The organism is Nonomuraea sp. NPDC059007 (genome assembly GCF_042740555.1).
Lineage (GTDB): Bacteria > Actinomycetota > Actinomycetes > Streptosporangiales > Streptosporangiaceae > Nonomuraea.
The window spans coordinates 1-55848 of sequence record NZ_JBHYJD010000041.1 but is presented as its reverse complement, the minus strand read 5'-3'; the positions used below and the strand labels follow the sequence as shown (position 1 = coordinate 55848).

51 protein-coding genes are annotated in these 55848 nt (G+C 71.3%); 20 read left to right on the top strand and 31 right to left on the bottom strand.

Translation table 11 applies throughout. The features are described from left to right. The first annotated feature begins 114 nt into the window (after nt 1-114). The 3 genes from ACFWY5_RS43770 to ACFWY5_RS43760 all read left to right on the top strand — a co-directional run bounded on the left by ACFWY5_RS43770 (nt 115) and on the right by ACFWY5_RS43760 (nt 3383). Nucleotides 115-972 carry a RecB family exonuclease gene (locus tag ACFWY5_RS43770; protein ID WP_379638377.1) on the top strand — a complete coding sequence of 286 codons (858 nt, stop codon included), beginning with the start codon at nt 115-117 and terminating at the stop codon, nt 970-972. 552 nt (nt 973-1524) lie between these two features. Then, nucleotides 1525-2703, top strand: a complete 1179-nt coding sequence (locus ACFWY5_RS43765; protein ID WP_379622189.1) for a histidine kinase — start codon at nt 1525-1527, stop codon at nt 2701-2703. Beyond that, nucleotides 2700-3383, top strand: coding sequence for a response regulator (locus ACFWY5_RS43760; protein WP_379622191.1), 684 nt, complete (start codon nt 2700-2702; stop codon nt 3381-3383). The genes ACFWY5_RS43765 and ACFWY5_RS43760 overlap by 4 nt, the downstream gene beginning before the upstream one ends. Nucleotides 3384-3704: 321 nt before the next feature. On the opposite strand, the gene ACFWY5_RS43755 is transcribed toward ACFWY5_RS43760, so the two are convergent. The 8 genes from ACFWY5_RS43755 to metH form a co-directional block, all read right to left on the bottom strand. Then, entirely contained in the window at nt 3705-4724 is a 1020-nt protein-coding gene (locus ACFWY5_RS43755) for an ABC transporter ATP-binding protein (RefSeq protein ID WP_379638376.1), read from the bottom strand. Continuing rightward, nucleotides 4721-5746, bottom strand: coding sequence for an ABC transporter ATP-binding protein (locus ACFWY5_RS43750; protein WP_379638375.1), 1026 nt, complete (start codon nt 5744-5746; stop codon nt 4721-4723). Before ACFWY5_RS43750 ends, ACFWY5_RS43755 begins: the two co-directional genes overlap by 4 nt. Next, nucleotides 5743-6762: an ABC transporter permease gene (locus tag ACFWY5_RS43745; RefSeq protein WP_379622198.1), complete on the bottom strand. Its 1020-nt coding sequence runs from the start codon at nt 6760-6762 to the stop codon at nt 5743-5745. The genes ACFWY5_RS43750 and ACFWY5_RS43745 overlap by 4 nt, the downstream gene beginning before the upstream one ends. 95 nt (nt 6763-6857) lie before the next feature. After that, nucleotides 6858-8624 carry an ABC transporter substrate-binding protein gene (locus tag ACFWY5_RS43740; protein ID WP_379622200.1) on the bottom strand — a complete coding sequence of 589 codons (1767 nt, stop codon included), beginning with the start codon at nt 8622-8624 and terminating at the stop codon, nt 6858-6860. A 69-nt stretch (nt 8625-8693) separates the two neighbouring features. After that, entirely contained in the window at nt 8694-9692 is a 999-nt protein-coding gene (locus tag ACFWY5_RS43735) for an ABC transporter permease (protein WP_379622202.1), read from the bottom strand. A gap of 297 nt (nt 9693-9989) precedes the next feature. After that, complete coding sequence (locus ACFWY5_RS43730) at nt 9990-10493, bottom strand: cellulose synthase (RefSeq protein ID WP_379638374.1); 504 nt, start codon at nt 10491-10493, stop codon at nt 9990-9992. A gap of 613 nt (nt 10494-11106) precedes the next feature. Further along, entirely contained in the window at nt 11107-11775 is a 669-nt protein-coding gene (locus tag ACFWY5_RS43725) for an HAD family hydrolase (protein WP_379622206.1), read from the bottom strand. Between the two features lie 552 nt (nt 11776-12327). Beyond that, nucleotides 12328-15792, bottom strand: a complete 3465-nt coding sequence (gene metH, locus ACFWY5_RS43720; protein ID WP_379638373.1) for a methionine synthase — start codon at nt 15790-15792, stop codon at nt 12328-12330. A 79-nt stretch (nt 15793-15871) separates the two neighbouring features. On the opposite strand from metH, the gene ACFWY5_RS43715 reads away from it, so the two are divergent. From ACFWY5_RS43715 to ACFWY5_RS43695, 5 genes are all read left to right on the top strand, one after another. After that, on the top strand, nt 15872-16327 hold the full coding sequence (locus ACFWY5_RS43715; RefSeq protein WP_379622210.1) for a universal stress protein: 456 nt from the start codon (nt 15872-15874) through the stop codon (nt 16325-16327). A 104-nt stretch (nt 16328-16431) separates the two neighbouring features. Continuing rightward, nucleotides 16432-17286: a PAC2 family protein gene (locus ACFWY5_RS43710; protein WP_184968192.1), complete on the top strand. Its 855-nt coding sequence runs from the start codon at nt 16432-16434 to the stop codon at nt 17284-17286. Between the two features lie 253 nt (nt 17287-17539). After that, nucleotides 17540-18025, top strand: a complete 486-nt coding sequence (locus ACFWY5_RS43705; RefSeq protein ID WP_379622212.1) for a hypothetical protein — start codon at nt 17540-17542, stop codon at nt 18023-18025. Nucleotides 18026-18115: 90 nt separating this feature from the next. Continuing rightward, nucleotides 18116-18526: a hypothetical protein gene (locus ACFWY5_RS43700; protein WP_379638372.1), complete on the top strand. Its 411-nt coding sequence runs from the start codon at nt 18116-18118 to the stop codon at nt 18524-18526. Then, a complete protein-coding gene (locus ACFWY5_RS43695; RefSeq protein ID WP_379622216.1) occupies nt 18523-18720 on the top strand; it encodes a DUF6186 family protein in 198 nt (65 codons plus the stop codon). The genes ACFWY5_RS43700 and ACFWY5_RS43695 overlap by 4 nt, the downstream gene beginning before the upstream one ends. Here ACFWY5_RS43695 and ACFWY5_RS43690 read toward each other — a convergent pair. The 7 genes from ACFWY5_RS43690 to ACFWY5_RS43660 all read right to left on the bottom strand — a co-directional run bounded on the left by ACFWY5_RS43690 (nt 18651) and on the right by ACFWY5_RS43660 (nt 28109). Then, nucleotides 18651-19358 (bottom strand): sirohydrochlorin chelatase, encoded by a 708-nt coding sequence (locus ACFWY5_RS43690; protein ID WP_379622218.1) that lies wholly within the window; start codon nt 19356-19358, stop codon nt 18651-18653. The genes ACFWY5_RS43695 and ACFWY5_RS43690 overlap by 70 nt on opposite strands. Beyond that, entirely contained in the window at nt 19355-20491 is a 1137-nt protein-coding gene (locus ACFWY5_RS43685) for a uroporphyrinogen-III synthase (protein ID WP_379638371.1), read from the bottom strand. The genes ACFWY5_RS43690 and ACFWY5_RS43685 overlap by 4 nt, the downstream gene beginning before the upstream one ends. Continuing rightward, nucleotides 20488-20826, bottom strand: a complete 339-nt coding sequence (gene nirD, locus ACFWY5_RS43680; protein ID WP_379638370.1) for a nitrite reductase small subunit NirD — start codon at nt 20824-20826, stop codon at nt 20488-20490. The genes ACFWY5_RS43685 and nirD overlap by 4 nt, the downstream gene beginning before the upstream one ends. Beyond that, entirely contained in the window at nt 20823-23261 is a 2439-nt protein-coding gene (nirB, locus tag ACFWY5_RS43675; protein WP_379638369.1) for a nitrite reductase large subunit NirB, read from the bottom strand. The genes nirD and nirB overlap by 4 nt, the downstream gene beginning before the upstream one ends. After that, the gene (locus tag ACFWY5_RS43670; RefSeq protein ID WP_379638368.1) at nt 23258-24664 is read right to left on the bottom strand and encodes an FAD-dependent oxidoreductase; all 1407 of its coding nucleotides are present in this window, start codon (nt 24662-24664) and stop codon (nt 23258-23260) included. The genes nirB and ACFWY5_RS43670 overlap by 4 nt, the downstream gene beginning before the upstream one ends. Further along, on the bottom strand, nt 24661-26712 hold the full coding sequence (locus tag ACFWY5_RS43665; RefSeq protein ID WP_379638367.1) for a molybdopterin oxidoreductase family protein: 2052 nt from the start codon (nt 26710-26712) through the stop codon (nt 24661-24663). Before ACFWY5_RS43665 ends, ACFWY5_RS43670 begins: the two co-directional genes overlap by 4 nt. Before the next feature lie 86 nt (nt 26713-26798). Beyond that, complete coding sequence (locus ACFWY5_RS43660; RefSeq protein WP_379622232.1) at nt 26799-28109, bottom strand: MFS transporter; 1311 nt, start codon at nt 28107-28109, stop codon at nt 26799-26801. 178 nt (nt 28110-28287) lie between these two features. Between ACFWY5_RS43660 and ACFWY5_RS43655 the strand changes: the two genes are divergently transcribed. Continuing rightward, nucleotides 28288-28767, top strand: a complete 480-nt coding sequence (locus ACFWY5_RS43655; RefSeq protein WP_379622234.1) for a peptide deformylase — start codon at nt 28288-28290, stop codon at nt 28765-28767. A gap of 50 nt (nt 28768-28817) precedes the next feature. Here the strand turns inward: ACFWY5_RS43655 and ACFWY5_RS43650 are convergent, their stop codons facing one another. The 6 genes from ACFWY5_RS43650 to ACFWY5_RS43625 all read right to left on the bottom strand — a co-directional run bounded on the left by ACFWY5_RS43650 (nt 28818) and on the right by ACFWY5_RS43625 (nt 34038). After that, nucleotides 28818-29420: a D-glycero-alpha-D-manno-heptose-1,7-bisphosphate 7-phosphatase gene (locus ACFWY5_RS43650; protein ID WP_379622236.1), complete on the bottom strand. Its 603-nt coding sequence runs from the start codon at nt 29418-29420 to the stop codon at nt 28818-28820. Between the two features lie 702 nt (nt 29421-30122). After that, the gene (gene mshC, locus ACFWY5_RS43645) at nt 30123-31343 is read right to left on the bottom strand and encodes a cysteine--1-D-myo-inosityl 2-amino-2-deoxy-alpha-D-glucopyranoside ligase (RefSeq protein WP_379638366.1); all 1221 of its coding nucleotides are present in this window, start codon (nt 31341-31343) and stop codon (nt 30123-30125) included. Further along, nucleotides 31340-31996, bottom strand: coding sequence for an NRDE family protein (locus tag ACFWY5_RS43640; protein WP_379638365.1), 657 nt, complete (start codon nt 31994-31996; stop codon nt 31340-31342). The genes mshC and ACFWY5_RS43640 overlap by 4 nt, the downstream gene beginning before the upstream one ends. Nucleotides 31997-32029: 33 nt before the next feature. Further along, complete coding sequence (locus tag ACFWY5_RS43635; RefSeq protein ID WP_379622242.1) at nt 32030-32797, bottom strand: SCO1664 family protein; 768 nt, start codon at nt 32795-32797, stop codon at nt 32030-32032. Continuing rightward, complete coding sequence (locus ACFWY5_RS43630) at nt 32794-33342, bottom strand: DUF3090 domain-containing protein (protein ID WP_379622243.1); 549 nt, start codon at nt 33340-33342, stop codon at nt 32794-32796. The genes ACFWY5_RS43635 and ACFWY5_RS43630 overlap by 4 nt, the downstream gene beginning before the upstream one ends. Nucleotides 33343-33351: 9 nt before the next feature. Then, nucleotides 33352-34038 (bottom strand): histidine phosphatase family protein, encoded by a 687-nt coding sequence (locus ACFWY5_RS43625; protein WP_379638364.1) that lies wholly within the window; start codon nt 34036-34038, stop codon nt 33352-33354. Between the two features lie 64 nt (nt 34039-34102). Here ACFWY5_RS43625 and ACFWY5_RS43620 point away from each other — a divergent pair, with 64 nt between their 5' ends. Then, the gene (locus ACFWY5_RS43620) at nt 34103-35050 is read left to right on the top strand and encodes an aldo/keto reductase (RefSeq protein WP_379622247.1); all 948 of its coding nucleotides are present in this window, start codon (nt 34103-34105) and stop codon (nt 35048-35050) included. A 125-nt stretch (nt 35051-35175) separates the two neighbouring features. Next, entirely contained in the window at nt 35176-35985 is an 810-nt protein-coding gene (locus ACFWY5_RS43615) for a hypothetical protein (protein ID WP_379638363.1), read from the top strand. Between the two features lie 509 nt (nt 35986-36494). On the opposite strand, the gene fabI is transcribed toward ACFWY5_RS43615, so the two are convergent. Further along, entirely contained in the window at nt 36495-37259 is a 765-nt protein-coding gene (fabI, locus tag ACFWY5_RS43610; RefSeq protein ID WP_379638362.1) for an enoyl-ACP reductase FabI, read from the bottom strand. A 1-nt stretch (nt 37260) separates the two neighbouring features. Further along, on the bottom strand, nt 37261-37956 hold the full coding sequence (locus ACFWY5_RS43605) for a beta-ketoacyl-ACP reductase (protein WP_379617778.1): 696 nt from the start codon (nt 37954-37956) through the stop codon (nt 37261-37263). 77 nt (nt 37957-38033) lie between these two features. Between ACFWY5_RS43605 and ACFWY5_RS43600 the strand changes: the two genes are divergently transcribed. Further along, nucleotides 38034-39527, top strand: a complete 1494-nt coding sequence (locus ACFWY5_RS43600; protein ID WP_379617776.1) for a TldD/PmbA family protein — start codon at nt 38034-38036, stop codon at nt 39525-39527. After that, nucleotides 39527-40894, top strand: coding sequence for a metallopeptidase TldD-related protein (locus tag ACFWY5_RS43595; RefSeq protein ID WP_379638361.1), 1368 nt, complete (start codon nt 39527-39529; stop codon nt 40892-40894). The genes ACFWY5_RS43600 and ACFWY5_RS43595 overlap by 1 nt, the downstream gene beginning before the upstream one ends. Here ACFWY5_RS43595 and ACFWY5_RS43590 read toward each other — a convergent pair. Together ACFWY5_RS43590 and ACFWY5_RS43585 are read right to left on the bottom strand one after the other, a co-directional pair. After that, a complete protein-coding gene (locus tag ACFWY5_RS43590) occupies nt 40878-41879 on the bottom strand; it encodes a carcinine hydrolase/isopenicillin-N N-acyltransferase family protein (RefSeq protein ID WP_379638360.1) in 1002 nt (333 codons plus the stop codon). The two genes, ACFWY5_RS43595 and ACFWY5_RS43590, sit on opposite strands and share 17 nt — an antisense overlap. A 72-nt stretch (nt 41880-41951) precedes the next feature. After that, nucleotides 41952-42164, bottom strand: a complete 213-nt coding sequence (locus ACFWY5_RS43585) for a dodecin (RefSeq protein ID WP_379617770.1) — start codon at nt 42162-42164, stop codon at nt 41952-41954. A gap of 134 nt (nt 42165-42298) precedes the next feature. Here ACFWY5_RS43585 and ACFWY5_RS43580 point away from each other — a divergent pair, with 134 nt between their 5' ends. Beyond that, nucleotides 42299-42577: a DUF3099 domain-containing protein gene (locus ACFWY5_RS43580; RefSeq protein ID WP_379638359.1), complete on the top strand. Its 279-nt coding sequence runs from the start codon at nt 42299-42301 to the stop codon at nt 42575-42577. 293 nt (nt 42578-42870) lie between these two features. Here the strand turns inward: ACFWY5_RS43580 and ACFWY5_RS43575 are convergent, their stop codons facing one another. From ACFWY5_RS43575 to ACFWY5_RS43555, 5 genes are all read right to left on the bottom strand, one after another. Next, nucleotides 42871-43677 (bottom strand): NTP transferase domain-containing protein, encoded by an 807-nt coding sequence (locus ACFWY5_RS43575; RefSeq protein ID WP_379617766.1) that lies wholly within the window; start codon nt 43675-43677, stop codon nt 42871-42873. A gap of 352 nt (nt 43678-44029) precedes the next feature. Beyond that, nucleotides 44030-45019 (bottom strand): GTP 3',8-cyclase MoaA, encoded by a 990-nt coding sequence (moaA, locus tag ACFWY5_RS43570; protein WP_379617790.1) that lies wholly within the window; start codon nt 45017-45019, stop codon nt 44030-44032. Nucleotides 45020-45038: 19 nt separating this feature from the next. Beyond that, entirely contained in the window at nt 45039-45944 is a 906-nt protein-coding gene (locus ACFWY5_RS43565; protein ID WP_379617764.1) for a GNAT family N-acetyltransferase, read from the bottom strand. 31 nt (nt 45945-45975) lie between these two features. After that, a complete protein-coding gene (locus ACFWY5_RS43560; RefSeq protein WP_379638358.1) occupies nt 45976-47163 on the bottom strand; it encodes an RtcB family protein in 1188 nt (395 codons plus the stop codon). 75 nt (nt 47164-47238) lie between these two features. Next, nucleotides 47239-47850 (bottom strand): alpha-ketoglutarate-dependent dioxygenase AlkB, encoded by a 612-nt coding sequence (locus tag ACFWY5_RS43555; RefSeq protein WP_379638357.1) that lies wholly within the window; start codon nt 47848-47850, stop codon nt 47239-47241. Between the two features lie 119 nt (nt 47851-47969). Between ACFWY5_RS43555 and ACFWY5_RS43550 the strand changes: the two genes are divergently transcribed. Together ACFWY5_RS43550 and ACFWY5_RS43545 are read left to right on the top strand one after the other, a co-directional pair. Then, nucleotides 47970-48755, top strand: coding sequence for an isocitrate lyase/phosphoenolpyruvate mutase family protein (locus ACFWY5_RS43550; protein ID WP_379638356.1), 786 nt, complete (start codon nt 47970-47972; stop codon nt 48753-48755). 45 nt (nt 48756-48800) lie between these two features. After that, a complete protein-coding gene (locus ACFWY5_RS43545) occupies nt 48801-49655 on the top strand; it encodes a VOC family protein (RefSeq protein WP_379638354.1) in 855 nt (284 codons plus the stop codon). On the opposite strand, the gene ACFWY5_RS43540 is transcribed toward ACFWY5_RS43545, so the two are convergent. Beyond that, nucleotides 49652-51682 (bottom strand): glycogen debranching N-terminal domain-containing protein, encoded by a 2031-nt coding sequence (locus ACFWY5_RS43540; protein WP_379638353.1) that lies wholly within the window; start codon nt 51680-51682, stop codon nt 49652-49654. The two genes, ACFWY5_RS43545 and ACFWY5_RS43540, sit on opposite strands and share 4 nt — an antisense overlap. An 89-nt stretch (nt 51683-51771) precedes the next feature. Here ACFWY5_RS43540 and ACFWY5_RS43535 point away from each other — a divergent pair, with 89 nt between their 5' ends. From ACFWY5_RS43535 to ACFWY5_RS43520, 4 genes are read left to right on the top strand one after another with little or no spacing between them, the layout of a single operon-like run. After that, on the top strand, nt 51772-52737 hold the full coding sequence (locus tag ACFWY5_RS43535) for a LacI family DNA-binding transcriptional regulator (RefSeq protein ID WP_379638352.1): 966 nt from the start codon (nt 51772-51774) through the stop codon (nt 52735-52737). Then, nucleotides 52734-53957, top strand: coding sequence for an extracellular solute-binding protein (locus ACFWY5_RS43530; RefSeq protein WP_379638351.1), 1224 nt, complete (start codon nt 52734-52736; stop codon nt 53955-53957). Before ACFWY5_RS43535 ends, ACFWY5_RS43530 begins: the two co-directional genes overlap by 4 nt. Nucleotides 53958-53961: 4 nt before the next feature. Beyond that, the gene (locus ACFWY5_RS43525) at nt 53962-54945 is read left to right on the top strand and encodes a carbohydrate ABC transporter permease (protein WP_379638350.1); all 984 of its coding nucleotides are present in this window, start codon (nt 53962-53964) and stop codon (nt 54943-54945) included. Beyond that, the gene (locus tag ACFWY5_RS43520; RefSeq protein ID WP_379638349.1) at nt 54942-55748 is read left to right on the top strand and encodes a carbohydrate ABC transporter permease; all 807 of its coding nucleotides are present in this window, start codon (nt 54942-54944) and stop codon (nt 55746-55748) included. Before ACFWY5_RS43525 ends, ACFWY5_RS43520 begins: the two co-directional genes overlap by 4 nt. Nucleotides 55749-55848: the final 100 nt, after the last annotated feature.

Sequence of the window (55848 nt, the reverse complement as noted above, 5' to 3'; positions counted from 1 at the left end):
TCACTGGACTCCCTTTGAGATCGTGCTGTTGCTGCCTTGATGCTACGCGGCGGATCGCGCGAACCTGGTTTCGCGGCCACCATTCTGTCGGGGTCTTGACCTACAGTGCGGTGCATGACGTTGACCGAACCGGTGATCATCGGAGCCCTTTCCCCCTCCCGGGCGGGCGACTTCATGACCTGTCCCCTTCTCTACCGCTTCCGGGTGATCGACCAGTTGCCGGAGAAGCCGTCGCAGGCGGCCGTGCGCGGCACGGTGGTCCACGCCGTGCTGGAGCGCCTGTATGACCTGCCCGCGCCGCGCCGGTCGGTGGCGGCGGCGCTGGAGCTGCTCGACCCGCAGTGGGAGCGCCTGCTGGGCGAGGAGCCCGCGTTCGCCGGGATGTTCGCCGACGACGCCGAGCAACGCGAGTGGCTCGACCAGGCGCGGGCGATGCTGGAGCGCTACTTCACCCTGGAGGACCCGACCCGGCTCGAACCCGCCGAACGTGAGCTGTATGTGGAGGCCGTGCTCGACAGCGGCCTCCTGCTGCGCGGCTACGTCGACCGGCTGGACGTGGCGCCCACGGGCGAGGTGCGGGTGGTCGACTACAAGACCGGCAGCGCCCCCGGGCCCGACTTCGAGGCCAAGGCGCTGTTCCAGATGAAGTTCTACGCGCTGGTGCTGTGGCGGCTGCGCGGTTCGGTGCCGCGGTTGCTGCAGCTGGTGTATCTGGGCGGCGCCGGCGAGGTCCTCCGGTACGCCCCCGACGAGGCCGACCTGCGCGCCACCGAACGGAAGGTGGAGGCGTTGTGGACGGCGATCCGGCGGGCGCTGGAGACCGGTGAGTGGCGGGCACGGCGTTCGCGGTTGTGCGACTGGTGCGACCACCAGGCGTTGTGCCCGGAGTTCGGCGGCACTCCCCCACCCGTCCCGGACCGCCGCCCCGGCGACGCCGTCCGCACCCGCCGAGCGGCAACCGACGAACTGTAACCCCGCGCTGCACATCGGGCTGGCGTGCGTCCTCTTGCGGCCAGCCTTCCAGCACCCGGCCCCCCGGCACCCAGCCTTCCGGCACCCGGCACGCGGCCCTCTGGCACCACGGCCCCGGCGCCACGGCCTTCGGTGCGCGGGCGGAGGGCGCCGTGGGCACGATGGTCTCGGCGTCGGTGGAGTGCCATGGCTCTGACCATGAGTGCCTTGCCGGGTGCCTGAGGCTCCGGGCTCCCGCGCGATGTGGGCGGCGCGTCAAGGGCCTTGTCCGGCCGGGGCGGCTCTCGCGGCGGTCTTGGTGTGGGCCGGAGCGCCCGCGGTCCTGGCGCTGCGCCTGAGGCGGGCCGGCGGGGTCGGTTCGTCGCGGGGCTGGGGTGGGGTGGTTCGCGCCGGAGGCTGGGTGGGGGTCATTCGCACCGGGGGCTGGGGGTGGGGTGGTTCGCGCGGGCGGCTGGGGTGGGGTCATCCGCGTCGGGGGCTGGGGTGGTGAGGAGGGCGGATTCCTCCCAAGGTAGGAGGAGTCACGGCTTGAGCTGGGCCTACAGTGAATTCGTGCGCAACGATCGAGCCCTGTTTCGCGACACGGTCCTTGCCGTGGTGCTGGCCGCGGGCTCGCTCGCGTTGTTTCTCTTCTACGACGCCGCCGACCTCCTGTCCCAGCCGGGCCAGCCCGCCGACGCGGTACGGTCGCCGGATCTGGTGGGCGGGGCGCTGGTCGTGCTGACGGCGGTGCCGCTGGCCGTCCGGCGGCAGTGGCCGGTCGGGGCGCTGCTGGCGAGCGCGGTCCCGGACACCCTGTTCAACGCGCTCGGCTACAGCATGGGCCTGGCCAGCGTCGCCGGGCTGGTACTGCTGTACTCGGTGGCGGCCAGGCGCGGGCTGGCGGTGGCGCTGGCGGCGCTGATGTTCGCCACGCTGGTCTATGCCACGGGGGCGCTGCTCAGCCCGCTCGATGCGCTGACCTGGGCGGACCATCTCGTCGTGGTGGTACTCCTGGCCGGCGCCTGGGGGGTGGGCCGGGCCATCCGGCTGCGGCGGGCGTACTTCGAGGAGCTCAAGGACCGGGCGGCGCGGCTGGAGCGGGCCAGGGAGGCCGACACGCGGGCGGCGCGCGCCGAGGAGCGCTCGCGGATCGCGCGTGAGCTGCACGACGTGATCGCGCACCACGTGAGCGTGATGACGGTGCAGGCCGCGGCGGCGCGCAAGGTGCTGCTGTCCGATCCCGAACTGGCCAGCGAGGCGCTGTCGGCGGTCGAGCACACCGGGCGCAAGGCGATGGCGGAGATGCGCGACATCGTGGGCGTGCTGCGCGCCGGTTCGCCGGCCGAGCTGGGGCCGCAGCCCGGGATGTCGGCGTTGCCGGCGCTGGTGGAGCAGATGCGCGAGGCGGGGCTGACGACGCGGCTGACGGTCGAGGGGCACGAGACTCCCGTTCCCGCGGGGATTGAGCTGGCGGCATATCGGCTGGTTCAGGAGGGTTTGACCAACAGCTTGCGGCACGCCGGGCCGGGGGCCGAGGCCGTGGTGACCGTACGGCACGAGCCGCGCGAACTGGACGTGCGGGTCGCCGACGACGGCCGGGGCGCGGCCGGAGTGGCGGCGCGGCCGGGGCATGGCTTGGTGGGGATTCGCGAGCGGGTGGCGCTTTATGGTGGAATCCTGAGCATCGGTCCTCGACCGGGGGGCGGTTTCGAGGTGCGGGCGAGGTTCCCGCTGAAGGACGGAAGATGACGATCAGAGTGCTGCTGGTGGACGACCAGCCGCTGCTGCGTACCGGTTTCCGCCTGATTCTCGAGGCCGAGCCCGACATCACGGTGGTGGGCCAGGCCGGCGACGGCAAGGACGCGCAGGAGCAGACCAGGGCGCTGCTGCCCGACGTGGTGCTGATGGACATCCGGATGCCCGGCGTCGACGGCATCGAGGCCACGCGGCGCATCGTGCGCGAGGCGGCGTCCGGGGCACACGTGCCGAAGGTGCTGGTGCTGACCACGTTCGACCTGGACGAGTACATCGTGGAGGCGTTGCGGGCCGGGGCCTCGGGGTTCCTGCTCAAGGACGTGCCGCCGGACGAGCTCGTGCAGGCGATCCGGGTCGTGGCCGACGGCGACGCGATCGTGGCGCCGAGCGTGACGCGGCGCCTGCTGGACCGCTTCGCCGCCAAGCTGCCCTCCGCCTACCAGGAGAGCACCCCGGCGCGGCTGGACCGGCTGACGGAGCGGGAGCTTGAGGTGCTCAAGCTCATCGCCAAGGGCATGTCCAACGCGGAGATCGCGGCCAAGCTGGTGGTGAGTGAGACCACGGTCAAGACGCACGTGGGCAACGTCCTGACCAAGCTCGGCCTGCGCGACCGCGTCCAGGCCGTGGTCCTGGCCTACGAAACCGGCCTGATCACCCCAGGCGCCCTGTCCTAGCCGCCCGGCCCCTTGGGCGAACCTGAGGGCGTTGGGATTTGCGCGGGCGATAGCCAGGGGCGCGCCGCGCGGTGAGGAGCCGTGCGGTGGGGGTCGGCGCGGGGTGCGGTGGCGAACTGGGCAGCGGTGCCCGGTCTACGGATCGCCGTTGCGGCGGGAACCACGTCAGACTGCCGGGCGACCTTGCACGGGCGCGCGCCGATGTCGGCGGGGGGCGTCCTGATGGCTTGCCGTAACGGAAAAACGGCCGTGACAGAAAGCACGTGACAGAGAGATCCGCGCCCGCCGAGACGATGGACGCGGATCAGGGGCAGTGAGCGGTCAGGGGGCGGCGGTCAAGGACGGCGCGGGGGTGACGGCGTTTTCGGGGAAGTGGCAGGCGACGCGGTGGCCGCTGGACAGTTCCTCGAGCGGTGGTTCCACCGTCTTGCAGATCTCCTGCGCCTTCCAGCAGCGTGTGTGGAAGCGGCACGCGGGCGGCGGGTTCAGCGGGCTGGGGACGTCGCCGGTCAGCCGGATGCGCTCGCGGTCCTTGCGGTTCTTCGGGTCCGGCACCGGCACCGCCGACAGCAGCGCGTTGGTGTACGGGTGCATGGGCGAGCTGTAGAGCCGCTTGCGGTCGGCGATCTCGACGATCTTGCCGAGGTACATGACCGCGACCCGGTCGCTGATGTGGCGGACCACCGACAGGTCGTGGGCGATGACCACGTACGTCAGGTCGAGCTCGTTCTGCAGGTCTTCCAGGAGGTTGACGACCTGGGCCTGGATGGAGACGTCCAGGGCCGAGACGGGCTCGTCGGCGATGATCAGCTTGGGCTTGAGCGCGAGCGTGCGGGCGATGCCGATGCGCTGGCGCTGGCCGCCGGAGAACTCGTGCGGGTAGCGGTTGTAGTGCTCGGGGTTGAGGCCGACCAGCTCCAGGATCTCCTGGACCGCCTTCTTGACGCCGCCCTCGGTGTTGATCCCCTGGATGCGGAACGGCGCGCCGACGATGGCGCCGACCGTGTGCCGGGGGTTGAGGGAGGAGTACGGGTCCTGGAAGATCATCTGCATGTCGCGGCGGAGCGGCCGGAGCCGGCCCTGCGGCATGTGCGTGATGTCCTGGCCCTCGAAGACGACCTGGCCGCCCGTGGGCTCCAGGAGGCGGGTGACGAGGCGGCCGGTGGTCGACTTGCCACAGCCGGACTCGCCGACCAGGCCCAGCGTCTCACCCTTGAAGACGTCGAAGGAGATCCCGTCGACGGCCTTGACCGCGCCGACCTGCCGCTTGAACAGGCCCTTGGTCACGGGGAAGTGCTTCTGCAGGTCCCGAACGGACAGCAGCGGCTCGTTTTCGCTCACTGGGTCTCCAGCACTGGCTTGATCTCATTCTCCCACAGCGCGCGCCGCTCGGTCTTCGCCATGTGGCAACGCACCATGTGCCCGCCCTCGGTTTCGAGCAGGGCCGGGACCTCGGTGTTGGACTTGCCCTCGGTCCGGTCGGCGTAGGGGCAGCGCGGGTGGAACGCGCAGCCGTCGGGCACGTTGATGAGCGAAGGAGGCGAGCCCTTGATCGGCAGCAGCCGTTCGGTGCGCTCGCGGTCCAGCCGCGGCATCGATCCCAGTAGACCCCATGTGTAGGGGTGCTCGGGACGGTAGAAGATGTCTTCGGCGGCGCCGTACTCGATGCACTTTCCGCCGTACATCACCAGGATGTCGTCGGACAGTTCGGCGACGACGCCCAGGTCGTGGGTGATGATGATCAGCGCGGAGTTGAACTCCGTCTGAAGGTCGCGCATGAGGTCGAGGATCTGCGCCTGCACGGTCACGTCGAGCGCGGTGGTCGGCTCGTCGGCGATGAGCAGTTCCGGGTCGCACGACAGCGCCATCGCGATCATGGCGCGCTGGCGCATGCCGCCGGAGAAGTGGTGCGGGTAGTCGTCGACGCGCTTGCCCGGGGTCGGGATGCCGACGCGGCCGAGCATGTCGATGGCGTGTTTGCGGGCGACCGACTTCGACACGTCGTGGTGGATGCGGTAGGCCTCGATGATCTGGTCGCCGACCGTGTAGTACGGGTGCATGGCCGACAGCGGATCCTGGAAGATCATCGCCATCTTCTTGCCGCGCAGCCGGCGTACGTGCTCGGGCGTGGCGGAGACGAGTTCCTCGCCGTCGAGCCAGATCTCGCCGGAGATCTTGGCCCGGCCGCCCTTGTGCAGGCCGAGGATGCCGAGGCTGGTGACGGACTTGCCGGAGCCGGACTCGCCCACGATGCCGAGCGTCTTGCCGCGCTCAAGGCTGAACGACAGGCCGTCCACGGACTTGACCAGGCCGTCGTCGGTCGGGAAGTGGACCTTGAGGTCCTTCAGTTCCAGGAAAGTCACGAAAGCCTCACTCTCGGGTCCACGACCGCGTAGAGCAGGTCGACGATCAGGTTGGCGACGACCACGAAGAGGGCGGCCAGCAGGGTCACGCCCATGACCTTGGGCAGGTCCTGGTCGGTGATGGCCTGGATGGCGTACTTGCCGAGCCCGTTGAGGGAAAAGGCGCTCTCCGTCAGTACGGCGCCGCCGATGAGCAGGCCGAAGTCGAGACCGAAGATCGTGATGATGGGGGTCAGCGCCCCGCGTAGCCCGTGTTTGACGACCACTCTGCGTTCCTTCAGGCCCTTGGCCCTGGCGGTGCGGATGTAGTCCTCGTTCATGGTCTCCAGCATTCCGGCCCGGGTCAGGCGCGCGTACCCGGCGGCGAACTGGAAGGCCAGCGTCACCCACGGCAGGAGCAGCGCGTAGGCCCAGAGTGGCAGGGAGTCCTGGATGGTGGTGTAGGTGCCGCCTTGGGCGGCGAAGGCGAAGGGATTTCCGTAGGAGAAGACCTGGAGCGCGATGAGCGCGGTGAAGAAGATCGGCAGCGAGACTCCGGCCAGTGCGATGATCATCGCCGTCCGGTCGAAGACGCTGCCTCTTCGCAGGGCCGACAGCACGCCGATGCCCACGCCCAGGCCGACCCAGAGGACGGCGGCGCCCAGGGCTAGCGACAGCGTGACCGGGAGCCGGTTCATCAGGTCGGGGAACACCGGCTGCTGCGTGATGAACGAGTAACCCAGGCAGGGCGGCGGGCACTGCTCGACACCGGCGCCGTAGTCGTACTCCGCCCCGGCGACGATGCCCTTGACGTACCTCCCGTACTGGACGACCAGCGGGTCGTTGAACCCGAGCCGTTCCGCCGCGAGCTTGGCGGTCTCCCCGGTGGCGGTGCGGCCGACGTAGCGGCTGGCCATGCCCTCGGGGGTGGCGCCGGCGAGTTGCGGCACGAGGAAGAAGATCGCGAAGGTGACCATGCTGACGATTCCGAGCATGACCACTGCGCCGATCAGACGCCTGATGATGTATGTGACCACAGTGCCCGGCCCGGTGGCCGCCGGGAGGATCGCTCCCGGCGGCCACCTGTGGCCTTCACCTGCCTTTAACTACTCGTTGACTGCGGGAAGAGGACCTACTCGACGCCCATCGCGACGTAGTCGTACATCTGCTGACCGTCGGAGATGAGGACGTTGGTCACGCCCTTGCCGCGGACGAGCAGCGACTTGGCCCAGATGCCCGGCATGATGACGGACTCCTCCATGACCCGCTTGTCGATCTCCGCCCACATCGGCTCGCGCTTGGCGACGTCGGCCTCGACGCGCGCCTTGTCGAGCATGGCGTCCACGTCGGGGATGCGGACCGAGGTGTTGGACGAGCCGCCACCCTCACGGATGACGCGGCTGTCGGTGATCTGCTGCAGGAAGCCGTAGCCGTCAGGCCAGTCGGAGCCCCAGCCGTTGACGACCAGGCCCAGGTTCTCCTTCACGACGAAGGACGGCCTGCCGGCGAAGCTGGAGAAGTAGTCCTTCAGCGGGTACGGCTTGATCGTGACGTTGATGCCGGCCCGGGCCAGCGAGTCCTTGATCGCCTCGGCGGTCGCCTTCTCCTTGGGCCGCTCGGCGCGGTAGGAGACGGAGGTCTCGAAGCCGTTCGGCTGACCGCACTTGGTCAGGTGCTCCTTGGCCTTGGCGATGTCGCCCTTGCCCTCGGGAGAGGGGTAGAGGTCGATCTTCTGGGCGCCGGGGATCGTCGGCGGCAGCAGGTTGGTCGCGATCTCGCCACCGGTCGAGCCGCCGTAGGCGGCGACGTAGCCGGTCTTGTCCATCGCGTACTGCACGGCGATCCGGCAGTCCTTGTTGTCGAACGGCTTCACCGTCGGGTTGATCGAGGTGTACCAGAGGCGCTGGATGGTGATGTTGTCGGCGCGAGCCTTCAGAGCCGGGTCCGGCAGGACCTTGCTCAGCGCGGCCGGCTGGACACCGGTGCCCTCGATGGCGACGTGGAGGTCACCGGAGATGACCCGGTTGTCCATGTCGTCGGCGTTGACGTTCGTCGTGACCTCGTACTTGTCCGGCAGGGCCGGACGGTTCGGGTCGACGGCCTCGCTCCAGTGCGGGTTACGGACCAGCGTGAAGCCCTTGCCGATCTCGTTCTTCTCGAACATGTACGGACCGGAGGAGATCACGTGCTCGCGGTACTTCGCGCCGGTGTCCTTGGCCTCGGGGACCGGGATCGTCGGCGACATCTGGACGATGTAGTCGAAGCCGGAGTAGGGCTCCTTGAGGTGGAAGACGACGGTCTTGTCGTCCGGTGCCTCGACGGCGGAGCTGAAGTCGGCGCCCTTCGACTTGTACGGGCCCTTGTAGTCCTTGGGCCAGTTCAGCATGTCGTTGAGGTAGGTGGGGCCGTTGGGGAAGGTCACCTTGTCGAAGGCGCGGGCCACCGCGTACGCGACGTCCTTGGCCACGATCGGGGTGCCGTCCTCGTACTTCAGGCCGTCACGCAGCGTGTAGGTCCAGGTCTTGAAGTCGGCGCTCGGCTTGCCGGCCTCCGCGGCCAGGTCCGGAACCGGCTTGGCGCCCTCGGCCCCGGGCTTGCCGGGGAAGAACATCAGGGCGCGGCCGTACAGCCGGATGAAGTTCCACGAGTAGCCGTAGTAGGTGTCGGCCGGGTCGAGGGAGTCCCAGTCACCGGAGTTCGCCAGCTTGAGGGTGCCGCCCTTCTTCGTGGACGGGTTGAACACCCCCGTCAGCGCGGCGTTGAACTCCTCCTTGACGGCGGGCTTGCCTGACTCGCCGGCCTTGGGAGGCGTCTGGGTGCTGGTGCCTCCACAGGCCGCCAGGCCCATGGCGAGCGCCGCGACGAGCGCGGCCTTCGCCAGAGCGGGCTTTTTCATCATCTCTTACTACACCCCTTGTAGGTAGGAGCCAGGAAATTGCGGTGGTCGGTCATGCGGTGGTCGGGCAGGTCATCGGTTGCCGCGCGGGTCGAGCGCGTCGCGCAGGCCGTCACCGAAGAGGTTGAAGGCGAGCACGGTGAGGAAGATCGCGAGACCCGGGAAGATCGCGAAGTGCGGGACGGTGTAGATGCGCGCCGCGTCGGAGAGCATGCCGCCCCAGGTCGGGGTCGGCGGGCGCACGCCCACACCGAGGAAGCTCAGCGCCGCCTCGAACAGGATGTTCGACGGGATCAGCAGCGTCGAGTAGATGAGGATCGGGGCCACGAGGTTGGGCAGGACCTCACGGAAGATGATGTACGGCCCGCGCGCCCCCAGGCTCCTGGCGGCGTCGACGAACTCCCGCTCGCGCAGCGAGAGCGTCTGGCCCCGGACGATACGCCCGATGTAGGGCCAGTTGAAGAAGCCGATGATGAAGATCAGCAGGGAGACGCGCAAAGCGTCGCCGGAGAGCCCGAACGCGGTGTCGGGCACCACACCGGCCAGGGCGATGGCGAACACCAGCAGCGGGAAGGCCAGGAACACGTCCATGAGGCGGCTGATGACGGTGTCGACCCAGCCGCCGAAGAAGCCGGCCGTGACGCCGAGGATGGTGCCGATGCCGACCGAGAGCAGCGTGGCCAGGAAGGCGATGAGCAGCGAGATGCGCGCGCCGTAGACGACGCGGCTGAAGATGTCGCGGCCCCACTGCGGGTCGACGCCGAAGAGGTAGTCCCAGCTGATCCCGCCGAAGCGGTCCTTGGGGATCTGGGTCTCCTGGTCGATCATGTCGCGGTGGAACTCGAGCGGCGGGTGCCCGAACCACTTCACGATCAGCGGAGCGAAGACGGCGACCAGGATCAGGAAGATGATGACGCCCGCGCCGACCATGGCGACCTTGTCGCGCTTCAGGCGCAACCACGCGATCTGCCCCAGTGAACGGCCCTGGATCGCCTTGCGGTCCACGCCCGTTACCACGGCTTCAGGAACTGCTTCCTTCGCCGACTCGGGAACATCCAGCGGTGCGGTCATGCGCGCCCTCCCACGCCCGCACCCGCAATGCCAGAAGTTGTGCGCATTGACTTCTGGCCCCCTGGGTTGCAGACGACATCGTCCGTTCGGCGGTGCCCGGTCAGGGACCGCCGTGATTGCAGGACCGTATGTCACGGCCCCAGGGTGCAGAATGTATGCGCTGAGCTGCGCTGACTAGTCCCTCAGACAGCTATGTGGCTCAACTGTGATTCTCGTGAAACTCATTCGTATTGATCTTGACGTGTTTGTCTACACGCAGTTCCGGTTGGGTCTCGGAACTGTGACATTGCACTGATTTCACCCGATACCGCGGCGCTTCAGGATCTCCTCGATGTCAGAGAAGTCATCGTCTTTTGTCCGCCCCTTGGCGGGGGCGGGCGACGGATTGACGGCCTGCGGCGCCGTGGCCGCCTGGGCGGCCGGCGTCTCGCCCGTCTTGACCCCGCTCTTGACCTTCGCCTGCTTGGGCGGCTTCGGTGTGGCCCCGCCGACGCCGCGCTTGCGCATCACGCCGGAGACCACGAACAGCACCACCGCCAGCCCCGCCAGCCCGACCCCCGCCCACACGAACGGGTTGATGATCCCAGCGACCAGACCGGTCACGAACCCGACCACGGACGCCACGATCCCCCAGATCAGCGCGTGGGCCCCGGTCAGGTAGGCGGCGATGGGCAGCAGCGACCACGCCACCCCGCGGATCCCGGCGGTGGCGCCCCTGCGTCGCCAGGCCAGGAAGCTCAGCACCAGCCCCAGGCCGGTGGCCCCGGCACAGACCGGCAGCCACAAAATGGTGTCGAACATGCCCACATCCCCTAGCTCTCGGTTACACCCATCCTGGCACGCGCACGCGCGCCGCCCCCTCCTCCCTAAGAACGGCCCATCCCCTAGGGGAGGTTCCGCCGCTCTCTTTGTTCCATCCGTAGTGCGAGCCCTCGTGTCGTTGTGACGGCGAGCTCTTGTGTTGTTGCGACGGCTTCGCCGTCTTTCCGCCTCTCCTTTACGGCTCCGCCCCCGCACCCCCGCCCCACCGCCGTGCGCGGGCGCCCGTCAAGCGCCGCTAGTGAGGGCCCACGGAGTCCCCGCCGTAACGCCGCCCCCATAACACGCGGCGCGGCCCCCTACCCGGCGCTCAGCGTCACGCATCCACCCCGAGGCGTCCCTGCTTCTCTCCCAGGCCCGACCGCTCTTCCCAGGCCCGGCAGCGCCTCCCCAGGAGAGCAACTCCCCGAGGCGCGACCCCGCCGGGGGGCTCAGCGGGCATGCGTTGGCCGGGACACGCCCCGGTGAGCCCGGTGGGCCAGTCCCGCGGCGCTCACCCGAGCGTGCCGCAGGCCTCGTGCGTGCCACGGCGCCCGTTCGTGCCGCGGCCCCGGCTGTTGGAGCTGGACCGAGTGGGGTGTCTAGCCCGTTCGTGCTAGACGGGGCGGGGGGCCGGGGTGTGGGTGGTGACCAGGTCGCGTAGGTGGGCCGGGGTTACTTCTGCCAGGGAGGAGACGACCAGGCGGCCCGGGGCGGGTTCTATGGGGAGGAGGCTGGGGACCGCCACCACCGCGCAGCCCGCGGCCGTTCCCGCCGCCACCCCGTTCGGGGAGTCCTCCAGGACCACGCTGCGGGCCGGGGAGACGTCCAGCAGGCCCGCGGCGGTCAGGTAGGGCTCGGGGTCGGGCTTGGTGCGTTCGACGTCGTCGGCGGTGATGATGACGTCGAAGCGGTCACGGCCCACGAAGGCCAGGATGGCTTCGGCGATCTCCTTGAGCGACGAGGTGACCAGCCCCACCGGCACGCCTTCGGCGCGCAGGGCCTCCAGCAGTTCCAGGGCGCCGGGCATGACGTCGACGCCGCCCGCCAGGCGGGCCACCATGCCGTCGATCATCCAGGTGCGCAGGGTCTGCGGGGGCACCGAGGAGCCGGAGACGTCCAGCATGTAGGCGACGGTGCGCTCCATGGAGCCGCCTACGAGGTGGGTCTGGTGCTCGTGGTTCCATTCGCCGCCGAGCCTGGCCATGCAGTCGGTCTCCACCAGCAGCCACACCTTCTCGGTGTCGACCAGAAGCCCGTCCATGTCGAAGAACGCCGCGTCCATCCATCCCCCGTTCCGTCCGGTTGCCACCCCTGCCCAGGGGCAGAGAACAACAGCCGCCCCGAGCCTCCACATTCCCAGCCGCCGAGAATTCACCGACAACCGGGTCCCACAAACCGCCCCAACAGCCTTGGCAACACCTATCTCCCCAGATAGCACGTTCCCAGCGGGCCCCAAAACCCAACCCCGCACCCTCCCAACCCTGAAGCCCCGGCCAGAACCCTCGGTGGGGACGCCCAGAGCTCGTGGGGTGCCGTCCTGGACCCGAGGAGCCAGGCCGGGCGGGAAGCTCGCCAAGGCATCGGACCAACATTCATGGTCAGGCCGGTGACCACGGTGGGTGGCCAGGCGTGCCTTGTCGCGGCGGGGCGTGTGTCCGGCTGCCGGGCGCACGGACCGCGTGGCCCGCCCGCGACGGCGGGCGGTGGCCCGCTCGGCTTGCCGTAACGGAAAACTTGCCGTCACGGACATCAGACCGTTACGAAAACCGGCCGTCACGGAGAACAAACAGGCCGCACGGCCCGCCCGAACCGGGGGACGGCGAGCTGAAGAGACCTACACGTTGAAGTACTTCGCCTCCGGGTGGTGGGCGACGAGGGCGCTGGTGGCCTGTTCGGGGTGGAGCTGGAACTCCTCCGACAAGGTCACCCCGATGCGCTCCGGGTCCAGAAGCTGGAAGAGCTGGACCTGGTCCTCGAGGTTGGGGCAGGCGGGGTAGCCGAAGGAGTAGCGGCAGCCCTGGATGTTGACCTTGAGCATGTCGTCCAGCGACTCCTCGCCCCCGATGCCCCACTCGGAGCGGACGCGGGCGTGCCAGTACTCGGCCAGCGCCTCGGTGAGCTGGACGGACAGGCCGTGGAGTTCGAGGTAGTCGCGGTAGGCGTCCTTGGCGAACAGTTCGGCGGTGGCTTCGGAGATCTTGCCGCCCATCGTGGCCACCTGGAAGCCGACCATGTCGACCTCGCCCGAGTCCTTGGAGCGGAAGAAGTCCGACAGGCACAGGTGCCGGTCGCGGCGCTGGCGCGGGAAGGTGAAGCGGGTGCGCTCGTTTCCGGCGTCGTCGAGGATGATGAGCGAGTCGCCGTCGCTCACGCACGGGAAGTAGCCGTAGACGACCGCCGCCTCCAGCAGGCCCTCGGTCTGCATGCGGTCGAGCCACATGCGCAGCCTCGGGCGGCCCTCGGTCTCGACGAGTTCCTCGTAGCCGGGTCCGTCGGCGCCGCGGGTGGGCTTGAGTCCCCACTGGCCGAGGAAGAGCGCGCGCTCGTCCAGGAAGGCGGAGTACTCGGCGAGCGAGATGCCCTTGACGATGCGGTCGCCGGTGAACGGCGAGCGCGGCAGCGGGTTGTCGGCGGCCACGTCGGAGCGGGCGGGCAGCGCCTCCACGGGCGTGCGGACCAGGGTGGCGCCGGACTTGACGCGGCGCTCGCGCAGCGGCGGCAGCGTGGCGCCCTCGACGCCGCGCTTGACGGCCATGAAGGAGTCCATGAGGCGCAGGCCCTCGAAGGCGTCGCGCGCGTAGCGGACCTCGCCCTGGAAGAGCTCGGCGAGGTCCTGCTCGACGTAGGCGCGGGTGAGGGCGGCGCCGCCGAGCAGCACCGGGTAGCGCTCGGAGATGCCGCGGGAGTTCATCTCCTCGAGGTTCTCCTTCATGATGACGGTCGACTTGACCAGCAGGCCGGACATGCCGATGACGTCGGCCTTCTGCTCGTCGGCGGCCTCCAGGATGGCGCTGACCGGCTGCTTGATGCCGAGGTTGACGACCTCGTAGCCGTTGTTGGACAGGATGATGTCGACGAGGTTCTTGCCGATGTCGTGGACGTCGCCCTTGACGGTGGCCAGCACGATGCGGCCCTTGGTCTCGCCCTCGACCTTCTCCATGTGGGGTTCGAGGTGGGCGACGGCGGTCTTCATGACCTCCGCCGACTGCAGCACGAACGGCAGCTGCATCTGCCCGGAGCCGAACAGCTCGCCGACGGTCTTCATCCCGTCGAGCAGCGTGTCGTTGATGATCTCCAGGGCGGGGCGCTGGGTGAGGGCCTCGTCGAGGTCGGCCTCCAGGCCCTTCTTCTCGCCGTCGATGATGCGGTGCTTGAGCCGCTCCCCCAGCGGCATGGCGGCGAGCTCGGCCGACTTGCTCTGGCGCATCGCGGCGGCGTCGACGCCTTCGAACAGGTCCATGTAGCGCTGCAGCGGGTCGTAGCCCTCGCGGCGGCGGTCGTAGACCATGTCGAGGGCGACTTCGCGCTGCTCGTCGGGGATACGGGCCATCGGCAGGATCTTGGAGGCGTGCACGATGGCCGAGTCGAGGCCGGCGTTGACGCACTCGTTGAGGAAGACCGAGTTGAGCACGATGCGGGCGGCCGGGTTGAGGCCGAAGGAGATGTTCGACAGGCCCAGCGTCGTCTGCACGCCCGGGTAGCGCCGCTTGAGCTCGCGGATGGCCTCGATGGTCTCGACGCCGTCGCGGCGGGTCTCCTCCTGGCCGGTGGCGATGGGGAAGGTCAGGCAGTCGACGATGATGTCCTCGACGCGCATGCCCCAGTTGCCGGTCAGGTCGTCGATGAGGCGGCTGGCGACGCGCACCTTCCACTCGGCGGTGCGGGCCTGGCCCTCCTCGTCGATGGTCAGGGCGACGACGGCGGAGCCGTGCTCATCGACCAGCCGCATGATCTTCTGGAAGCGGGAGTCGGGGCCGTCGCCGTCCTCGTAGTTGACGGAGTTGACGGCGGCGCGCCCGCCCAGCATCTCCAGGCCGGCCCGCAGGACCTCGGGCTCGGTGGAGTCGAGCATGATCGGCAGCGTGGAGGCGGTGGCGAAGCGGAAGGCCAGTTCCTTCATGTCGGCCACGCCGTCGCGGCCGACGTAGTCGACGCACAGGTCGAGCATGTGGGCGCCGCCGCGGGCCTGGTCGCGGGCGGTCTCGACGCAGTCGTCCCAGCGGCCTTCGAGCATCGCCTCGCGGAAGGCCTTGGAGCCGTTGGTGTTGCAGCGCTCGCCGATGGCCAGGTAGCTGGTGTCCTGGCGGAAGGGGACCGTCTGGTAGAGCGAGGAGGCGCCGGGCTCGGGGTGGGGGCGGCGGTTGACCACCTCACGCCCGCGCACGCGGTCGACGACCTGGCGCAGGTGCTCGGGGGTGGTGCCGCAGCAGCCGCCGACCAGGGACAGGCCGTAGTCGCGGGTGAAGGTCTCGTGCGCGTCGGACAGCTCTTCCGCGCTGAGGGGGTAGTAGGCGCCGTCGGAGGTGAGCACGGGCAGGCCCGCGTTGGGCATGCACGACAGCCTGGTACGCGAGTGGCGGGCGAGGTAGCGCAGGTGCTCGCTCATCTCGGCCGGGCCGGTGGCGCAGTTGAGGCCGATGACGTCGACGCCGAGGGGTTCGATCGCGGTGAGCGCCGCGCCGATCTCGGAGCCGAGGAGCATGGCGCCGTTGGTCTCGATGGTGACCTGGGCGATGACCGGCACGTCGCGCCCGGAGTCGGCCACGGCCCGCTTGGCGCCGATGACGGCCGCCTTGACCTGGAGGAGGTCCTGGCAGGTCTCGATGATGAGCGCGTCGGCGCCGCCGGAGATCAGGCCGGCCGCGTTGTCCATGTAGGCGTCGCGCAGCTTCTCGTACGGCAGGTGCCCCAGCGTGGGCAGCTTGGTGCCCGGCCCCATGGAGCCGAGGACGAAGCGCGGGTGGTCGGGCGTGGACCAGTGGTCGGCGCGCTCGCGCGCGATGCGCGCCCCGGCCTCCGAGTACTCGAAGACGCGCTCGGGGATGTCGTACTCGCCCAGCGCCGCGAGGTTCGCGCCGAAGGTGTTGGTCTCCACGCAGTCGACGCCCACCTCGAAGTAGGCGTCGTGCACGCTCTGCACGATGTCGGGCCGGGTGACGTTGAGGACCTCGTTGCACCCTTCGAGATCCAGGAAGTCCTCGAGCGTGGGATCGGCTGCCTGCAGCATCGTCCCCATGGCCCCGTCGGCGACCATTACGCGCTGGGACAGTACTTCGCGGAAGGATGGGGAGTTGCTCATGGGCCCCAGCTTATCGGCTGCGATCGAGGCGCTATGGTGCCGGGGAAGATATTCAATAAAGCGTCCAATAGGAGGCGCTGTGCGTTATCAGACCATTCTCGTCGGGACCGACGGTTCCTCCTCCTCCCTGCGCGCCGTCACCGCCGCCGCGGAACTGGCCGCGGCGACCCGCGCCCGGCTGGTGGTGGCCTGCGCCTATCTGCCGATGCGCGAGAGCGAGCGGGCCCCGGCGGCCGACCGGCTGGGCGAGCTGGCGTACAAGGTGAGCGGGTCGACGCCGGCCGAGGACACGCTGCGGGCGGCGCGCGAGAGCGCGGTGGCCGCGGGGGCCGGGGAGGTCGTGCTGGCCGCCGAGGAGGGCGAGGCCGTGGACGTGCTGGTCCGGCTGGCCGGCGAGTACCGGGCCGAGCTGCTCGTGGTGGGCAACAGGGGGCTGAACTCGCTGGCCGGGAGGCTGCTGGGATCGGTGCCCTCCGGCGTCTCGCACCGGGCCGGGTGCGACGTGCTCATCGTGCGGACCACGTCGGGGCGGTGACGCCCGTACCAGGCAGTACGCCCGTGGCGCAACGAGATCAGTGACGCGAGACCCCCCTCAGCGCATAGGCTTAGTCGAATGCCAGCCGAAGGAGGAGGCGACACGTGATCGAGCTCGAAAGGTTCCCCGAGCTCGTCGACCCGGTGCTGATCGCCGCGTTCGAGGGGTGGAACGACGCGGGCGAGGCCTCCAGCGGTGTCATCAGCCACCTGGAGAGCGCCTGGAAGGCGGAGCCGCTGACCGAGCTCGATCCTGAAGACTATTACGACTTCCAGGTGACCAGGCCGGTGGTGGAGCTGACCGACGGGGCCGAGCGCCGTATCGTCTGGCCGACGACGCGGTTCTCGCTGGCCAGGCCGCCGGGGTCCGAGCGTGACGTGGTGCTGCTGCGCGGCATCGAGCCGAACATGCGCTGGAAGTCGTTCTGCGAGGAGATCATCGAGGTCTGCCGCGAGCTGGGCATCGAGACGACGGTCATGCTGGGCGCGCTGCTCAACGACTCGCCGCACACCCGCCCGGTGCCGATCCTGGGCACCGCCTCCGACGAGGGGCTGGCGCGCTCGCTCAACCTGGAGCTCAGCCGCTACGAGGGTCCGACGGGCATCGTGGGGGTGCTGCAGCACGCCTTCGCGCTGGGCGGGCTGAGCGCGATCTCCCTGTGGGCCTCGGTGCCCCACTACGTCGCCCAGCCGCCCAACCCGAAGGCGACGCTGGCGCTGCTGCGCCGCCTGGAGGACGTGCTGGAGATCTCCATGCCGCTCGGCGAGCTCGACGAGGAGGCGCGCGCGTGGGAGCACGGCGTGGACGAGCTGGCCTCGCAGGACAGCGAGGTGGCCGAGTACGTCAAGGAGCTGGAGGAGCGCAAGGACGCCGCGGAGCTGCCCGAGGCCAGCGGCGATGCCATCGCGGCGGAGTTCGAGCGGTATCTGCGGCGCCGCGACCGCGATACTGACAGCTGATTCTCAGGTCATTGTTGCCATATTTCTCCCGGGTTTCAGGTAATAATCAGTGACTCGCGCCATTTGTACACAGTTGGAACACCAGCCGGCAACAATTGCATAACCAGGAGAAACACGGCTCCATAACAACGGCGAAATCGCCGGGTGCCACGTCGAACCTACCCATGTGACTGCGCACGTTAGGCCAACCATGGCGACTCCCCACCTAGATCCGCACCAAAGAAGTCAGGACACCAGGCGGCGCGTACTCGAGATGGCCGTCTCGCTCCGCGAGGACCGCACCGGCGGGCCCGTGGACCACTTCCTCGCCCTGCTCCAGGATCGCCTGCCCCTGTGGCTGCGCATCCTGCACGACCTCTCGCACCTGGTCGGCAAGGGCCGCGTCAACGACAACCTGCTGCCCATCGCACGGGCCGGGATCGACTACTACGCCGAGATCCAGTCGGCGGCGCTGCCCGCCTTCACCTCGCCCAGCGTGACGGTCCGCTTCCGCGAGGCGATCCGCGACAACGGCCTCGGGCCACTGGCCGAGATCGCGCCGCTGGCCGCCTACCTCGGCGCCGAGCAGCGGATCGGCCGGGTGACCGCCGCGGCGGATCCCGATGCCAGCGCCCGCCTCCTGCTGGCGGGATGCTTCAGGCACGCCTACAACGAGATGTTCTTCGGAGCCTATTCCGGGCCCACGCGGGACGTGAGCGCGGAGGAGATCGTTCGCGAGCTTCGGCTTGAATCCGGGTAAATAGCCCAGAATCGGTTTTGAGGGTACGGCGGAGCGTCGCCGTACCCTCTTTGTTGTCCGCGAGCCCCGAGGAGAGCCATGGAGAGCCATATGGAAACGGGTGAACCCGAGCTGCGGGCGCACCGGCGCCGCCCAGTGAGCTGGGTGCTCGGCGGGGCGCTGCTGGTGACCGCCTGGGCCGGCGGCGGGCGGCTGCCGTCGTTCGGCGGGCTCACGTACGCGGTCGTGGGCGTGGTCGGAGTGGTCGCGCTGGTGGCGGCGCTGTGGCCGGGGCTGCCGCGCCGGGAGGCGCCGCGGCGGCTGTCCGCGCCGGGCTGGCAGGTGTGGGTGGCGCTGTTCGCGGCGTTCGGCGTGTGGGAGGTGTGGGCACTGCTGGCGGGTGACGATCCCGCGCAGCCGACGGTCAGCGACCTGCTGGATCCCGTGCTGCTGTCGCCGGACTGGCGGGGCTTGTTCTGGGTGGCGTGGCTGGTGGTCGGATGGGGGCTGGTGCGGCGATGACGTGGGAGATCACGGTCTTCGGCTATGTGGTGGCGGCGGTGGCCATGCTGGTGCTCGAGGTGGTCGCGCGACTGCCCGGGTCCACGACGCCGACGGCGGGCGACTGCTTCGCCTGGGTGATGCGTCATCCGGCGGGCCGGGTGCTGGTCATCCTGTCGTGGTGGTGGCTGGGCTGGCACTTCCTGGCCCGCTGAACCTCGTCGAAGCGCCGCCAGATCAGCGCGGCCAGGCCCGGGTCGGCGCCGATCGGGGCGCTGACCAGGGCGGCGCCGGACCGCCGCAGGCGGGTGTGGAAGAAACCGGGGGCCAGCAGGTAGGAGGCGAGCGCCGTCCTGCGGCCCCACTCGCGAGGCAGGGCGGGGGTGCCCGACGCGGCGAAGGCGGCGGTGACCGGGCGGCCCAGCCGTACCGACAGCAGGCGGGCCTGAGCGCGCACATCGGCCAGGGCCGCGGGGTCGGAGGAGCCGGCGGCGGCGAGCACCACCGCGTCGTCAGGGCGCAGCCCGGCCTCGGTGAGGCGGCGGGCCAGGGCCCGCGAGAGCAGCGGGTGGGGGCCGAGCGGGCGGGCCAGGCGAACGCCGGGGCGGGTGCGGGAGACGATCTCGGGCAGGTCGACGTGGGCGTGGTAGCCGCCGGCCAGCAGGAGCGGGACGATCGTCACCGGGCCGGGCAGGCCGGGGAGCTCGCCGGACAGCAGTGGGCGGCTGATCTCCAGGTAGGCCAGGTGCACGCGGTGGCCGGGGCGGCGGGCGCGGACCGCTTCGGCCAGGTCGCGCAGGACGGCCTCGCCGCGGGCGTCGCGGGTTCCGTGCGCGGCCAGGACCAGCGTCACCGGACGGCCAGGCGGTAGCCGCGCTTGACGACGGTCTCCACGATCCCGGGCGGGCCCAGGGCGCGGCGCAGGCGGGTGACGGCCATCTCGACGGCGTGCTCGGCCGACTCGCGGGCGGGGCTTCCGGGCAGGACCAGGCGCAGTTCCGCGCGGGCCACGACGTGTCCCGGCTTGTCGGCCAGGCGCTTGAGCACGGCCATGGGCGCGGGCGGCAGGGGCCGCAGTTCGCCGTCCACGACGACGGCGTGGCCGCGGATCTCCAGCCGGTGCCCGCCCGCGGTGACGCGCGCGACGCCGAACTCGGGCAGGTGCCTGGCCAGCGCCCGCGCGAGCGCGCCGAGGCGGGAGCGTTCCGGCTGCAGGGTCGGCACGCCGCGCTCGACCAGCGGGTGCGCGGTGACCGGGCCCACGCAGGCCGCCACGACGCCGCCGGAGAACGCCCCCAGCAGCGCCTCCTCCTGGCCGCGGGCGCGGGCCTCGCGGAGCATGGCGAGGACGGCGGGGGCGCTGGTGAAGGCGACGGCGTCCACGGCGCCGGTGACGGCCTGGTTGACCAGGCGGCGCAGCGGCGAGGTGTCGCGGTAGGGCAGCCAGCGGTAGACGGGCACCTCGATCACCTCGGCGCCCGCGCGCCGCAGGTCGGCCACGAATCCGGCCAGGGGCTCGCCGTGCAGTTGTACGGCGATGCGCCGCCCGCCCAGGTCCTGCGCCAGCAGGTACTCCTTGACCTCGTCGCAGGACTCGGTGGCCGGGGTCCAGTGGTCGCTGAGCCCGGCGGCGCGCACCGCTCCCCTGGCTTTGGGGCCGCGGGTGAGCAGGCGGGCCCCGGTGAGGCGTTCGGCCAGCTCGCCGGAGAGCCCCCAGCCCTCGGCGGCGGCCATCCAGCCGCGAAAGCCCACCCCGGTGGTGATGACGACGTCGTCGATGGGCGCGGCGAGGGCCAGGCGGGTGGCGTCCAGCAGGTCGCCGTCCTGTTCCAGGGGGACCAGGCGGATGGCGGGCGCGCTGACCACGCGGGCGCCGCGCCGTTGCAGCAGCGCGCCGAACTCCTCGCGCCGCCGGGTGGCGGTCACGCCCACGGTGAACCCGGCCAGTGAGTCGGGCGCCGTCTCCGGCACGGTCCGGCCGGTCATGCCCGCACCTCGACGTGCCCGTCCCGCAGCCGGACGGCATGGACGGGGATCGCCGCGCCGCCTCCGTCCAGGCATTCACCGCTGACCAGAGAGAACACCTGTTTGTGCATGGGCGAGGCCACCGTGGGCTCGCCGCCCCTGGTGCCGACGATGCCGCGGGACAGGATGTAGGCGCCGCTGAACGGGTCCCGGTTGCCGACGGCGTACACCCGGCCGCCGAAGTCGCGGAACACGGCGATCTGGCGGCCGTTCACCAGCGCGCAGACGCCGCGCTCCGGCAGCAGGTCGGTGTAGCGGCAGACGGTGGTCCACACATCGTGTAGCAGCGTGGTCATCCCACGACCTCCAAGGGGATCAGAACGGGCTGGATCTGCTCGCGCACCGTCTCGAAGGAGATGGACGGGTCGGGCGTGCCGGGGGCATTGACGAAGCTGACGAAGCGGGCGAGCTTGCCGGGGTCCTCCAGCGTGGCCCGCCACTCGTCCTCGTATCCGGCCACGTGCCGCGCCATCCGCGCGTCCAGGTCGGCGCAGATGCCCAGCGAGTCCTCGACGACGACCTCGCGCAGGTAGCCGAGGCCGCCCTCCAGCGCTTCGAGCCAGGCGGCGGTGCGCTGGAGCCGGTCGGCGGTGCGGATGTAGAACATCAGGAAGCGGTCGATGGTCCGCACCAGTTCGGCGGTGCTCAGGTCGGCGGCCAGCAGGTCGGCATGGCGCGGGGTGAAGCCGCCGTTGCCGCCGACGTAGAGGTTCCAGCCGCTTTCGGTGGCGATGACGCCGAAGTCCTTGGATCGGGCCTCGGCGCATTCGCGGGCGCACCCGGACACGGCCGACTTCAGCTTGTGCGGGGCGCGCAGGCCCCGGTAGCGCAGTTCGAGCGCGATGGCCAGGCCGACGGAGTCCTGTACGCCGTACCGGCACCAGGCCGAGCCCACGCAGGACTTCACCGTCCGCAGCGCCTTGCCGTAGGCGTGGCCGGACTCGAACCCGGCGTCCACCAGCCGCCGCCAGATGCCCGGCAGCTGCTCCACCCGGGCGCCGAACAGGTCGATCCGCTGCCCGCCGGTGATCTTGGTGTAGAGGCCGTAGTCGCGCGCCACCTCGCCGATGACGATGAGCTTGTCGGGCGTGATCTCGCCGCCGGGCACCCGCGGGACGACGGAGTAGGTGCCGTTCTTCTGGATGTTGGCCAGGAAGTGGTCGTTGGTGTCCTGCAGGGCCGCCCGCTCGCCCTCCAGCACGTGCCCGCTGTGCAGGGAGGCCAGGATCGAGGCGACGGTCGGCTTGCACACGTCGCAGCCCCTGCCGGTGCCGTGCGCGGCGATGAGCTCGGAGAACGTGGTGATCCCGCGGACCCGCACGATGTCGTACAGCTCGGCGCGGCTGTGGGCGAAGTGCTCGCACAACGCCTTGGGCAGCTCGACGCCGGACTTCTCCAGCAGCCGCTTCAGCATGGGCAGGCACGAGCCGCACGAACTGCCCGCGCGGGTGCACTCCTTGAGCGCGGGCACGTCGGCCGCGCCGTCCCCGATCGCGGTGCGCACCCGTCCGGCGCTGACGTTGTTGCACGAGCACACCTGCGCGTCGTCGGGCAGGTCGAGGGCGAGGCCGCCGCCGCTGAACAGCAGGTCCGACGGCGCCGCGGGCAGCGCCTTTCCGACGAAGGGCCGCAGCGCGGAGTACGGCGCCGCGTCCCCCACGCAGATGCCGCCCAGCAGCGTCGAGGCGTCGTCGGAGACGAACAGCCGCTTGTAGACCCCGGCGACCGGGTCCATGTAGGTGACGTCCAGCGCCCCCTCCATCGCCCCGAACTGCGCCACCTCGACGCCGAGCAGCTTCAGCTTGGTCGACAGGTCGGCGCCGCCGAAGACCGAGCGGCCCCCGGTGATCCGGTCGGCGGCCACCTCGGCCATCGTGTTGCACGGTCCGACCAGCCCGTACACCTGACCATCGGCCAGGGCGCACTCCCCCACGGCGTAGACGGCGGGATCGGAGGTGCGCATGCCGTCGTCGACGACGATGCCGCCCCGTTGGCCGACCTCCAGCCCGCAGGCCCTGGCCAGCTCGTCGCGCGGCCGTACGCCGGCGGAGACCACCACGACGGCGGCCGGCAGTTCCTCGCCGCCGCTCAGCAGGACGCGGCCCGGTTCGATCCGCTCCAGCGACACGCCGGGGCGCACGCCGATGCCGAGCGCCTCGATGTGGCTCTTGAGCACGGCGCCGCCGCCCTCGTCCACCTGGCGCGGCATCAGCCAGGGGGCCAGTTCGACGATGTGGGTGCGCAGCCCGAGGCCTTGGAGCGCGTCGGCGGCCTCCAGGCCCAGGAGCCCGCCGCCCACCACGACCCCGGAGTCGCGGCCGGACGCCCGTGCTTTCGCGGCGGCGGCACTGATGGCGTCCAGGTCGGCGATCGTGCGGTAGACCAGGGCGTCGCCGGCGCCCGGCACCGGGGGCACGAACGGGGCCGAGCCGGTGGCCAGCACCAGGACGTCGTAGGGCTCGACGTGGCCGTCGGCGGTGGTCACGGTGCGGGCCGCGCGGTCGACGGCGGTGACGCGGGAGCTCAGCCGGGTGACGACGCCGGCGGGCGGGGTGTAGGTGAGGTCGGCGGCGCTCGTGCCCTTCAGGTAGGAGGTCAGCGCCACCCGGTCGTAGGCGGGCAGCGGCTCCTCCCCCAGCACCGTGATCCGCCCGTCGTATCCGCGCTCGGCCAGCGACTCCAGCAGCCGCTGGGCGGCGGGGCCGTAGCCGACGACCACGAGCCTGCTCATGCGTTCACCCCTTCCTGCTCGCACAGCCAGTCCACGATGCCCTCGACCGCGTCGCGGCAGGTGCCGCAGCCGGTCGTGGCCCTGGTGGCCGCGCTGACCGCGGCCAGGTCCCGGGCGCCCGCCTCCCAGCAGGCGCGGATCTGGCCCTTCGTGACGTTGTTGCAATGGCAGACCTTGGCGGCGTCCGGCATCCGGACGGGGCTGTCGGCCACCGCCCCGGCGCCCGGCAGGCCGGGGAACAGCAGCCCCGCGCGGTCGCCGGGCAGCGGTCCGCCGCGGTCGTACAGCTGGGTGAGGGTGCCGACCGCGTCGCTCTCCCCCAGCAGGATCGCGCCGACCAGGCGGCCGTCGCGGATGACGAGCTTGCGGTACGTGCCGCGGGCGCGATGGCTGAACCTGACCACCTCGGCCTGGTCCTCCTCCAGGTGCGTCTCGCCCATGGCGGCCAGCTCGACGCTGCGCGCCTTGAGGCGGGTGACCAGGCGCGAGCCCCGGTAGCGCGCCTTGCCGCCGGTGATGACGTCGGCGGCGACCGCGGCCTGCTCCCAGGCGGGGGCGACCAGGCCGTAGACGGTGCCGTCGTGTTCGGCGCACTCGCCGACGGCGAAGATCGACGGGTCGTCGGTGCGCAGCTCGTCGTCCACGACGACGGCCCGCCGTACCTCCAGGCCGGCCTGCGCGGCGAGTCCGGTGAGCGGACGCACGCCGCAGGCGAGCACCACGAGGTCGGCCTCCACCAGTTCCTCCGCCGGTCCCGCGCCCAGGTGGACGCCGGAATCGGTGATGGCGGTGACGGTGACGCCGGTGCGGGTCTCGACGCCGAGCTCGCCCAGTGTCTCGCCGAGCATGAGCCCGGCCTCGGCGTCGAGCTGGCGTTCCATGAGGTGTCCGGCCAGGTGCAGGAGCGTGACGGGCAGGCCACGCCCGGCCAGGCCGCGCGCGGCCTCCACGCCGAGCAGCCCGCCGCCCACGACGACGGCGCGCCGGGCGTGCGCGGCCGCGGCCACGATGCGCTCACAGTCCCCGAGCGTGCGGAACGGCACCGCCCGCGCCACCCCCGGGATGGGCGGCACGACCGCCTCGCTGCCGGTGGCCAGGACCAGCACGTCGTACGGCTCCCGCCGCCCGTCCCGGGTGATGACCGCCTGGGTGTCGCGGTCGATCTGGACGACCTCGGCGCCGAGGACCGCCTGGACGCCGTGCTCGGCGTACCAGGCGGCGTCCAGCAGGCGTACCTGGTCGGGCCCCGAGCTCCCGGCCAGGACGTTGGACAGCAGCACCCGGTTGTAGGGCTGCCACGGCTCGGCGCCGAAGACGGTGACCCTGGCCCGCGGGTCGCGCGCCCGTACCTCGCTGACCAGGCGCGAGCCGGCCATGCCGTTGCCGATGACGACGAGTCTCATGCCACCTTCTCCAGTCTCACGGCGCACACCTTGAACTCCGGCATCCGCGAGGCCGGGTCGAGCGCGGGGCTGGTGAGGCGGTTGGCGCCCTCCCAGTGGAACGGCATGAACACGGTGTCGCGCCGGATCGCGGGGGTGATCCTGGCGACGGCCTCCGCGCTGCCGCGGCGGCTGTGCACGCGGACCAGGTCGCCGGCGCCGATGCCGAGTTGTGCGGCCAGGTCGGGGTGGAGTTCGACGAACGGTTCCGGGGCCGCCTCGACCAGGGCGGCGACGCGGCGCGTCTGGGCGCCGCTCTGGTACTGGGCCAGGACCCGGCCGGTGGTCAGGTGCACCGGGTAGTCGTCGTCGGGTTCCTCGGCGGGCGGGCGGTGCTCGACCGGGGTGAAGCGGGCGCGGCCGTCTGGGGTGGCGAAGCGGTCGAGGAAGGGGCGGGGCGTGCCGGGGTGGTCCTCGGCGGGGCAGGGCCAGAACACGCCGGTCTCGGCGGCGATCCGGTCGTAGGTGATGCCGGCGTAGTCGGCGACGCCGCCCGCGCTGGCGCGGCGCAGCTCGTCGAAGACGGCGGGCGGGCTGGCCGTCCAGGTGTGGCCGAGCCCGGCCGCGATGCCCTGGATGATCTCCAGGTCGGTCCTGACCTCGCCGGGCGGCGGGAACGCGCGCCGCCGCAGCAGCACGCGGCCTTCGAGGTTGGTCATGGTGCCGTCCTGTTCCGCCCACTGGGCGGCGGGCAGGACGACGTCGGCCAGCGCGGCCGTCTCCGACAGCACCACGTCGGCGACGACCAGCAGGCCGAGGCGGCGCAGCCGGTCGGCGAGCGTGCCGGAGCGCGGCGCGGACACGACCGGGTTGGAGCCGAACAGCAGCAGCGCCCTGGGCCCTTCGGCGGTGCCGAGCACGTCCAGGAGCTCCTGGGCGGAGCGGCCGGGTCCGGGCAGCGCCGACGGCTCGACGCCCCAGACCGCCGCCACGTGGGCGCGCGCCGCCGGATCGTCGATCCTGCGGTAGCCGGGCAGCTGGTCGGCCTTCTGCCCGTGCTCGCGGCCGCCCTGCCCGTTGCCCTGGCCGGTCAGGCAGCCGTAGCCGCTGCCGGGGGTGCCGGGCAGGCCGAGCGCGAGGGCCAGGTTGACGAAGGCGGAGACGGTGTCGGTCCCCTTGGCGTGCTGCTCGGCGCCACGCCCGGTGAGAATGTACGCGTTATCCGCATTTTTCAGCATGTGTACGGCCGAGCGCATCCGAGCCACCGGCACCCCGGTGATCCGCTCCACCCGCTCCGGCCACCAGGAGGCCACCGACGTCCGCACCGCCGCGAACCCCGAGGTCCGCGCCGCCACGTACGCCGCGTCCACCCCGCCCTCGGCGATCAGCAGGTGCAGCAGCCCGAGCGCCAGCGCCAGATCGGTGCCCGGAGCCGGCTGCAGATGCAGCGCCGCCAGCTTGGCGGTGGGCGTCAGCCGCGGGTCCACCACGATCAGCCGCGGCCCGCCCAGGTGGCGCACGAGCGGCGGCATGGTCTCGGCGACGTTCGCCCCGGCCAGCAGGACGACGTCGGCCCCGGCCAGGTCGGTCAGCGGAAACGGCAGGCCCCGGTCCAGCCCGAACGCCCTGTTGGCCGCGGCCGCCGCCGAGGACATGCAGAAGCGGCCGTTGTAGTCGATCTGGCTGGTGCCGAGGGCCACGCGGGCCAGCTTGCCCAGGTGGTAGGCGCTCTCGTTGGTGAGCCCGCCGCCGCCGAAGACCGCCACGCCGTCGGGGCCGTGCTCCGCGCGGATCGCGGCCAGGCGCCTGGACACGTGGTCCAGGGCTTTCTCCCAGGTGGCGGGCTCGCCGTACAGGAGGGGGGTGGTGAGCCGGGCACCCGGCCGGAGCAGGTCGCCGGCGGTCCAGCCCTTCTGGCACAGCGCCCCGCCCCCGTGCCCGTTGGCCGGGATGTCGGTTCTGGGGGCGATCGCGACCTCGCCGCCGCGCGCGGTGACGGTCATGCCGCACTGCAGCGCGCAGTAGGGGCAGTGCGTCTTCACGGACGCGCCGTCGGGGGGTGAGGTCACGGGTTCGATCGTGCTTTCGGGTGGTTTCACCCCTGGGTCCCTTCTGTTACTGCTGTGCTAACAGCGGCTCACCGCGCGTGTGAGAGTCACACGCGGGCGTGGGCGAGGCTGGGCAGGCGGGCCGCGCCGAGCGTGCGCAGGTAGCACCACCAGGTCAGCGCGGTGCAGGCGGCGTAGAAGAGGGCGAAGGCCAGGAAGGCCGCCGCGGGGCTGCCGGTCTGGGCGAACGACATGCCGAAGCCCCGGTTGATGAGGAAGCCGCCGAAGGCCCCGACCGCGGAGATGATGCCGATCGCGGCCGAGGCCTGGCGCTTGCCGTACACGAGGGCCTGCTCGCCGTCGCCGCGCTCGGCGCGCGCCTTCGCCTGGAAGATGGCCGGGATCATGCGGTACGTCGAGCCGTTGCCGATGCCCGAGGTCACGAACAGCAGCTGGAAGGCCAGGAAGAACGCCCAGAACCCGCCGCCCGCCGCGGCCGCCCACGTCAGCAGCACGCCCGCGCCCATCGCGGCGAACGTCCAGAGCGTCACCCGCGCGCCGCCCAGCCGGTCGGCCAGCCACCCTCCCACCGGCCGGATCAGCGAGCCGGCCAGTGGTCCCGCGAAGGCCACCGCCGTCCACGGCGCCGCCGGGAACAGGCTCTTGGCCAGCAGCGGGAAGGCGGTGGAGTAGCCGATGAACGAGCCGAACGTGCCGATGTAGAGGAACGACATGATCCACGTCTGGCCGCTGCGCGCGACGGCGAGCTGCTCGCGCGGCTCGGCCTTGGCGGTGGCCAGGTTGTCCATGAAGAACCAGGCGCAGACCGCCGACACCACGATGAACGGCACCCAGAACCAGCCCGCCGCCGCCAGCCCCAGCGCGCCGATCACCAGCGGCACCACGAGCTGCACCGAGCTGACCCCGATGTTGCCGCCCGCCGCGTTGAGCCCGAGCGCCGAGCCCTGCTTGCTCTGCGGGTAGAAGTAGGTGATGTTGGCCATGCTGGAGGCGAAGTTCCCGCCGCCGAGACCGGCCGTGGCCGCGATCACCAGCAGCACCCAGAACGGCGTGGCCGGATCGCTCACCGCGAACCCGAGCGCGATCGCGGGAATGAGCAGCAGCAGCGCGCTGACCACCGTGAACGTCCGCCCGCCGAACCTGGCGGGCCCGAAGGTGTACGGCAGGCGCAGCGCCGACCCGACCAGGTTCGGCAGCGCCACCAGCCAGAACAGCTCGTCGGTGGACAGGTCGAGGCGGCCCGTCTTGGCCGCCACCACGCTCCACAGCGTCCAGACGGTGAAGCCGAGGTGCTCGGCCAGGATGGAGAAGACGAGGTTGCGCCGGGCGACCTTCTTGCCGGTGCGCTCCCAGAAGGCGGGGTCGTCGGGGTGCCATTCGGCGATCCATCGGGTCATGGCCGTGACCGTAGGCAGCGCTCGTTACGCACGCTGACGGGCTGTGACGGTGCGGCGGTTACAGCGGACTCACCGCCGTAACCCCGGCAACACGGATGTAACGCCCGGCTCCAGGTTGGCGGCGATCATTGCTGGGAAACTGTTCCCTGACATCGCGCGAGATCTCGGGGAGTTGCGTGTGAGGGTCCAGGCGATCCGGCTGTTCGGCGATCCGGTGCTGCGTTCGGTGGCGGAGCCGGTGAAGGAGTTCGACCGGGAGCTCCGGGGACTGGTGAAGTCCCTGACCATCACGATGCGGTCGGGAGCGGGCCGCGCCGGGCTGGCGGCGCCGCAGATCGGGGTGCCGTCGCGGGTGCTCGTCTACGACTACGACGGCAAGGCCGGGCACCTCGTCAATCCCCGGCTGGAGCTGTCGGAGCGGAAGGTGACCGCGGACGAGGCCTGCCTGTCGGCGCCGAGCGCCTGGTGGCCGCTGGAGCGTTCCTACATGGTGGTGGCGCGCGGACGGGACATGTTCGGCAAGGCGGTCACGGTGCGGGCGCTGGGCGTGCTGGCCAGGGTGCTGCAGCACGAGTGCGACCACCTGGACGGGGTGCTGTTCAGCGACCACCTCCCGGCCGACGAACGCGAGCGCTTCCTGGCCACCGTCGCCCCGTAAAGGATCCTCACCGGCGGTTCCTTGCCGCCGTCGGTCCTACCAGCGGGTCTTCACCAGCGGTTCCAGCCCACGGCGCGCGCCCAGTCGGCCAGGCCGGCGCCGCGCAGCCCCGCGCCCGCGAGCACGGGCTCGCTGAGGACGCGGTCGGCCACGTCGTTCAGGTCCGAGGCCACCTCGTCGGCGGCGTCGATCTCCTCGGGCCTGGTCAGCGGGGTCGGCACCAGGATGCCGCGTGCCCCGGCGGCACGCGCGGTCTCCATGTCCTTGCCGAGGTCGCCCACGACCATGCACTCGCGCGGGCTGACGTCCAGGATGGCCGCCGCTCTGATCACCAGGCCGGGCGCGGGCTTGCGGCAGGTGCAGCCGTCGCCGTCGGCGTGCACGCAGATCGCCCACGCGTCGAACGGCCCCAGCAGCGCCTCCACCGTGGAGTTGACCTGGTCCATGTCATCCGGCGACAGCAGGCCGCGTGCCACGTCCGACTGGTTGATGACCACCCCGACCGGCACGTCGGCGCGGCGCAACCGGCTGAGCGCCGCGCCGGCGCCGGGCATGGCCACCACGCGCCCCGGGTCGCCGTTGTGGGGAACATCCCTGATCAGCGTCCCGTCGCGGTCGAACAGGACGGCCGCGGGACGATGATGATCGAACACTTTCGCACCTCCGTCAGAACGCCGCCCAGCTACCCGTCGGGCCACGCCCCAAACGACGTCCCGGTCGGCCGGAGCGCGTCCGGCCCCGGCGTCAAGCACGAGTTTCCACGCTCCGGCGCGAACCACGAAGCGAAGCGTCCCAGGCTGGGAGGGCGTTTCCGGACCGGCCTCCGCGTGGCGTGAAAGTGGCGCCTTGAATGCGGTAACAATGCCGCGGTAGGTGTGGTAGCTTCTGCCCCGCATATGAGAGCCCCCGGCCCCTTGGTGTCACTCCAGCAGCCGGGGAACTCGCATCACTCGGGGGTTCAGCTAGCGCGCAGCTAGCTGAGCCCCTTACTCCTCTGAAGCAGATCGAGCAGACCGATCAGCACTTGGATCACCGCCAGCAGCGCGTACTGCGGATCGGACTCCTCGAACCTGGCCCTCATAGCTCCCACCCTTCGGACCCCAGACGGTTCCTGGAGTTGATCGCGGGGTCAGCTCGACCAACCCGCGGGGAGCGGATCGAGCGGTGAGAGTTATGACCGGGCAGAAGGTACCAGGTTTCGTGCTTTCCTGGACAAGAATGCGGTCTCTTTGGTGAACTCGCAGGTCAGCGGCCTGCCTGCGGTTCGCGATTTACTCCAAGGGTGCTCATGTTTCTTGAATGGAATTCCATTCGACATAAGCGTCACCGCGAAAGGCGGCTTACTTTCGCATGCTTTAAAGGCGTACGCCCAGCAGCGCGTCGGTGAGGGCACGGACCAGGGCGGGGGCGGCGGGGTCGGGGCCGGGGCCGTCGGCCAGGGCCTGGGTGGCCCAGGTGTCCACGGCATCCAGGGCTCCCGGGGCGTCCAGGTCGTCGGACAGCCGGGCGCGTACCTCCGCCAGCAGGTCGCCGGCGCGCGGGCCCGAGGGCAGCGCGGTCGCCTCGCGCCAGCGGGACAGGCGGGTCTCCGCGGCCACAAGCTGGCCGGGGGTGTACTCCCAGTCCGAGCGGTAGTGGTGGGCCAGCAGGACCAGGCGGATCGCCATCGGGTCGTGTCCGGTGCGCAGCCGGGAGACGAAGACCAGGTTGCCCTTCGACTTCGACATCTTCTCGCCGTCGAGGCCGACCATTCCGGCGTGGGTGTAGAAGCGGGCGAAGGGCCACTCGCCGGTGGCGGCGTGGCCTTCCGAGGCGCCGCACTCGTGGTGCGGGAAGATCAGGTCGGAGCCGCCGCCCGCCACGTCGTAGCCGGGGCCCAGGCTGGCCAGGGAGATCGCGGTGCACTCGATGTGCCAGCCGGGACGGCCGCGCCCCAGCGTCGTGTCCCAGGCGGGCTCGCCCGGCCGCTCAGCGCGCCACAGCAGCCAGTCGAGCGGGTCGCGCTTGCCCGGCCGGTCGGGGTCGCCGCCGCGCTCGGCGAACAACGTCAGCATCTCCTGCTCGGAGTAGCCGGACACCTCGCCGAACTTCGGCGCGGCGGCCCGGCTGAAGTAGATGTCGCCGTCGAGATCGTAGGTGTACGGCCCCAGCCGCTCGATCAGCTCGGCCACCTCGCCCACGACCTCGGTCACGCCCACGTACTCGCGCGGCGGCACGATGCGCAGGGCCTCCATGTCGGTGCGGAACAACTCGATCTCGCGCTCGGCCAGGTCCTGCCAGGCGATGCCGGTCTGCTCGGCCCGCTCCAGCAGCGGATCGTCCACGTCGGTGGCGTTCTGCGTGTAGTGGACCTCGTGCCCGGAGTCCCGCCACACGCGGCCGACCAGGTCGAAGGCGAGATAGGTGTTGGCGTGGCCCAGGTGGGTGGCGTCGTAGGGCGTGATGCCGCACACGTACATGCGGGCCACGGGGCCCGGATCGGTCTGCCTGACCTGCCTCGCGGCGGTGTCGTAAAGCCGCAGCGGGACGCTCTCGCCGGGCAGTTCAGGAATGTTCGGGGCAGACCACGATCTCATGCCTGTGAGCCTATCCGGCCGGTGAGGTCGCCGAACTCGGTGGTCACCGCGCCGGCGGCGAGCGTGACCATGGTCACCGAGAGCGAGGCGAAGACCCGGCCGTCCGGCAGGACGTGGCGCAGGATCAGCGCGCCCGACTCGGCGGAGTGCGGGTCGCCGGTGAGAGGCCACCAGTCGTCCGTGGCGGCGAAGCGGGGCTGCTGGGCGATGACCCGGGGGTCGCCGGGGTCCATGCCGCTGTTGACGATGACGCTGACGCCTTCCGGCAGGGTGGTGGCGGCCTGCCGTACGCCGTCCCAGCTCCACAGGCGCGCGCCGGACGGATCCGCGAGCACCAGGTGGAAGGGGTCGTAGACGGACAGGTCCCCCGCGGGCAGGCCGCCCTCGGCCAGGGCCCTGAGCGGGAGGTCGCCGCGGGAGACGCGGATCTTGTCGGGGGCGGGGACGCCGCGGCCGTTGAGCAACGCCGCGGCGCGGCGAGTGGCGGGGTCGACGGCGAGCCAGGTGCCGCCCGCCTTGAGGTCACGGCCGCCGACGACGCCGGGATGTTCGGGCCAGTGCTCGCCGGGCCCCTCCCAGGGCCGGTCGGCGAACTCGTCACGCACGCCCATCAGGGTCAGGGGGTCGCCGGTTCTCACGATCACCGCGCACATGGGGCACAGCGTAGTAAACGCTCCAGTACCGGCTCAGATGGGGGGCCAGGGTATGGCGGGCCAGTCCTCCGACGGATAGGGGTGTACGCCGGTGTCCAGCAGGCGGCGTACGCGGTTCCAGGTGGCCTCCACCTCGGCCAGCGTCAGCAGCTGGCGCAGGCGGCGGCCGAGCGCGCCCGACTCGATGTCGCGTTCGAGCTTGGCCAGGACCGCCACCGCGTCGCGGGCCAGCGGCTTGCCCCGCCACTGCCACAGCACGGTGCGCAGCTTGTCCTCGGCGGCGAAGCAGACGCCGTGGTCGACGCCGTAGACGTGCCCGTCGGGCAGCGGCAGCAGGTGGCCGCCCTTGCGGTCGGCGTTGTTGACCACCGCGTCGAACACGGCCATCCGGCGCAGCCCGGGGTGGCGGCTGCGGACCAGGCGCATGAGGTCGATCTCGTGCTCGGTGTCGATCCACAACTGGCACATGCCGGGCCCGAACGGCCCGTCCCGGTAGACGGTCGGCGGCACGATGCCCCACCCGGTGGCCTGCGAGACCTCGAAGGCCGCGACCTCACGGGCGGCGAGCGTGCCGTCGGGGAAGTCCCACAGGGGGCGTTCGCCGCGCACCGGTTTGTAGACGCAGGCCGCCGTGCGCCCGCCCAGGGTCAGCGAGCAGTACAGCGTCATGTTGGTGGCCTCGACCAGGCGTCCGGCCACCTCCAGGCGGCCGTCGCGCAGCAGCCTCAGCGCCCCCTCGTCCTGCACGGCCGAGGGCTGGGCGTTTCTGACTACCGGCTCGCTCTCCTGGGCACTGCTCACGACGCTGCCTCACCCCCGCGGTATCCGTTCAGGCGCACGCACACATGTCCTTCGGCGTCGAGCGGCTGGCCGCACAGAGGGCACGGCGGCCGCCCGGCGGCGACGATCTGCAGGGCCCGCGCGGTGAAGGCGCGGGCTGCCCCCGCGCTCATCCGCACCCTCAGCATGGCGGGCTCCGGAGCGGCCTCGTCCTCCTCGTCGACGATCTCCTGGGCCTCGATGACCACCTGGGAGGTGTCGGGATCCCAGGCCAGGGCCATCGTGCCCACCTTGAAGTCCTCGTCGAGAGGGGTGTCGAGCGGGCCGTCGTCGGTCAGGTCGCTGGGAGCGAGGGCGGGGATCTGGGCGGTGCCTCCACTGCGCCGCAGCACCTCGTCGAGCAGCTCGTCGAGCCTGCCCGCGAGCGCCGCCACCTGGAGCTTCTCCAGCGCGACCGTGGTCAGCCGGCCTTCGGCACGGGCCTGAAGGAAGAAGGCTCGCGCCCCCGGCTGCCCCAAGGCACCGGCCACGAACCGCTCGGGTGGGTCGTAGTCGAAGACCGGCATAGCCTGACCTTACGTGGTCCCGGATCCGCCGCCGACGGCGGCATCGCTCCCGGTGAGTTTTTCTCCCCCGTCTTTCTCCTCCGAATCCTCGGGAAGCCGCAATTCCCCCATATCGTTAACTCTGCTAACAAAGGGACGCAAGGGTGTATAGCGAATCACGGTGAGCGCCGCCGGATCCGACGTAATGCGCTGAAACTGATCGAGATGGAGCCCCAGAGCGTCCGCCACGATCGCCTTGATCACGTCGCCGTGGCTGCAGACGAGGTAGACACCCTTCCCCCCGAGCCGCTCGTTCCACTCGCGCACCGCGGCCACCGCCCGCCGCTGCACCTCCGCCATGGCCTCGCCGCCCGGGAAGACCACCGCGCTCGGATGCGCCTGCACGACCTTCCACAGCGGCTCCTCGGCGAGCTCCTTGAGCTCGCGCCCGGTCCACTCGCCGTAGCCGCACTCGATGAAGCGCTCGTCGGTCTGTACGGCCAGCCCGCGCCCCTCCGCGACCGCGGCGGCGGTCTCCTGGCAGCGCTCCAGCGGGCTGGAGACGATCGCGTCCAGGCGCACCTGGGAGATCCGCCCCGCGAGGGCCGTGGCCTGAGCCCGCCCCGCCTCGCTCAGATGCACGCCCGGAGTGCGCCCTGCCAGCACCGGACCGGTCAAATCGGTCAGCCCGTGACGGGCCAGGAGAAGCGTGGTCACCTGGCAAGTGTCGCAGGCGTCGATCCCCGTGTTGGACGCGGCTGGGCGGTACCCTGGCGGGATCATGGAGCAGCGTTATGTCGGCCGCAGCGGCCTGTCGGTATCCCGGCTCGGACTCGGCACGATGACCTGGGGACGCGACACCGACGCCGACGACGCGGCGGTGCAGCTGCGCACCTTCCTGGAGGCCGGGGGCAACCTCGTCGACACCGCCGACGTCTACACGGGCGGCGACGCCGAACGCCTGCTCGGCCGGATGCTGCGCGACGCGGTGCCGCGCTCGGAACTGGTCATCTCCACCAAGGCCGTGGTCACCCCGACCGGCCGCAGGCCCCGCGACGCCTCGCGCCGTCACCTGATCGCCGCCTGCGACGCCTCGCTCAACCGCCTCGGGCTCGACTACGTCGACCTGTGGCAGCTCCACACCTTCGACCCTGAGGTGCCGCTGGAGGAGACGCTCGCCGCGCTGGACGCCATCGTCACCTCCGGCCGCGCCGTCTACGCCGGCGTCTGCGACTACTCCGGCTGGCAGCTGGCCGCCGCCGCGGTCGCCCAGCGCGCGGTCCCCGGCCGCGTCCCGATCACCTCGGCCCAGGCCGAGTACTCCCTGCTGGCCCGCGAGCCCGAGCGGGAACTGCTGCCCGCCGCCGAGCACGTGGGCGCGGGCGTGCTGGCCTGGTCGCCGCTGGGCAGGGGCGTGCTGACCGGCAAGTACCGCACCGGCATCCCGTCCGACTCGCGCGCCGCCACCCCGCACTTCTCCGACTTCGTCCGGCCGTACCTCGACGAGCGTTCGCGCAGCGTGGTGGAGTCGGTCATGACCGCCGCCGACGGCCTGGGCGTCTCGCCGCTGGCCGTCGCGCTGTCGTGGGTGCGCGACCAGCCCGGTGTGGCCTCCGCGATCGTCGGCGCGCGCACGACTTCCCAGCTCAACGCCGTCCTGCTGGCCGAGGACGTGATCCTGCCGCGGGAGATCAGGGAGGCGCTCGACGACGTGTCGTCGCTCGACTGAGCAAGGAATGAGAGCGCCACTCGCGTATCACTAGTCGATACCGAATCGCAACTTTCGCCGAGAAACACCTGCCTCTCGGCGGTGATGTCCATAAAGATTTCCTCCGAGGCGAAGTAGGAGGGCGCATGGGGAGCAGGGCCGCAATCACGACGGGTGTACTCGCCGTGGCGTTGGCCGCCATCCCGGCAGCGGCGCCGGCCGTCGCGGCCGTCCAGGACTGCGCCAAGGGCGGCGGGCTGCTCTCCGGCGTGACCAACAGCCTGTGCGACGTGGTGAACGCCGTCACCAGCACCGTGGACGGATTAACGGGCAAGGCCGCCGAGCCGGTGACCAACGGGCTGAACGAGACCACGGACGAGGTCCTCGGCACCGTGGGCAAGGCGGTGCCGACCGGCAAACCCGCCCCGACGCCGTCGAGCACCCGCCCGCCCTCGACGAAGAGCCCCGAACTGCTGGGCGACGTCTGCCTGCCCGTGCTGGCCTGCGACGACCAGAGCGTGCTCGACGTCCTGACCCCGACACCCACCCAGACCACCCGCGAACCCCGGCCGGTCCCGTCCACCCGCCCCACCCACCGCCGCGACGAGACCCAGGTCCTGCCCACGCAGGCCCCGACCCCGCCGCAGAGCGAGCCCTACCTGATGGACACCGCGGAACCGGTGGAAGAGCGCGTCACCGCCAACCCGGAAGAGCCACGCATCGACCTGCTGTGGCCCAACCCGTACGCCGACGAGCTCACGGTCCCGCTGCAGGACCGCCGCCAGGTGGTCCGCCCGAGCACCCCGGCCTCCGACGCGCTGGGCACCGCCCTGACCGCCGTCCTGCTCGCCTCCGCCATCCTCGCCACCCGCGTCGCCCACCAACGCAAACGCCGCGAAGAGCACTCCATCCCCTTCGAACCCACCCCCACCCCGGGCCGCCATCGCCTCGCCTGATCTTTTCTCCGGCCGCGTGTTCTCCGCGGCTCTGCGGGGTGTGTGGTTCATCCGTTACGGCAAGCCGCCCCACCCGCCCCGCCGCCGTGAGTGACCGCCCGTCGAGCGCTGGTCGTGAGGGCCCACGTGGTCCCCGCCGCTACAACGCCCTCTTGGCCCGCCAAGTGCCACCCGATCCCGGAAAGCACACGGGACATCCGGCATCCCAGGAAGCACACGGGACGGCGGGGCGGGGGGCGGTCCGGCCCGGCGCCGTTGGGCGGCGGGCCGGTGGGGCACGGTGTCTGGCCGGCGGGGCGGTGTTGCGGCGGGGACCACGTCCGACGTGAGAAGCGCCCGATGATCGGGGCCCGCGCACGGCGGCGGGAGGCGGCAGGCCGGCTTGCCGTAACCACGAAAGGACGCCAAGCACGAAGGGACGCCGACCACGAAAGGGCGCGAACCACGAAAGGCGCGGCGGCGGACCGAGAGCGACCACGCACGCACGGAGAAGACGCGGGGCGGGAGAGTCAGGCGCCGATCGCGTGGACGCCGCCGTCGACGTGGAGGATTTCGCCGGTGGTGGCGGGGAACCAGTCGGACATCAGGGCGACGCAGGCGCGCGCCGCCGGGGCGGTGTCGGACAGGTCCCAGCCCAGCGGCGCCTTCTCCGGCCAGCTGTCCTCGAACTCCTTGAAGCCCGGGATCGACTTGGCGGCCATCGTGCGCAGCGGGCCGGCGGCGACCAGGTTCACGCGGATGCCCTGCTTGCCGAGGTCGCGGGCGAGGTAGCGGTTGGCGGACTCCAGGCCGGCCTTGGCCACGCCCATCCAGTCATAGACCGGCCAGGCCTTGGAGGCGTCGAAGTCGAGGCCGACGACCGAGCCGCCCTCCTTCATGAGCGGCAGGCAGGCCACGGCCAGCGACTTGTAGGAGAAGGTGGAGATGTGCAGGGCGGTGGCGACGTCCTCCCACGTGGTGTTGAGGAAGTTGCCGCCGAGCGCGGTCTGGGGGGCGAAGCCGATGGAGTGGACGACGCCGTCGAGGCCGTCGACGTGCTCGCCGACCCGGGAGGCCAGGGTGTCGAGGTGCTCGGTGTCCTGGACGTCGAGTTCGAGCACGGGCGCGGGCTGCGGGAGCCGCTTGGCGATCCGCTCGACGAGGCTGAGCCGGCCGAAGCCGGTCAGGACGACCTGGGCGCCCTCCTCCTGAGCGATCTTGGCCACGGAGAAGGCGATGGAGGCGTCGGTCAGCACGCCCGTCACCAGGATGCGCTTGCCTTCGAGAATGCCCATGTCAGTGCCCCATTCCGAGTCCGCCGTCGACGGGGATCACGGCCCCGGTGATGTAGGAGGCGTCGTCGCTCGCCAGGAAGCGGACGACGCGCGCGATCTCCTGGGGCGCCGCCTGGCGGCCCAGGGGGATGTTCTTGACGATGGCCTCGCCGTCGAGCTCGGCGGTCATGTCGGTCTCGACGAAGCCGGGGGCGACGACGTTGACGGTGATGCCGCGCGAGCCGTACTCGCGGGCGAGGGAACGGCCGAAGCCGACGAGCCCCGCCTTGGACGCGGCGTAGTTGGCCTGGCCCGCCTGGCCGGACAGGCCGACGACCGAGGAGATGAGGATGATGCGGCCGCGCTTGAGCTTCATCATCGGGCGGATGGCCCGCTTGGCGACGCGGTAGGCGCCGGTCAGGTTGGCGTCGATGACGTCGGTGAAGGTCTCCTCCTTCATCATGGCCAGGAGGGTGTCCTTGGTGATGCCCGCGTTGGAGACGAGCACCTCCACCGGGCCCTGTTCGGCTTCGACCTTGGCGAAGGCGGCCTCGACGTCCTCGGTGCTGGTCACGTCGCAGCGGACGCCGAACAACCCCTGTGGGGGCTCGCCCGATCGGTAGGTGACGGCGACGGCGTCGCCCGCCGCTTCGAGTTCGCGGGCGATCGCGAGGCCGATGCCCCGGTTGCCGCCGGTGACGAGTACTGAGCGTGCCATGGGACCTGACGCTATCTGCTACCGGCTGGTACGCGCTTGTCCAGGGGGTACAAGATCACGGGGTTAGGATCGTTGACATGCGTCAAATCGACCCTGATTTCCTCGCGCTGCCACTCGGGCAGCTCGCGGACGCCGCCCTGCAACGTGCCCGTGACCTGGGTGCCGAGCACGCGGACTTCCGCCTCGAACGCGTCAGGGGCGAGTCCCTGAGCCTCTACGACACGCGGCTCGAAGGCGCCGTCGACGCCGACGACCTCGGCTTCGCGGTGCGTGTGGTCAAGGGCGGCACGTGGGGCTTCGCCTCCGGCATCGACCTGACCCCCGAGGCCGCGGCCAAGGTGGCCGAGCAGGCGGTGCGGGTGGCCGAGGTGAGCGCGCCCATCAACAGGGAGCCGATCGAGCTGGCTCCCGAACCGGTCTACTCCGGCCTCACCTGGGTCTCGCCGTACGAGGTCGACCCGTTCGACGTGCCCCAGGCCGACAAGGTCGCCCTGCTGGCCGAGTGGTCGGCGGGGCTGCTCAAGGGCGCCGACCACGTCTCGGCCCGGCTGCTGCAGGTGAAGGAGCAGAAGTTCTACGCCGACAGCTCCGGCACCTCCACCACGCAGCAGCGGGTACGCCTGCACCCGGCGCTCAACGCCATGAAGGCCTCCGAGCAGGGCTTCGACGACATGTCGACGATCGCGCCGCCGGTGGGACGCGGCTACGAGTACCTGACGGGCACGTTCTGGGACTGGGCGGGCGAGCTGGCCCAGCTTCCCGAGCTGCTGGCCGAGAAGCTGGCCGCGCCGTCGGTCGAGGCGGGCGACCACGACGTGGTCATCCACCCGTCGAACCTGTGGCTGACGATCCACGAGTCGATCGGCCACGCCACCGAGCTCGACCGCGCGCTCGGTTACGAGGCCGCGTACGCCGGGACGAGCTTCGCCACCTTCGACCAGCTCGGCGAGCTCGTCTACGGCTCACCGATCATGAACGTCACCGGCGACCGCACGGTCGAGCACGGCCTGGCCACGATCGGCTACGACGACGAGGGCGTGGCGGGCCAGAGCTTCGACATCGTGCGCGACGGCATCCTGGTCGGCTACCAGCTCGACCGGCGCATGGCGCTGATGAAGGGCTTCGGCCGTTCCAACGGCTGCGGCTTCGCCGACTCCCCCGGCCACATGCCGATCCAGCGCATGGCCAACGTCTCGCTGAAGCCGGCTCCGGACGGCCCGGCCACCGACGAGCTGATCTCGCGGGTGGAGCGCGGCCTGTACATCGTCGGCGACAAGAGCTGGTCGATCGACATGCAGCGCTACAACTTCCAGTTCACCGGCCAGCGGGCCTACCGGATCGAGAACGGCGCCCTGGCCGGGCAGGTACGGGACTTCGCCTACCAGGCGACGACGACGGACTTCTGGCGCTCGATGGAGGCCGTCGGCGGCCCCCAGACCTACGTGCTCGGCGGCGCCTTCAACTGCGGCAAGGGCCAGCCTGGACAGGTCGCGCCGGTCAGCCACGGCTGCCCGTCCGCGCTGTTCCGCGGCGTCCGCATCCTCAACACGGTCCAGGAGGGTGGCAAGTGATGACTCCCCAGGAGATGGTTGAGCGGGCGCTGGAGCTCTCCACGGCCGACGACTGCATGGTGGTCGTGGACGACGGCTCGACGGCCAACCTGCGCTTCGCGGGCAACACCCTGACCACGAACGGCGTGGCCCGCTCCGCCCAGCTGACCGTGATCTCGATCGCGGGCGGGGGTGTGGGCGTGGTCTCGCGCGCGGCCGTACGTCCTGAGCAGCTCGCCGGCGTGGTGGCCGCGGCCGACGCGGCGGCGCGCGAGGCGCAGCCCGCCGAGGACGCGCGCCCGCTGGTGTCGGGCGTGCCGGCGAGCGCGGGCTGGGCCGATCCGGTCGTGCCGACCGAGATCGGGGTCTTCGGCGAGTTCGCGCCCGCGCTGGGCGAGGCGTTCTCGGCCGCCGAGGCGGGCGGCAGGAGACTGTACGGCTTCGCCGAGCACACGCTGACCTCGACCTTCCTCGGCTCCTCCACGGGCCTGAGGCTGCGCCACGACCAGCCGACCGGCAGGCTGGAGCTCAACGCCAAGTCGGCCGACCTCAAGCGCTCGGCCTGGACGGGCGTGGCCACGCGCGACTTCGCCGACGTGGACGTCGCCGCGCTCGACGCCTCCCTGGCCATGCGGCTGGAGTGGGCGAAGAACCGCATCGACCTGCCCGCGGGCCGCTACGAGACGCTGCTGCCCCCGAGCGCGGTCGCCGACCTCATGATCTACGCCTACTGGTCGGCGGGCGCCAGGGACGCGCTGGACGGCCGGACGGTCTACTCCAAGCGCGGCGGCGGCACCCGCGTGGGCGAACGGCTCGCCCCGCTGCCGCTCACGCTGGCCAGCGACCCGGCGGCGGAGGGCATCGGCTGCGCGCCGTTCGTCGTGACCCGCTCGGCGGGGCGCGAGAGCTCGGTGTTCGACAACGGGCTGCCACTGGCGGCGACCGAGTGGGTCTCCAGCGGCACGCTCGCGGCGCTGCGCCAGACCCGTTACTCGGCGGAGCTGAGCGGCCTGGCCGTCACCCCCGACATCGACAACCTGATCATGCGCGGTGACGACGGCAGGTCGCTGACCGAGATGATCGCCTCGACCGAGCGGGGCCTGCTGCTGACCTGCCTGTGGTACATCCGCACGGTGGACCCGCAGACGCTCCTGGTCACCGGCCTGACCCGCGACGGCGTCTACCTGGTCGAGAACGGCGAGGTCGTCGGCGAGGTGAACAACTTCCGCTTCAACGAGAGCCCGGTGGACCTGCTGGGCCGCATCAGCGAGGCGGGCGCCGCCGAGCAGACGCTGCCGCGCGAGTGGAACGACTACTTCACGCGGGCGGTCATGCCGCCGGTGCGGGTGCCGGACTTCAACATGTCGACCGTCAGCCAGGCGAGCTGAGGGTGAAGCTGTGCACGCGTTGCCACCGTTTCGCGGTGACGACGCGTGCGCTCCCCTTGGCCAGGTCGTAGACGACCGACCAGCGGGTGTGGCCCTGGGCGACGCTCCTGAGCAGGTCGAGGGCGTCGGCCTTGGTGCCGAGGCCCTGGTCGAGGGTGCGGTAGCGGGTGTCGGCCAGGCGGGTGTCCCGGCCGGCGCCGGCCATCGTGATGTTGGTGAGGATCCGGTCGCGGATGATGTTGAGGCGGCCGTCTCCGTACTCGGCGACGGCCGAGGCGCCGGAGCGGTCGGCGATGAGGTAGTGGACCTGCGGCCCGCCGGTGAAGTCGACGGTGCGCGAGCGCATGATCTCCACAGCCTCCTCCACTGTCGCGGCGCGGTCGAGCATGAGGCGGATGATCCGCAGGCTGCTGATCGCGGGCCGTTGGGGCGTGGGCTCGGGCAGGTCGGCGGTGGGCACGGAGGCCAGGCCCACCGCCAGGCCCTTCTCGTTGACGCCGTCGAAGGGCGTCAGAACCGCGTGGGCGAGGCGGCGCCGGTCGGCGGCCAGGTCGGGCGCGCCGCCGTGGTCGAGGATGTAGGAGACGTCGGCCATCGCCAGGGAGGCGTAGGCGTCGGGCGGGTCGGACCTGATCATCATCGCCGGGTTGGGGTCCCAGTCGAAGTTGCGGCCGAACTCCCCGCCGCGCAGGAACAGCGAGCAGGCCCAGCCGGAGTCCTTCCTGGCCAGTTCCGCGTTGGTGAGCGGGGCTTCGGGGTCGTAGGAGCCCCGGTAGGTCATCTCGTACAGCGGCAGGTCGTCCACCCGGCGCAGGCTGGCGGCCGTGCGGGCGATCTCGTCGGCGCTCTGCCGTAACAGCGGCTCGGCCGCCGGTGCGCTGCTCACGGGCCTGTCCCTGCGCACGGCACTTTCCTCCTGTACGGCGCAGCCCCCTGCGAGAACGGTCCCCAGCACGCAGACCAGCGCCACGGTTCGGCGATGCATCGCGACCCCCTTCGCTCCGAAGTCTCCGATGCACCGCCGGAAATGTCACCCACTACCGCGAAATCGTGACGATCAGCCGTCTTCCAGGCGGAAGCCGACCTTCATCCCCACCTGGAAGTGCGCGATCTCGCCCTGGTCGATGTGCCCCCGGATCTCCGTCACCTCGAACCAGTCCAGGTGGCGCAGGGTCTGCGAGGCCCGCCTGATGCCGTTGCGGATGGCCTCGTCGACACTCTCCCCCGAAGTCCCGACTATCTCGGTCACCCGATACGTTCGATCCGTCATCTCCGCCTCCTCTTACTCGAAAGCCATGATCGCATGACCCTCGCTCCGGCACCGGCGCCCCGTCGCGTCCTTCACCTCCGAGGTCTACCGTGGGAGGCATGAGGGGGTGGCGTACGCGCAAGCAGGTCCACCAGGTGACGGACGCGCAGCCGTCGCTCTCCGACGACGTGCGCAAACGCGAGATCAGCTACCTCATCAAGATGGGCATTCGCACGCTCTGCCTCATCCTGGCCGTCGTGGTACCCGTCCCCTGGCCCTACCGGCTGCTCTTCATCGCCGGCGCCGTCTTTTTGCCGTACATAGCCGTAATCGGGGCCAATGAGAGGTCGAAGGACTCCCCGCCTCCTACCTTTCACACACCGGAGGCTAACCAAAGCGAGATACCCCTGCACCGACGCGAGATCGGGTCGTGACTAAGTCTTGACGCATCCCACGGGTTGTAGGTGTACGCTTTAGCCAAGCGCTCCGGTCCCCCGTCGGAGTGCTGGTGCCGGCGTTCCGGGCCCCCGTCGGAACGCCGATGAAGCGAAGCCGGGTGGTTTGCCCCCGTAACCACCCGGCTTCGCCCTTTTCTGGGAAGACCTCATTGCCCCCGCTCAGCGGGTAGGTCTGCTTTCCCGAAATCGTTTACATCTCGTCGGTGCGCGAAATTCACAGGAAATCTTCAGGTTCGGTCACGGGTTGACACGGGGAGTTCGTAGGAGTGTCACTCGCCGGTCAGCTTCTCCCGGGTCGCCTCGGTCCAGTCGCCGGCCAGAGCGGTCAGCCGGGTCACGGCGTCCTCCGGCGCGGTGCCCGCTCCCTGGGCCAGTCCGAGCAGGTAGGCGGTGAGCGGCGCGGCCGGCCGGGCCACGCCGTGGGCCACCTCCTTGGTGAGGTCCAGGATCAGGTCCCGGTCCACTTTGGCCGGGTCGATGCCGAGTTCCTCGCAGACCAGGGCCGTCCACTCGCTGAGCACGTTCATGTGAGCCTCCTCCAGATCGTCCATAGTGTCGCAGTCGAACCAGGGCCGGCCGGGCAACGCCACCCGAACCGGCTCCAGCGGCCCCAGCAGCCCGCGCAGAGACCGCCCGTCATAGCCGCCGAGTGCCTCCCGGAGCACCCCGGCCCGCCACACCCCGGCCAGCCACTGCTCCCGCCCCCCGTCATCCACCAGAACCGCCCCGCGACCACCTGAAGCGGCGTCGCAGCGGGCGGCGTCGAAGAGCGCGGTGACGTGCGCAGGGCGCAGCAGAGGCATGTCGCCCGCCAGGAGCGCCACCCAGGGCGCCAGAACCTCGCTCAGCCCGGCACGCAACGCGGGCACCGGCCCGCCACCCCGAGGCTCCTCCAGGACGTAGCGGGCCCGCGGGGCAGGACGCTCCGGCCCCACGACGATCACCCTCCCGGCATCGGGTACGGCGGCGGCCACGATCTCCAGGAGCGACCGCCCGCCCACGCTCAGGCCGGGCTTGTCCACGCCACCCAGCCGCCGGGCGGCGCCTCCGGCCAGAATCACCGCGTCATAAGCCACCCAGCCACGGTAACCGCCGAGATCACCCCCAACGCCACGGCCCCACACCCCGGAGCACCACGGGCCCACCACCATGAGCACCACGGGTCCATCGCCCGGAGCACCATGGGTCCACTACCGAGAGCGCCACGGGTCCGCCACCCGGAGCGCCGCGGTCCGTCCCCGGAGGGCCTGCCCAGGTGGTGTGCGTGCGCTGTATCGGCGCGCGACCACGTCAGACTGCCGGCCATCGGCCGAGGCCGCGCGCCCGCGACGGCGGGCGGTGGTGGGGCGGCTTGCCGTAACGGCTAGAAAGCCCTGGAACGGCCAGAAACCGCCAGACGTCCGCCACGACGGAGAAAGAATGAAAGAATCAGCCGCCGATCGCCGACATGGGACGCGCGGGCTGGAGGAACGAAGCGTCATCGATCCCGTGGCCGGGGCGTTTGGTGGCGACGGCGGAGATCCAGCGGGCGGCGAGGTCGTCGTCGGAGGCGCCGGCGCGCATCGCCGTCTTGAGGTCCGACTCCTCCCGCGCGAACAGGCAGTTGCGCACCTGCCCGTCGGCGGTCAGCCGCACCCGGTCGCACGCGCCGCAGAACGGCCGCGTCACCGACCCGATCACGCCCACCCGCGCGGGCCCGCCGTCGACCAGGAACCGCTCGGCGGGCGCGCTGCCCCGCTCCTCCCTGTCGTCGGGGGTCAGCTCGAAGGACGGCGCCAGCATCGCGAGGATCTCGTCGGCGGTGATCATGTTGTCGCGGGTCCAGCCGTGCTGGGCGTCCAGCGGCATCTGCTCGATGAAGCGCAGTTCGTAGCCGCGCTCCAGGCAATGGCGCAGCAGCGCGGGCGCCTCGTGGTCGTTGATCCCGCGCATGAGCACGGCGTTGACCTTCACCGGCCGCAGCCCGGCGTCGTTCGCGGCGGTCAGGCCGGCCAGGACGTCGCCGAGGCGGTCGCGGTGGGCCAGGCGCTTGAACGTCTCCGGCTCCAGCGTGTCCAGCGAGACGTTCACCCGGTCGAGCCCCGCCTCGGCGAGGGCCGGGGCCAGGCGGGCCAGGCCGATGCCGTTGGTGGTCAGCGAGACCTGCGGGCGCGGGCGCAGGCGGGTGGTGCGGGCGACGATGTCGGGCAGCTCGCGGCGCAGCAGCGGCTCGCCGCCGGTGTAGCGGACCTCGGTGATGCCCAGGCGTTCGACCCCGATGGTGACGAGCCTGACGATCTCGTCGGCGGTCAGCAACTGGGCGTTGGGCAGCCAGTCGAGGCCCTCGGGTGGCATGCAGTACGTGCAGCGCAGGTTGCATTTGTCCGTCAGGGACACCCGAAGGTCGGTAGCCACTCTCCCGTAGGAGTCGTTGAGCATCGGGGTCATGTGGCACACCCTACGGCACGCCGTCGGGCGCGTCGGCGTTCAGGGTCTTCTCAAACCAATGGTGGGCATAAGGCTCTTCGTTGAAGCGGCTCACCTCGGTGTAACCGGCCGTCTGGTAGAGCCGCTTGGCCTCGGCGAGGGCGGCGTGCGTCTCCAGCCGGACCGTTCTCGCGCCGTGCCCGGCCGCGCGCGCCTCCAGCTCGGCCAGCAGCCGCCGGCCCAGCCCCAGCCCGCGTACGGCCGGCGACACCCACATCCGCTTGAGGTGGGCGCTGTCGCCATGGAACTTGAGCGCCCCGCAGCCGACCGGATCGGCATGCAGGGTGGCCACCAGGATCAGCCCCTTGGGCGGCGTGAGCTCCCGCTCCCCCGCCGCGATCCCCCGGGCCGGATCGAACCCTTCGGGGAAGCGCCTGCCCAGCTCGGCGAAGTACTCGCCCAGGCTGTGGCGGGCGTCGGGGTGGCGCGGGTCGGTCACGGCCACCTCGACCATGGAGGCCACCAGCAGCCGTTCGACCTCGGTCATGGCGGCGACGAGCCGCGCGCGCTGGCCGTGGTCGAGCGGCCGCAGGATCGACTCGGCCTGTTCGTCGGAGCGCCGGTCGAGCTCGGCCCGCTCGGCCAACCCCCGTTCGGTGAGCCGGGCCCGGCGCACCCGCGCGTCGCCCGCGTCGCTCTCGACGACCACCAGCCCGTCGCCCTCCAGGGCGCGCAGGATCCGGCTCAGGTACCCGGAGTCGAGGTCGAGGCGCGCGCGCAGCAGGCGTACCTCGCTGCCCGCGTCCCCGATCTCCCACAGCACCCTGGCCTGCCCGAGGGGACGCCCTCTGGTGAGGAAGGCGTCCTCCAGGGCGCCCACGCGCTGGGTGACGGTGCGGTTGAAGCGCCGCACGCGCTCGACGAGCGTTCCGTCCATTCTCTGACCTTAGTCAGGCAATGCGCGATCGTCACCCCTTGACGCAGATGAGCTGGCGCAGGTGCGCGACCACCTTGACCAGGTCGGTCTGGGCCGCCATGACCGACTCCAGGTCCTTGTAGGCACCCGGGATCTCGTCCACGATCCCCGCGTCCTTGCGGCACTCCACGCCGAACGTCTGCTCCTCCAGGTCCTTCACGGTGAAGGTCTTCTTCGCCTTCGTCCGGCTCATCTTGCGCCCCGCGCCGTGCGAGGCCGAGTTGAACGCCGCCGCGTTCCCGAGCCCCTTCACGATGTAGGTGCCCGTGGCCATGGAACCGGGGATGATGCCCAGGTCCCCGCTCCCCGCCCGGATCGCGCCCTTGCGGGTCACGAGCACGTCCACCCCGTCGTACCTCTCCTCGGCCACGTAGTTGTGGTGGCAGGAGATGGGCTGGTCGTAGGTGATGTCCGGGAGGTGGCGGCTGAGGACGTCGCAGACCAGGCCCATCATGACCGCGCGGTTGCGGCGGGCGTAGTCCTGGGCCCAGAACAGGTCGCGGCGGTAGGCGTCCATCTCCGGCGTGCCGCCGAGGAAGACCGCCAGGTCGCGGTCGACCAGGCCCTGGTTGTGCGACAGGCCGCGGGCGACGCCGATGTGGTGCTCGGCCAGTTCCTTGCCGATGTTGCGCGAGCCGGAGTGCAGCACCACCCAGACCCACTGCTCGTCGTCCGCGCAGATCTCCAGGAAGTGGTTGCCGCCGCCGAGCGTGCCCATCTGCACCTCGGCGCGCTCCCTGCGGGCGTGCACCTGCGGCGCGAGCTCGTCGAAGCCCTTCCAGAACGCGCCCCACCCGGACGTCTTCAGCCCCTGGACCGCGGACGGGTCGACCGGCAGCTTGTGGTGGCCGAAGCCGACCGGGACCGCCCGCTCCAGCTTCCCGCGCAGGTACGCCAGGTTGTCGGGCAGCTGCGAGCTCTTGTAGGACGTCTTGACCGCGGTCATCCCGCAGCCGATGTCCACCCCGACCGCGGCCGGGGAGACGGCGCCCTTCATCGCGACGACCGAGCCGACCGTCGCGCCCTTGCCGTGGTGCACGTCGGGCATGACGGCGACACCGTGGACCCACTCCAGGTTCGCCACGTTGCGCAGCTGCTGCATCGCCTGCGGGTCGACGGACTCGGGCTCCGCCCACATCCTGATCGGCCTACGGGTGCCGGTCACCTCGTTGTACGTCATCTCGTATCGCCTCCTCCCGGGTACATCCCGAACGTGATCAATGACGCCAGAAGCGTGTCACCCCGGGCAACCCATTTAACGCCCCCGGGCCTGGAAGCTGCTGGAGAAGTTCACGCTGACGCGCGGGCCGGTCGGGGTGGCCTGCTTGGGGACGCTGTGGCGCCAGTCGCGCTGGCAGCGTCCGCCCATCACGACCAGGTCGCCCGCGGCGGGGGTCAGCGCGACACTGCGCCCGCCGGCGCGCGGCTTCAGGAGGAAGCGCCTGGTCGCGCCCAGGCTCAGGACCGGGACCACGCACAGTTCGCGCCGGCACGTGGCCCAGTCGCCGTGCCAGCCGGTGCTGTCGCGGTGGTCGCGGTAGAAGTTGATCCACAGTCCGTCGTACGGCACGCCGTAATGGGCCGACAGGACGGCGGCGGCCGTACGGAGGAGGTCGTGGGGCGCCTCGGCGAGGTCGGGATACTCCGCGGTCAGCCGGGGCTCCACCATCATGCGGTCGGCGATGCGCCGCAGCCGCTGCTCCCACGCCGCGCCCGCGATGAGCGCGCGCAGCAGCTGGTCGGAGCCGGCCAGCCAGGCGGGCACGTGCTCCACCCAGGAGGTCTCGTCCAGCCGGACGCGGCGGGCGGTCGCGAACGCGCGGTCGAGGCTCGGCGCCTGCTGCGCGAAGAGGTCGAGCTGGTCCATGCCTCAGGGTGTACGGCACCCGCGCCCGCGCCTTCCGGTCGTATCCGGCCATCCCCGGGACTGGATGATGTCCGAATCCGGCCGGTGAACGTCCGGGCGGCCCGCGTAGGGTCGGCCGCATGACGAGTTCCAAGGCTGAGACCTTCGCCGCCCTGCACCGCCCCGGCGACCCGCTGCTGCTGCCCAACGCCTGGGACGTGGGCTCGGCCGTGGCGATCGCCGCGGCGGGGGCTCAGGCGATCGCGACGACCAGCGCCGGAGTGGCCTGGTCGCTCGGGTTCGCCGACGGCGCGGACCTGGGGGCCGACCGGGTGGCCGCGGTGGTCGAGCGGATCGCGGCGGCGGTCGAGCTGCCGGTGTCGGCCGACATCGAGGCCGGGTACGACTCGGTCGAGGCGACCGTGACCGCGGTCGTGCAGGCCGGGGCGGTCGGGGTGAACATCGAGGACCGGGTGGCCGGTGCGATGCTCGACCCCGCCGAGCAGGCCGGGCGGCTGGCCGCCGCCCGTGCCGCCGCCGACCGGCTGGGGGTGCGGGTGTGGATCAACGCGCGTACGGACGTCTATCTCGCGGGCAGCGGGCGGCTCGACGAGGTGAAGCGGCGCGCCGAGGCGTACGCGGCGGCCGGGGCCGACAGCCTGTTCGTCCCCGGGCTGATCGATCTGGCGGCGCTCGCCGAGCTGTCGGCAGGACCGCTGCCGGTCGCGGCGATGGCGTGGGCGGGGGCGCCGGGAGTGCCGGAGTTCGCCTCGGCCGGGGTGGCGCGGGTGAGCCTGGGCTCGGCGATCGCGCAGGCCGCCTACGCGCTGGCCGCGAGGGCGACCACGGAACTGCTGGAGAAGGGCGGGTACGACGCCACGGGGGACGGCCTGCCGTACGACAAGATGAATGCTCTCTATAAATAGAGAGTGTACTCTCCTTTAGGAGTCGACTCCTAAAGGAGGTTTGCCGTGGGTCTGCATCATGTGGGGCATGTCATCGGTGACATGGAGGGGGCGGCGCGGTTTTACCGGCGGCTCGGGTTCACGGTGGCACCGGCCGCCTATCCCGTGCTGCCCGGCGTCGAGCAGCCGTTCGGGGCGGCGAACGCGCACATCTACCTCGGCGACGGGTTCGTGGAGCTGGTGGCGGTGCTCGACGGGGTGCCCGGCGAGGCGCGGCCGATCCCGCTGCGGGTGCCGGACGACAAGCTGCCGGGGCTGGTGGCGGCCGTCCGCGCGGCGTCCGCGGCCATCGCGGGCTTCCTGGAGCGGTTCCAGGGCCTGCACATCGTGATCGCCGCCACCTCCGACCTGGACGCGGTGGCCGCGCGGCTGAGCGCCGGCGGCGTCGGGCACGGCGGGGTGCACGCCATCCAGCGCCCGGTCGAGACCGCCGCGGGCACCGCGATGGAGCCCGCCCGCTACCTGGAGATCTCCGGCCCGCCGCCGGAGGGCAGGATCGGGTTCGCCGAGAACGGCCCGGACTCCGCGGCTCTGGCCGTCGAGCACGCCAACGGCGCGAGCGCCCTGGTGGAGTGCGTCCTGTGCGTGTCCGACCAGGAGGTGGGTGCGGCCCGGCGGCGCTACGAGGGCTGGGCGGGTGTCAGGATCGTGGCCGCGTCGGCGCTGCCGGGGCTGCTGCCCGGCGAGCGCCCACCGGCCCTGCCGGCGTTCGTCGCCTACGCGGTGTCGGTACGCGACCTCGCCGCCACCGAGCGGTTCCTGCGCGGCAACGGCGTCCCGATCGTCACAACGGGCTCCGGCGAGATCTTCGTCCCCGCCGAGGCCGCGCTGGGCGCCGCGATCGTCTTCCGGCAGGGCTAGAGCCCCTCCACCCGCAGCCCCGGCGGCAGCCCCGTCACCCGCGCCGCGCCCGCGCCGTCGACCGTCACGTCCACGGGCGCCCCGGCCACCCGGAGCCCCCGCACGGTCAGCGCGCCCAGCGGCGCCCCCGGGCGGACCAGCACCCGCCCGCTCGGAACATCCGGATAAAGCCCGGCGGCGGCCTGGACGATCGCCAGGGCGGAAGCCGCCGACCAGGCCTGCGGACGGCAGGCCGCCGGGTACGGCACCGCCCGCCCCATCAGCGAGCGCTCGTCCCCGGCGTGCAGTTCGGGCAGCCGGTAGCCGAAGGTCTCCGCGGCCGACAGCAGCCCCTCGGCCAGATGGGCGGCGAGCGCGCCGTGGCCGCCGCGGGCCAGACCGGCGACGACGATCGCGGTGTCGTGCGTCCAGATGGAGCCGCAGTGGTAGGACAACGGGCTGAACCCCGCGTCCGCCGCCGACATCGTGCGCAGGCCGAACCCGCCCGACATCGCGGGGTCGGCCAGCGTCCGCGCGATCCGCAGCTCTTCGCCCGTCGTCAGGATGCCGGTGCCGAGGAGGTGCCCGATGTTGCTGGTCAGCGCGTCGACCGGGCGCTTGTCGCGGTCGAGGGCGAGCGCGGGATAACCGCCGTCCACCCAGAACCGCTCACGGAACCGCTCGGCCAGCCGCCCCGCGTAGTCCCGCCACCGGTCGGCGCCGGGCCGTCCGAACGCCTCCAGCAGCGCCGCCCCCGCGAGGGTTGCCTCGTGCGCGTACCCCTGGACCTCGACGAGGGCGATCGGCGGCTCGGCCCGCGTGCCGTCGCGGAAGCGGACGGCGTCGCCGGAGTCCTTCCATCCCTGGTTGGCCAGGCCGCGGCCACCGGCGTCCAGGTACTCCAGGAACCCGTCGCCGTCGGCGTCCCCGTCGGTGGCCAGCCAGCCGAGCGCGGCCTCCATGGCGGGGAGCAGATCGGCCACCTCCGGCTCCGGCAGGCCCCAGCGCCACGCGTCGTGCAACAGGGTGATCCAGAGCGGGGTGGCGTCGATGGTGCCGTAGTAGGTGGGCGGCAGGCGCAGCCCGCTGTCGAGGACGAACTCGTGCCCGCGCAGCTCGTGCATGATCTTGCCGGGGGCCTCACCGGTGGTGGCGTCGGACTTGGTTCCCTGGAGGCGGGCCAGGACGCGCAGCGTGCCCGCCGCCAGGGAGGTGCCCAGGGGCAGCATCATGCGCGCGGCCCAGATGCTGTCCCTGCCGAACAGGGTCAGGAACCACGGCACCCCCGCGCCCAGGAACGTCTCGCCGGGCGCCCCGGTCACGGTGAGCCGCAGCGACTCCAGGTCGTCGAGCGACTGGCGGGCCAGCCGTACCAGCCGGGCGTCGTCGGCCTCGATCTCCGGCCTGCTCCACTCGCGGGGGCCCGCCGGTGCCGCGACGACCGCGCGGGGGTCGGTGACGGCGACGTTCCACCGCAGCGTGCGCCGCTCGCCGGGCGCGAGCGTCACCTCCCACCGCGGGCCCGCCCCGGCCTGCTCGCCGCCGTCGGCGGCGGTGACGGTGACGCGGGCGTCTCCGGCGCGCCAAAGCAGCTCGCCGTTGCCGGTCTCGGGTTTGCGGGGTACGGCGCCGCCGCCCGACTTCACCACGTCGATGGGGGCGAGATCGCCGGCCAGGGTGACGGTGACCGTACAGGTGAAGGGGGCCGAGGCCGTGGAGGCGATCGTGATCTCCTCGGCCATCGCGCCCGGCGTGACCCGCCGCACGCGCTCGACCCGGACGGTGGGGTCGGCGGCGCGGTCGCCCAGCCACCGGGCCAGCGAGACGAAGCGGGCGAGCCCCGCGGCCGGTACGGCGTGGCCGATCGGCTCCGGTTCGCGCCCGTCGATCTCCAGCCTGGCCTGCGAGAGCACGCGGGTGTCGGCGTGGAAGAGCCCCTGCACTCCGGCGGGCCTGATCTGGCCGTCCGCCCCGCTGAGCGCGCTCGTCGGGGCCAGGACGGTGCTGACGAGGTCGTGCAGTAGCGGTTGCAGGCGGTGGTCGTGCACGGTGAGGACCCCTTGACACTCCGTTTACTTGAACGATCTAATCCTGTCACACACCTTTTAGATCGATCAAACCCCTAGAAAGGTCGTAAATGCCGGAAAAGGTGACGATCGCCGACGTGGCCCGTCATGCCAGCGTGTCCCGCCAGACGGTGTCGAACGTGCTCAACTCCCCCGAAGTGGTCAAGGAGGAGACACGGCAGCGGGTGCTCGCGTCCGTGGAGACCCTCGGCTACCGGGTGAGCGCCGCGGCCCGGCAGATGCGGACCGGACGTTCGCGCCTGCTGGCCGTGCGGATCGAGGCGACCCAGGATGGCATGAACGTCTTCGACCGTTTCCTGCACGGCCTCACCGAGTCGGCGGCCAGATCCGGCTACCGCGTGCTGCTCTACGCCGCCACCGGCGACAGCGACGAGATCGCCACGATCGATCAGCTGCTGGGCGAGTTCGAGCCCGACGGGTTCGTGCTGACCAGCACCCACCACGGCGACCCGCGTGCCTCCTGGCTGGCCGAGCGCGACCTGCCGTTCGTCACCTTCGGCCGGCCGTGGGGCGCGCCGGCGGCAAGCCACCCGTGGGTGGACGTGGACGGCGCCGCCGGGACCGAGTCCGCCACCCGCCACCTGCTCGGCGAAGGCCACCGCCGGATCGGCTTCATCGGCTGGCAGGCGGGCTCCGGCGTCGGCGACGACCGCAGGAACGGCTGGTCCAGGACGCTGGCCGCAGAAGGGCTCGACGCCGGCCTCGCGCTGGAGACCGACGGCTCCAGCGCCCAGGGCCAGGCGGCCGCGCGGGAGTTGACCGGGCGCGGCGCGAGCGCCCTGGTCTGCGTCAGCGACTCCGTGGCACTCGGCGCCCTCCAGGTCCTGCCGGCCGTGGTCGGCTTCGACGACACCCCCGTCGCCGCCGCCGTCGGCCTCACCAGCCTCGGCCAGCCCCTCGCCGAGGCCGCCGCGCACTGCGTCGACCTGCTCACCGGCCGCCTGTCCGGCCGGCCGGCGGCGGCGCACGTGCTGCTCACCCCCTCCCTGGTCATCCGAAAGGAACCCCGCTCATGAAACGCCTCGCGATCCCCGCGGCGGCAGCCGTACTCCTGTCGGCCACGGCCTGCGGCAGTGGCTTCGACGACCGGCAGGCCGCGCCCGCGCAGCAGAGCAGCGGCCCGGCCGCGCTCCAGGTCCTGATGGCCTCCTCCGGCGAGGTCGAGACGAACGCGGTCAAGCAGGCGGCCGAGGCCTGGGCCAAGGCCAGCGGCAACACCGCCGCCGTCACCCCGGCGCAGGACATCCACCAGCAGCTCGGCCAGGCGTTCGCGGGCAGCAACCCGCCGGACGTGTTCTACGTCGACGCCTCCCGCTTCGCCGACTACGCCAGCGTGGGCGCCCTGGAGCCCTACGGCGACAAGATCTCCGACGTCCAGGACTTCTACCCGAGCCTGCGCGAGACGTTCACCTACGACGGCACGTTCTACTGCGCGCCCAAGGACTTCTCCACGCTCGCCCTGGTCGTCAACGACGAGCTGTGGAAGAAGAACGGGCTCACCGCCGGCGACGTCCCCGCCACCTGGCAGGAGCTCGCCGCCGTCACCAAGAGGATCAAGGGCGTGGCGCCGCTGGTGTTCGGCGAGACCCGTGACCGGCTCGGCGTCTTCATGGTCCAGTCCGGCGGCTGGATCATCAGCGAGGACGGCAAGCGGGCCACCGGCGACAGCCCGGAGAACCTGGCCGCGCTGGAGTACGTCAAGGGCCTGCTGGCCGACAAGCGGGCCCAGTTCGCCAAGGCGCTCGACGCCGAGTGGGGCGGCGAGGCGTTCGGCAAGGGCAAGGCCGCGATGACGATCGAGGGCAACTGGATCAAGGGCGCGATGCGGGCGGACTACCCCGGCGTCACCTACTCCGCGCACGAGCTGCCCGCCGGGCCCAAGGGCAAGGGCACGCTGTCGTTCACCAACTGCTGGGGCATCGCCGCCAAGTCGAAGAACAAGGCGGCGGCGATCTCGTTCGTCGAGGCGATGACCAAGGCCGAGCAGCAGATGGTCTTCGCCAAGGCCTTCGGCGTCATGCCCTCGCGGCAGTCGGCCAAGGACGCCTACCTCAAGGAGTTCCCCGGCGACGGCGCGTTCGTCAACGGCGCGGAGTACGCGCAGGGGCCGGTGAACGCCCCCAAGATGGACAGCGTCCTGTCGGACTACGACACCTCGCTGCAGCAGCTCGCCACCCGCGATCCCCAGGCGATCCTGGCCAGGCTCCAGAAGAACACCGAGAGCGTGCTCGGCTGACGTCATGCGCAGCCGTACCAGGGAGAACCTCGCGGGGTGGCTGTTCGTGGCGCCGGTGGTGGCGATCCTCGGGCTGTTCATGCTGCTGCCGATCCTCATGGCGCTCTGGGTGAGCCTGACCGGGTGGAACGGGCAGGGCAGCCCGTTCCGGGCGGGCGTGCCGTTCGTGGGCGGGGAGAACTACGCGCGCCTGTTCACCGAGGACGGCCTGGCCCGCGAGAACTTCATGACCAGCATCCGCAACAACATCTACTACGTCGCCGTGGTCGTGCCGCTGCAGACGGCGCTGGCGCTGGGCCTCGCGCTGGCGGTGAACAAGCGCAGGACGTTCTTCCGCACCGCGTTCTACTTCCCCTCGGTGACCAGCTCGGTGGCGATCAGCGTGGTGTTCCTGTTCATCTTCAGCAACTCCGGGGCGGTCAACCAGGTCCTGGGGTTCCTCGGGGTGAACGGGCCGCAGTGGTTCAGCGATCCGCGCGGGGTGATCCAGCTCCTGATCGGCGATCCGCCGGCCGCGCTCACGGGCAACGGCGTGCTGGGCCTGACCTGGTGGGAGTGGCTGTCGGGGCCGAGCGTGGCGATGTGCGCGATCATCGTGCTGGTGGTGTGGACGACGTCGGGCACGTTCATGCTCATGTTCCTCGCGGCGCTGCAGAACATCCCGCGGACGCTGGACGAGGCGGCCATGATCGACGGGGCCTCGCGCCGGCAGCGCTTCCTGCGGGTGACGCTGCCGCTGCTGAAGCCGACGATGTTCCTCGTGCTGACGCTCGGGCTGATCGGCACCTGGCAGGTGCTCGACCAGATCTACGTGATGAGCCAGGGCGATCCGGCCAAGACCACGCTGACGCCCGCGTTCCTGTCGTACCGGACGGCCTTCCGCGACTTCGACTACGGCTCGGGCACGGCGATCTCGTTCGTGCTCTTCCTGATCATCGTCCTGCTGACGCTGCTGCAGCGCTGGATCATGAGGGAGCGCGAAGCATGAGGCGCGTCATCCTGATCGTCTTCTCCATCGCCTTCGTCTACCCGTTCGTCATCCAGATCGCCAACTCCTTCAAGACCGATCCGGACGCCTCCGCGCACCCGCTCTCACCCATCCCCGACCCGGCCACGCTGTCGGCGTTCGAGCGGGTGTTCTTCGGCACGGACATGCCGATCTGGCTGACGAACTCGCTGCTGGTCACCGTGGTGCTCACGCTGGGGCGGCTGCTGCTGGACTCGATGGCCGGGTACGCGCTGGCCAGGCTGCGGTTCCGGGGGCGGCGCGGGCTGTTCGCGGCGATCATCGCGATCATGGCGGTGCCGGGCGTCGTGCTTTTTATCCCGAAATTTCTGGTCTTGAACCAGTTGGGGATGTACGACTCCTACCTGGCGCTGATCCTGCCGGTCATCGCCGACGCGGCCGGGGTGTTCGTGATGAAACAGTTCTTCGAGTCGGTGCCGCGCAGCGTCGAGGAGGCGGCCCGCCTGGACGGCGCGGGCACCTTCCGCGTCTTCTGGTCCGTGGTCCTGCCGATGTCGCGGCCCGCGCTGATCACGCTGACGATCCTGTCGTTCCAGAGCTCGTGGAACGAGTTCCCGCACACGCTGGTCGCCGTGCAGGACCCGGCGCTGTTCACGCTCCCGCGCGGGCTGGCCGACCTGGTCAGCGGCTCGCTCGGCGGCGGCACCCAGTTCCCGCTCAAGCTCGCCGCAGCGCTGCTGGCGACGATCCCGGTCGCCGTCATCTTCGTCGTCTTCCAGCGCCACTTCGTCCGCGACCAGAACCAGGGAGCCGACAAGGGCTAGCTAGCTGTACTGACCACGGAGGTTAGGTACAGGGGTTGATCGGTTTGGCATAAGGAAGGGCTTCCGGGTTCGGTGTGGATTGCGAGATCTGCACCGTGAA

Excerpts from the sequence above, each read along its gene's own strand:
- nirD (WP_379638370.1), bottom strand. The coding sequence starts at position 20,826 with ATGACCACGCTGCTACACGATGTGTGGACCACCGTCTGCCGCTACACC.
- ACFWY5_RS43660 (WP_379622232.1), bottom strand. The coding sequence starts at position 28,109 with ATGACCCGATGGATCGCCGAATGGCACCCCGACGACCCCGCCTTCTGG.
- ACFWY5_RS43550 (WP_379638356.1), top strand. The coding sequence starts at position 47,970 with ATGACGAGTTCCAAGGCTGAGACCTTCGCCGCCCTGCACCGCCCCGGC.
- ACFWY5_RS43760 (WP_379622191.1), top strand. The coding sequence starts at position 2,700 with ATGACGATCAGAGTGCTGCTGGTGGACGACCAGCCGCTGCTGCGTACC.
- ACFWY5_RS43520 (WP_379638349.1), top strand. The coding sequence starts at position 54,942 with ATGAGGCGCGTCATCCTGATCGTCTTCTCCATCGCCTTCGTCTACCCG.
- ACFWY5_RS43585 (WP_379617770.1), bottom strand. The coding sequence starts at position 42,164 with ATGACGGATCGAACGTATCGGGTGACCGAGATAGTCGGGACTTCGGGG.
- ACFWY5_RS43525 (WP_379638350.1), top strand. The coding sequence starts at position 53,962 with ATGCGCAGCCGTACCAGGGAGAACCTCGCGGGGTGGCTGTTCGTGGCG.
- ACFWY5_RS43725 (WP_379622206.1), bottom strand. The coding sequence starts at position 11,775 with ATGGACGCGGCGTTCTTCGACATGGACGGGCTTCTGGTCGACACCGAG.
- ACFWY5_RS43560 (WP_379638358.1), bottom strand. The coding sequence starts at position 47,163 with ATGACGTACAACGAGGTGACCGGCACCCGTAGGCCGATCAGGATGTGG.
- ACFWY5_RS43670 (WP_379638368.1), bottom strand. The coding sequence starts at position 24,664 with ATGAGACTCGTCGTCATCGGCAACGGCATGGCCGGCTCGCGCCTGGTC.
- ACFWY5_RS43730 (WP_379638374.1), bottom strand. The coding sequence starts at position 10,493 with ATGTTCGACACCATTTTGTGGCTGCCGGTCTGTGCCGGGGCCACCGGC.
- ACFWY5_RS43700 (WP_379638372.1), top strand. The coding sequence starts at position 18,116 with ATGGAAACGGGTGAACCCGAGCTGCGGGCGCACCGGCGCCGCCCAGTG.
- ACFWY5_RS43605 (WP_379617778.1), bottom strand. The coding sequence starts at position 37,956 with ATGGCACGCTCAGTACTCGTCACCGGCGGCAACCGGGGCATCGGCCTC.
- mshC (WP_379638366.1), bottom strand. The coding sequence starts at position 31,343 with ATGAGATCGTGGTCTGCCCCGAACATTCCTGAACTGCCCGGCGAGAGC.
- ACFWY5_RS43705 (WP_379622212.1), top strand. The coding sequence starts at position 17,540 with ATGGCCGTCTCGCTCCGCGAGGACCGCACCGGCGGGCCCGTGGACCAC.
- ACFWY5_RS43740 (WP_379622200.1), bottom strand. The coding sequence starts at position 8,624 with ATGATGAAAAAGCCCGCTCTGGCGAAGGCCGCGCTCGTCGCGGCGCTC.
- ACFWY5_RS43630 (WP_379622243.1), bottom strand. The coding sequence starts at position 33,342 with ATGCCGGTCTTCGACTACGACCCACCCGAGCGGTTCGTGGCCGGTGCC.
- ACFWY5_RS43590 (WP_379638360.1), bottom strand. The coding sequence starts at position 41,879 with ATGCATCGCCGAACCGTGGCGCTGGTCTGCGTGCTGGGGACCGTTCTC.
- ACFWY5_RS43685 (WP_379638371.1), bottom strand. The coding sequence starts at position 20,491 with ATGACCGGCCGGACCGTGCCGGAGACGGCGCCCGACTCACTGGCCGGG.
- ACFWY5_RS43535 (WP_379638352.1), top strand. The coding sequence starts at position 51,772 with ATGCCGGAAAAGGTGACGATCGCCGACGTGGCCCGTCATGCCAGCGTG.
- ACFWY5_RS43735 (WP_379622202.1), bottom strand. The coding sequence starts at position 9,692 with ATGACCGCACCGCTGGATGTTCCCGAGTCGGCGAAGGAAGCAGTTCCT.
- ACFWY5_RS43640 (WP_379638365.1), bottom strand. The coding sequence starts at position 31,996 with ATGTGCGCGGTGATCGTGAGAACCGGCGACCCCCTGACCCTGATGGGC.
- moaA (WP_379617790.1), bottom strand. The coding sequence starts at position 45,019 with ATGCTCAACGACTCCTACGGGAGAGTGGCTACCGACCTTCGGGTGTCC.
- nirB (WP_379638369.1), bottom strand. The coding sequence starts at position 23,261 with ATGAGCAGGCTCGTGGTCGTCGGCTACGGCCCCGCCGCCCAGCGGCTG.
- metH (WP_379638373.1), bottom strand. The coding sequence starts at position 15,792 with ATGAGCAACTCCCCATCCTTCCGCGAAGTACTGTCCCAGCGCGTAATG.
- ACFWY5_RS43565 (WP_379617764.1), bottom strand. The coding sequence starts at position 45,944 with ATGGACGGAACGCTCGTCGAGCGCGTGCGGCGCTTCAACCGCACCGTC.
- ACFWY5_RS43695 (WP_379622216.1), top strand. The coding sequence starts at position 18,523 with ATGACGTGGGAGATCACGGTCTTCGGCTATGTGGTGGCGGCGGTGGCC.
- ACFWY5_RS43555 (WP_379638357.1), bottom strand. The coding sequence starts at position 47,850 with ATGGACCAGCTCGACCTCTTCGCGCAGCAGGCGCCGAGCCTCGACCGC.
- ACFWY5_RS43530 (WP_379638351.1), top strand. The coding sequence starts at position 52,734 with ATGAAACGCCTCGCGATCCCCGCGGCGGCAGCCGTACTCCTGTCGGCC.
- fabI (WP_379638362.1), bottom strand. The coding sequence starts at position 37,259 with ATGGGCATTCTCGAAGGCAAGCGCATCCTGGTGACGGGCGTGCTGACC.
- ACFWY5_RS43770 (WP_379638377.1), top strand. The coding sequence starts at position 115 with ATGACGTTGACCGAACCGGTGATCATCGGAGCCCTTTCCCCCTCCCGG.
- ACFWY5_RS43620 (WP_379622247.1), top strand. The coding sequence starts at position 34,103 with ATGGAGCAGCGTTATGTCGGCCGCAGCGGCCTGTCGGTATCCCGGCTC.
- ACFWY5_RS43615 (WP_379638363.1), top strand. The coding sequence starts at position 35,176 with ATGGGGAGCAGGGCCGCAATCACGACGGGTGTACTCGCCGTGGCGTTG.
- ACFWY5_RS43600 (WP_379617776.1), top strand. The coding sequence starts at position 38,034 with ATGCGTCAAATCGACCCTGATTTCCTCGCGCTGCCACTCGGGCAGCTC.
- ACFWY5_RS43595 (WP_379638361.1), top strand. The coding sequence starts at position 39,527 with ATGACTCCCCAGGAGATGGTTGAGCGGGCGCTGGAGCTCTCCACGGCC.